The 56,585-nt window shown below is 67.7% G+C and carries 53 protein-coding genes and 1 pseudogene (1 of these 54 running past the window's edge); 29 read left to right on the plus strand and 25 right to left on the minus strand.

What is annotated here, in order from left to right; genetic code table 11:
* Positions 1-82: 82 nt before the first annotated feature.
* Together GXW78_RS10345 and GXW78_RS10350 are read right to left on the minus strand one after the other, a co-directional pair.
* On the minus strand, positions 83-763 hold the full coding sequence (locus GXW78_RS10345; protein ID WP_211868501.1) for an amino acid ABC transporter permease: 681 nt from the start codon (positions 761-763) through the stop codon (positions 83-85).
* Positions 757-1,632 (minus strand): transporter substrate-binding domain-containing protein, encoded by an 876-nt coding sequence (locus GXW78_RS10350; RefSeq protein WP_211868502.1) that lies wholly within the window; start codon positions 1,630-1,632, stop codon positions 757-759. The genes GXW78_RS10345 and GXW78_RS10350 overlap by 7 nt, the downstream gene beginning before the upstream one ends.
* Here GXW78_RS10350 and GXW78_RS10355 point away from each other — a divergent pair.
* From GXW78_RS10355 to GXW78_RS10370, 4 genes are all read left to right on the plus strand, one after another.
* Positions 1,631-1,813 carry a hypothetical protein gene (locus tag GXW78_RS10355; protein WP_211868503.1) on the plus strand — a complete coding sequence of 61 codons (183 nt, stop codon included), beginning with the start codon at positions 1,631-1,633 and terminating at the stop codon, positions 1,811-1,813. The genes GXW78_RS10350 and GXW78_RS10355 overlap by 2 nt on opposite strands.
* 223 nt (positions 1,814-2,036) lie before the next feature.
* Positions 2,037-2,987, plus strand: a complete 951-nt coding sequence (locus GXW78_RS10360) for a branched-chain amino acid transaminase (RefSeq protein ID WP_211868504.1) — start codon at positions 2,037-2,039, stop codon at positions 2,985-2,987.
* A gap of 117 nt (positions 2,988-3,104) precedes the next feature.
* Positions 3,105-4,109 (plus strand): Ldh family oxidoreductase, encoded by a 1,005-nt coding sequence (locus GXW78_RS10365; protein ID WP_211868505.1) that lies wholly within the window; start codon positions 3,105-3,107, stop codon positions 4,107-4,109.
* Complete coding sequence (locus GXW78_RS10370; RefSeq protein WP_211868507.1) at positions 4,106-6,412, plus strand: xanthine dehydrogenase family protein molybdopterin-binding subunit; 2,307 nt, start codon at positions 4,106-4,108, stop codon at positions 6,410-6,412. The genes GXW78_RS10365 and GXW78_RS10370 overlap by 4 nt, the downstream gene beginning before the upstream one ends.
* Here GXW78_RS10370 and GXW78_RS10375 read toward each other — a convergent pair.
* From GXW78_RS10375 to GXW78_RS10390, 4 genes are all read right to left on the minus strand, one after another.
* Positions 6,385-7,173, minus strand: a complete 789-nt coding sequence (locus GXW78_RS10375; RefSeq protein ID WP_211868509.1) for a PhzF family phenazine biosynthesis protein — start codon at positions 7,171-7,173, stop codon at positions 6,385-6,387. The genes GXW78_RS10370 and GXW78_RS10375 overlap by 28 nt on opposite strands.
* Entirely contained in the window at positions 7,173-8,486 is a 1,314-nt protein-coding gene (locus GXW78_RS10380; RefSeq protein ID WP_211868511.1) for an NAD(P)/FAD-dependent oxidoreductase, read from the minus strand. Before GXW78_RS10380 ends, GXW78_RS10375 begins: the two co-directional genes overlap by 1 nt.
* Complete coding sequence (locus GXW78_RS10385) at positions 8,483-9,457, minus strand: Bug family tripartite tricarboxylate transporter substrate binding protein (RefSeq protein ID WP_211868512.1); 975 nt, start codon at positions 9,455-9,457, stop codon at positions 8,483-8,485. Before GXW78_RS10385 ends, GXW78_RS10380 begins: the two co-directional genes overlap by 4 nt.
* A 144-nt stretch (positions 9,458-9,601) precedes the next feature.
* On the minus strand, positions 9,602-10,384 hold the full coding sequence (locus GXW78_RS10390) for a class II aldolase/adducin family protein (RefSeq protein ID WP_211868513.1): 783 nt from the start codon (positions 10,382-10,384) through the stop codon (positions 9,602-9,604).
* Positions 10,385-10,467: 83 nt separating this feature from the next.
* On the opposite strand from GXW78_RS10390, the gene GXW78_RS10395 reads away from it, so the two are divergent.
* From GXW78_RS10395 to GXW78_RS10430, 8 genes are all read left to right on the plus strand, one after another.
* Positions 10,468-11,394, plus strand: coding sequence for a LysR substrate-binding domain-containing protein (locus GXW78_RS10395; protein ID WP_211868514.1), 927 nt, complete (start codon positions 10,468-10,470; stop codon positions 11,392-11,394).
* Positions 11,366-12,322, plus strand: a complete 957-nt coding sequence (locus tag GXW78_RS10400; protein WP_211868515.1) for a LysR family transcriptional regulator — start codon at positions 11,366-11,368, stop codon at positions 12,320-12,322. Before GXW78_RS10395 ends, GXW78_RS10400 begins: the two co-directional genes overlap by 29 nt.
* Positions 12,323-12,420: 98 nt before the next feature.
* Positions 12,421-13,797: an aminotransferase gene (locus GXW78_RS10405; RefSeq protein WP_211868516.1), complete on the plus strand. Its 1,377-nt coding sequence runs from the start codon at positions 12,421-12,423 to the stop codon at positions 13,795-13,797.
* A 277-nt stretch (positions 13,798-14,074) separates the two neighbouring features.
* Positions 14,075-15,079, plus strand: a complete 1,005-nt coding sequence (locus GXW78_RS10410; RefSeq protein WP_211868517.1) for a Bug family tripartite tricarboxylate transporter substrate binding protein — start codon at positions 14,075-14,077, stop codon at positions 15,077-15,079.
* A 10-nt stretch (positions 15,080-15,089) separates the two neighbouring features.
* Positions 15,090-16,181, plus strand: coding sequence for an ABC transporter ATP-binding protein (locus tag GXW78_RS10415; protein WP_211868520.1), 1,092 nt, complete (start codon positions 15,090-15,092; stop codon positions 16,179-16,181).
* On the plus strand, positions 16,178-17,227 hold the full coding sequence (locus tag GXW78_RS10420) for an ABC transporter substrate-binding protein (protein ID WP_211868521.1): 1,050 nt from the start codon (positions 16,178-16,180) through the stop codon (positions 17,225-17,227). The genes GXW78_RS10415 and GXW78_RS10420 overlap by 4 nt, the downstream gene beginning before the upstream one ends.
* A gap of 19 nt (positions 17,228-17,246) precedes the next feature.
* Positions 17,247-18,431, plus strand: coding sequence for an ABC transporter permease (locus GXW78_RS10425; protein WP_246522031.1), 1,185 nt, complete (start codon positions 17,247-17,249; stop codon positions 18,429-18,431).
* On the plus strand, positions 18,428-19,255 hold the full coding sequence (locus GXW78_RS10430) for an ABC transporter permease (RefSeq protein WP_246522032.1): 828 nt from the start codon (positions 18,428-18,430) through the stop codon (positions 19,253-19,255). Before GXW78_RS10425 ends, GXW78_RS10430 begins: the two co-directional genes overlap by 4 nt.
* Before the next feature lie 318 nt (positions 19,256-19,573).
* Here GXW78_RS10430 and GXW78_RS10435 read toward each other — a convergent pair whose 3' ends face one another.
* Positions 19,574-20,479 (minus strand): IclR family transcriptional regulator, encoded by a 906-nt coding sequence (locus tag GXW78_RS10435; RefSeq protein ID WP_211868525.1) that lies wholly within the window; start codon positions 20,477-20,479, stop codon positions 19,574-19,576.
* 36 nt (positions 20,480-20,515) lie between these two features.
* On the opposite strand from GXW78_RS10435, the gene GXW78_RS10440 reads away from it, so the two are divergent.
* The 8 genes from GXW78_RS10440 to GXW78_RS10475 are packed head-to-tail and all read left to right on the plus strand — an operon-like array spanning position 20,516 to position 30,744.
* On the plus strand, positions 20,516-22,060 hold the full coding sequence (locus GXW78_RS10440; protein WP_211868526.1) for an amidohydrolase family protein: 1,545 nt from the start codon (positions 20,516-20,518) through the stop codon (positions 22,058-22,060).
* 35 nt (positions 22,061-22,095) lie between these two features.
* Positions 22,096-23,064: a Bug family tripartite tricarboxylate transporter substrate binding protein gene (locus GXW78_RS10445; protein WP_211868528.1), complete on the plus strand. Its 969-nt coding sequence runs from the start codon at positions 22,096-22,098 to the stop codon at positions 23,062-23,064.
* Between the two features lie 35 nt (positions 23,065-23,099).
* The gene (locus GXW78_RS10450) at positions 23,100-24,005 is read left to right on the plus strand and encodes a polysaccharide deacetylase family protein (RefSeq protein ID WP_211868529.1); all 906 of its coding nucleotides are present in this window, start codon (positions 23,100-23,102) and stop codon (positions 24,003-24,005) included.
* Positions 24,002-25,507, plus strand: coding sequence for an amidohydrolase family protein (locus tag GXW78_RS10455; protein WP_211868530.1), 1,506 nt, complete (start codon positions 24,002-24,004; stop codon positions 25,505-25,507). The genes GXW78_RS10450 and GXW78_RS10455 overlap by 4 nt, the downstream gene beginning before the upstream one ends.
* Complete coding sequence (locus GXW78_RS10460) at positions 25,504-26,898, plus strand: MmgE/PrpD family protein (protein WP_211868531.1); 1,395 nt, start codon at positions 25,504-25,506, stop codon at positions 26,896-26,898. Before GXW78_RS10455 ends, GXW78_RS10460 begins: the two co-directional genes overlap by 4 nt.
* Positions 26,899-26,934: 36 nt before the next feature.
* A complete protein-coding gene (locus GXW78_RS10465) occupies positions 26,935-28,545 on the plus strand; it encodes an ABC transporter substrate-binding protein (RefSeq protein ID WP_211868532.1) in 1,611 nt (536 codons plus the stop codon).
* Between the two features lie 56 nt (positions 28,546-28,601).
* Positions 28,602-29,345 carry a hypothetical protein gene (locus tag GXW78_RS10470; RefSeq protein WP_211868533.1) on the plus strand — a complete coding sequence of 248 codons (744 nt, stop codon included), beginning with the start codon at positions 28,602-28,604 and terminating at the stop codon, positions 29,343-29,345.
* Between the two features lie 49 nt (positions 29,346-29,394).
* Positions 29,395-30,744 carry an MmgE/PrpD family protein gene (locus GXW78_RS10475; RefSeq protein ID WP_211868535.1) on the plus strand — a complete coding sequence of 450 codons (1,350 nt, stop codon included), beginning with the start codon at positions 29,395-29,397 and terminating at the stop codon, positions 30,742-30,744.
* Between the two features lie 250 nt (positions 30,745-30,994).
* Here GXW78_RS10475 and GXW78_RS10480 read toward each other — a convergent pair whose 3' ends face one another.
* Positions 30,995-31,993, minus strand: coding sequence for a Bug family tripartite tricarboxylate transporter substrate binding protein (locus tag GXW78_RS10480; protein WP_211868537.1), 999 nt, complete (start codon positions 31,991-31,993; stop codon positions 30,995-30,997).
* A gap of 109 nt (positions 31,994-32,102) precedes the next feature.
* On the opposite strand from GXW78_RS10480, the gene GXW78_RS10485 reads away from it, so the two are divergent.
* A complete protein-coding gene (locus tag GXW78_RS10485; protein ID WP_211868539.1) occupies positions 32,103-33,443 on the plus strand; it encodes an LLM class flavin-dependent oxidoreductase in 1,341 nt (446 codons plus the stop codon).
* A 252-nt stretch (positions 33,444-33,695) separates the two neighbouring features.
* Here GXW78_RS10485 and GXW78_RS10490 read toward each other — a convergent pair whose 3' ends face one another.
* On the minus strand, positions 33,696-34,676 hold the full coding sequence (locus tag GXW78_RS10490; protein ID WP_211868541.1) for a dihydrodipicolinate synthase family protein: 981 nt from the start codon (positions 34,674-34,676) through the stop codon (positions 33,696-33,698).
* A 62-nt stretch (positions 34,677-34,738) separates the two neighbouring features.
* Between GXW78_RS10490 and GXW78_RS10495 the strand changes: the two genes are divergently transcribed.
* Complete coding sequence (locus GXW78_RS10495) at positions 34,739-35,755, plus strand: ketopantoate reductase family protein (RefSeq protein WP_211868543.1); 1,017 nt, start codon at positions 34,739-34,741, stop codon at positions 35,753-35,755.
* A 163-nt stretch (positions 35,756-35,918) separates the two neighbouring features.
* Here the strand turns inward: GXW78_RS10495 and GXW78_RS10500 are convergent, their stop codons facing one another.
* From GXW78_RS10500 to GXW78_RS10540, 9 genes are read right to left on the minus strand one after another with little or no spacing between them, the layout of a single operon-like run.
* Complete coding sequence (locus GXW78_RS10500) at positions 35,919-36,893, minus strand: Bug family tripartite tricarboxylate transporter substrate binding protein (RefSeq protein ID WP_211868545.1); 975 nt, start codon at positions 36,891-36,893, stop codon at positions 35,919-35,921.
* A 35-nt stretch (positions 36,894-36,928) separates the two neighbouring features.
* On the minus strand, positions 36,929-37,903 hold the full coding sequence (locus GXW78_RS10505; protein WP_211868547.1) for a Bug family tripartite tricarboxylate transporter substrate binding protein: 975 nt from the start codon (positions 37,901-37,903) through the stop codon (positions 36,929-36,931).
* A gap of 10 nt (positions 37,904-37,913) precedes the next feature.
* Positions 37,914-38,669: an SDR family NAD(P)-dependent oxidoreductase gene (locus tag GXW78_RS10510; protein ID WP_211868549.1), complete on the minus strand. Its 756-nt coding sequence runs from the start codon at positions 38,667-38,669 to the stop codon at positions 37,914-37,916.
* A complete protein-coding gene (locus tag GXW78_RS10515) occupies positions 38,666-39,484 on the minus strand; it encodes an alpha/beta fold hydrolase (protein WP_211868551.1) in 819 nt (272 codons plus the stop codon). The genes GXW78_RS10510 and GXW78_RS10515 overlap by 4 nt, the downstream gene beginning before the upstream one ends.
* Before the next feature lie 29 nt (positions 39,485-39,513).
* The gene (locus GXW78_RS10520) at positions 39,514-40,737 is read right to left on the minus strand and encodes an MFS transporter (protein ID WP_211868553.1); all 1,224 of its coding nucleotides are present in this window, start codon (positions 40,735-40,737) and stop codon (positions 39,514-39,516) included.
* Between the two features lie 3 nt (positions 40,738-40,740).
* The gene (locus GXW78_RS10525) at positions 40,741-41,715 is read right to left on the minus strand and encodes a Bug family tripartite tricarboxylate transporter substrate binding protein (RefSeq protein ID WP_211868555.1); all 975 of its coding nucleotides are present in this window, start codon (positions 41,713-41,715) and stop codon (positions 40,741-40,743) included.
* Between the two features lie 28 nt (positions 41,716-41,743).
* Positions 41,744-42,310 (minus strand): carboxymuconolactone decarboxylase family protein, encoded by a 567-nt coding sequence (locus GXW78_RS10530; RefSeq protein WP_211868558.1) that lies wholly within the window; start codon positions 42,308-42,310, stop codon positions 41,744-41,746.
* Between the two features lie 3 nt (positions 42,311-42,313).
* Positions 42,314-43,285 carry a Bug family tripartite tricarboxylate transporter substrate binding protein gene (locus tag GXW78_RS10535; protein ID WP_211868559.1) on the minus strand — a complete coding sequence of 324 codons (972 nt, stop codon included), beginning with the start codon at positions 43,283-43,285 and terminating at the stop codon, positions 42,314-42,316.
* A 1-nt stretch (position 43,286) separates the two neighbouring features.
* A complete protein-coding gene (locus GXW78_RS10540; RefSeq protein WP_246522033.1) occupies positions 43,287-44,075 on the minus strand; it encodes an SDR family NAD(P)-dependent oxidoreductase in 789 nt (262 codons plus the stop codon).
* 308 nt (positions 44,076-44,383) lie between these two features.
* On the opposite strand from GXW78_RS10540, the gene GXW78_RS10545 reads away from it, so the two are divergent.
* A complete protein-coding gene (locus tag GXW78_RS10545) occupies positions 44,384-45,154 on the plus strand; it encodes an IclR family transcriptional regulator (protein WP_211868561.1) in 771 nt (256 codons plus the stop codon).
* 18 nt (positions 45,155-45,172) lie between these two features.
* Here GXW78_RS10545 and GXW78_RS10550 read toward each other — a convergent pair whose 3' ends face one another.
* Positions 45,173-46,021 (minus strand): aspartate/glutamate racemase family protein, encoded by an 849-nt coding sequence (locus GXW78_RS10550; RefSeq protein ID WP_211868564.1) that lies wholly within the window; start codon positions 46,019-46,021, stop codon positions 45,173-45,175.
* 19 nt (positions 46,022-46,040) lie between these two features.
* A complete protein-coding gene (locus tag GXW78_RS10555; RefSeq protein ID WP_211868566.1) occupies positions 46,041-46,742 on the minus strand; it encodes a GntR family transcriptional regulator in 702 nt (233 codons plus the stop codon).
* Here GXW78_RS10555 and GXW78_RS10560 point away from each other — a divergent pair.
* From GXW78_RS10560 to GXW78_RS10585, 6 genes are all read left to right on the plus strand, one after another.
* A complete protein-coding gene (locus GXW78_RS10560; protein WP_211868568.1) occupies positions 46,732-47,358 on the plus strand; it encodes a carboxymuconolactone decarboxylase family protein in 627 nt (208 codons plus the stop codon). The genes GXW78_RS10555 and GXW78_RS10560 overlap by 11 nt on opposite strands.
* Positions 47,359-47,361: 3 nt before the next feature.
* Positions 47,362-48,195, plus strand: a complete 834-nt coding sequence (locus GXW78_RS10565) for a polysaccharide deacetylase family protein (RefSeq protein ID WP_211868570.1) — start codon at positions 47,362-47,364, stop codon at positions 48,193-48,195.
* An 86-nt stretch (positions 48,196-48,281) separates the two neighbouring features.
* Entirely contained in the window at positions 48,282-49,247 is a 966-nt protein-coding gene (locus GXW78_RS10570) for a Bug family tripartite tricarboxylate transporter substrate binding protein (RefSeq protein ID WP_211868572.1), read from the plus strand.
* A 1-nt stretch (position 49,248) separates the two neighbouring features.
* Complete coding sequence (locus GXW78_RS10575; protein ID WP_211868574.1) at positions 49,249-50,037, plus strand: SDR family NAD(P)-dependent oxidoreductase; 789 nt, start codon at positions 49,249-49,251, stop codon at positions 50,035-50,037.
* 92 nt (positions 50,038-50,129) lie between these two features.
* Positions 50,130-51,113: a Bug family tripartite tricarboxylate transporter substrate binding protein gene (locus tag GXW78_RS10580; RefSeq protein WP_211868576.1), complete on the plus strand. Its 984-nt coding sequence runs from the start codon at positions 50,130-50,132 to the stop codon at positions 51,111-51,113.
* 30 nt (positions 51,114-51,143) lie between these two features.
* Complete coding sequence (locus GXW78_RS10585) at positions 51,144-51,965, plus strand: alpha/beta fold hydrolase (RefSeq protein WP_211868578.1); 822 nt, start codon at positions 51,144-51,146, stop codon at positions 51,963-51,965.
* Positions 51,966-52,291: 326 nt separating this feature from the next.
* Here GXW78_RS10585 and GXW78_RS10590 read toward each other — a convergent pair.
* The 5 genes and pseudogenes from GXW78_RS10590 to GXW78_RS10615 all read right to left on the minus strand — a co-directional run.
* A pseudogene (locus tag GXW78_RS10590) lies at positions 52,292-52,606 on the minus strand (NAD(P)/FAD-dependent oxidoreductase); the annotation flags it as partial.
* 127 nt (positions 52,607-52,733) lie between these two features.
* Positions 52,734-53,585 (minus strand): carboxylating nicotinate-nucleotide diphosphorylase, encoded by an 852-nt coding sequence (gene nadC, locus GXW78_RS10595; protein ID WP_211868764.1) that lies wholly within the window; start codon positions 53,583-53,585, stop codon positions 52,734-52,736.
* 157 nt (positions 53,586-53,742) lie between these two features.
* Positions 53,743-54,723 (minus strand): quinolinate synthase NadA, encoded by a 981-nt coding sequence (gene nadA / locus GXW78_RS10600; RefSeq protein ID WP_211868580.1) that lies wholly within the window; start codon positions 54,721-54,723, stop codon positions 53,743-53,745.
* A 134-nt stretch (positions 54,724-54,857) separates the two neighbouring features.
* Positions 54,858-55,799, minus strand: coding sequence for an NUDIX hydrolase (locus tag GXW78_RS10605; protein ID WP_338147725.1), 942 nt, complete (start codon positions 55,797-55,799; stop codon positions 54,858-54,860).
* A gap of 449 nt (positions 55,800-56,248) precedes the next feature.
* Positions 56,249-56,585, minus strand: partial view of an amidase gene (locus GXW78_RS10615; protein WP_211868584.1) — the end only. It continues 986 nt past the right edge of the window; only the last 337 of its 1,323 coding nucleotides appear in the window; its start codon lies beyond the right edge, outside the window; it ends in the stop codon at positions 56,249-56,251.

Raw genomic sequence — 56,585 nt, forward strand, 5'->3', positions numbered from 1 at the left:
ACGAATTCATCTGCCGCTCATGGGCCGCAGAGCCGCATAGATTCACAGCAAATCCACACCACGAAATGCCGGGACCAAACATCTACTCCGGCACCGCGAACCGTCGTTCGGCGTAGCGGACCAGCCGGCTCACGCAGAAGATGACGGTGAAGAAGAACAGCGCCACGACCGTATAGGTCTCGATCGGGCGGAAGGTGTCGGAGGAAACGCGCGACGCCATCTGCACGATCTCCGGATAGGAGACGACGGCGGCGAGCGAGGTCGCCTTGAACAGCTCGGTCAGCCGCGTGAAGAAGACGGGGATCATGCGGCGGATCGCCTGGGGCAGGATGATGTAGCGCAGCGTGGTGCCCAGCCCCATGCCAAGCGCCTTCGCGGCCTGCCACTGGCCTGGTCGGATCGATTGGATGCCGCCGCGGAACACCTCCGCCATATACGCGCCCGTCTGCAGGCCGAGCGTGAGGGAGACCGCTGTGAAGGTGTCGAAATCCACCCCGACGAGAAGGGGGAAGGCGAAGAAGAACCAGTAAATGAGCACGATCGACGGCGAGGTGCGGAACATGTCCGTATAGACGACCGCGATCCATGAGATGACCGGCAGCCGCGACAGCCGCAGCAACGCGACGAACAGGCCGAGCGGAATGGCAATGACCATCGCCATGCCCGCGAGGCGGAAGGTGCCTTTCGCTCCTTCCAGCAGCAGTTCCCGATGGCGGAAGACGGCCGCGAAGTCCCACTCATAGCCCATGAATGGCGTTACCACGCCTCGCGCTGGATGGCGGTCGCGCGGCCGGGCTCGAGGCCGCGGAACGTCATGAACTCATCGTAGAAATTCTGCGTCAGGCCGCCGTTGTAGAAGTATCCGATGACGGTGGAGAGGTAGTTGGCCCACCGCGAATCCGCTTCCTTGCGGACACCCGCGCCGGCCGGCACGGCGACAATCGGGCGCGGTATCAGCGTCTTGCCGCTGCGCAGCCGGGCGATCGCGAGGTCGGACCCCGGCGCGGTCAGGAATGCCGCCTGAATCCGGTTCGACTGCCAGGCGGCGAGCATCTCGCCCGTCTGCTGGTAGCGCTGGATATTGGCACGTGGAGACATGCGCGTCAGCGTCTGGTCCGTCGAACTGCCGAGCACGACGCCGCAGTTGATGGCGGGATCATTCAGCTGCGTCCACGTCGTCGGCTCGAAATTGTTCTTCGCCAGCGCGGCGACGGGGTACCAGAGCACCGGGGAAGGCACGAAGTCGATCGCGAGCGCCCGCTCCGGTGTCGGGTCGAGGATGAACATAGTGTCGATTTGGTTCGCCTGCAGTGCGGCGACGGCGGTTCCCCAAGTGACCTCGACCATCTCGAGCTGGACGTTCATCGCCTTAGCGATGGCGTCGCCGAGACGCGGGCCGATGCCGCGCCAGGTGACATCGCCGATGCGGACACCACCCGGCGCTGCGTTGTTGGTGGTGTCCTTGAAATACCAGGGTTCCGTGAGCGCCGCGCCGACGCGCAGGCGCTTCGTCGTCATGATCTGTTCCCAGGTCGATGTCGGCGCCGTCTGCGCCTGTGCGGTGCGGGCACCAAGCAGTACGCCTGCAGCAGCGAGCCCCGGCAGGAGCCGACGGGAAAGGGGTGTTTGCATGATTCAAGCCTCCTCGATCTACGCCGTGCGGCATTTGGCCGCTGCGTCGGTCATCGAGCGGGATCACGACGGCGTCCTGATGCCGTCGCACGCCCGCTCCAGTGAAGCCGCGTCGTCTCCCAATGCGAACGGTAAGCGCATCGCAGGTGCGCCGCCTATCCCCTCGATGCGATTTTTTTGACTGATGCTCGTGAGGTCGTCGCGCGGCATCCGTATCAGCGTCCATCTCGCCCCAGGAAGAGTCCTGGTCCGCATGGAAGGAAAGGGGACCGCGGGTGCAAGGGAAACTCACCGCTATGCGCGGCAGTCATACTTCGCTGCGGCAGAACTCAGTTCTGGCCTAGACGATGCTGCAGGAGGCTGCCCATGCGGCAGTGCCCGCATGTCTCCTCGGGAGTTGGTCGATGGTGCAGGATGCGGACTTCGTATGGATGGACGGCGAGGTCGTGCCATGGGCCGCAGCAACAATTCACGTCGCATCGGAGGCGATGCTCCGCGGCGCCAGCATCTTCGAGGGTGAGCGCGCCTATTGGAGCGCCGAGCACGACGAGCTGTACCTTTTCCGCCACGAGGAGCACTTGCAGAGGCTGCGCCAATCGGCCCGCGTGATGCGCATGTCGATCCCCTTCACCGATGCCGAGATCACGGCCGGCTGCGTCGAGCTAATCCGACGCCACGGCTGGCGCGACAGCGTGCATCTCAGGCCGGTCGTGTATTTCGGCGAGGGCGACGCGCACGCCTTCCGCCCGCAGGACATCCGCACCGGCGTCTTCATTCTTGCCTTCCAACGATCCAGCAAGCCGTCGCTGTTCTCCGGCATCAGGAGTTGCGTCAGCACCTGGCGCCGCAATCCCGACGTCGCGGCGCCCTCCCGCGTCAAATCGGCCGCGAACTACCACAATGCGCGCCTCGCCCAGGTCGAGGCTTCCTTGAACGGCTTCGGCACCCCGGTGATGCTCAACCTGGCGGGCAAGGTCTCGGAGAGCCCGGGCTCCTGCTTCATGATGGTTCGGAAGGGCACCGTCGTCACGCCGCCGGTCACGGCAGATATCCTGGAGAGCATCACCCGGGAGACTCTGATCACGCTGCTGCGCGATGAGATGGGCGTGCCGGTCCTGGAGCGGGACATCGACCGGAGTGAGCTCTACGTGTGCGATGAGGCTCTGTTCTGCGGGAGCGGACAGGAAGTACAGCCCATCGTGTCGATCGATCACTATGAGATCGGTGCCGGCACGCCCGGCCCGATCACCGCCGCGCTCCAGAAGCTCTACTTCGAGGTCGCGCGCGGCCTCCACGAGCGATACCGGCATTGGCTGACGCCGGTTTACCGGCAGGCGGCGATGGTTGAACAATGACAGCAATGCCGCGGCACGTCTTGCTTACCGCCCGGCGGCCGTCGACAGCGTCAGGGACTGGCGTGAAACCTGCAACGGCACGCCAACTATGCAGCACAACAAGCCGGAGGTAGTCGGGTGATCATCGCTGAGGCGGCGCTAGCCGCCATGATTGGCGCCGCCTTTGAGCGTCATGGAATGAGTGCCCGCAACGCCGCCCTCGTCGCTGCGGTGGTGGCGGCCGCGGAGCGGGACGGTGCCGCGAGCCATGGCCTGATGCGCATGGACGGCTACATCGCGACGCTGAAGAGCGGGTGGGTCGATGGGGCGGCGGACCCGGTGGTCACGCAGCCGGCGCCGGCCATCGTCGCGGTCGACGCACGCAACGGTTTCGCGCAGGTAGCTTTGGCGGCGGTGCGCGACGTGGCGGCGGCAACGACACGGCAGCAGGGTCTCGCTGCGGTCTGCATTCATGATTCGCACCATTTCGCAGCACTCTGGCCGGATGTTGAGCCCTTTGCCGAGCTCGGCCTGATCGCGCTGACCGTGGTGAATGCGCGCAGCCGCGTGGTGGTGTGGGGCGGCCGGAAGAAGACGCTCGGCACCAACCCCATGGCGTTCGCCTGCCCGTGCAGCGACGGCCCGCCGATCGTGTGGGACCAGGCTTCGAGCCAACGTGCCCAGGGCGAGGTGCTGAAGGCGCGGCTGGCCGGCCGGTCGGTGCCCGAGGGGATCGGCATCGATGCGGCCGGCAATCCGAGCACCGACCCGGCGGCCATTCTCGACGGTGGCGCGCTGCTCCCGTTCGGGGGGCACAAGGGCGCTGGCATTGCCTTCATGGTCGAGGTGCTGGCGGCCGCCATGACCGGTGGGCGCTTCGGCTTCGAGGACGAGTCGGCAAAGTTCCCGGGCGCGCAGACATCGCGCGCGGGCCAGTTCCTGCTGCTGATCGACCCGGCGCGCGGCCCAGGGGGCGACGTTCCTGGCCGTATCGCATCGCTTGTCGCGATGCTGCGGGACGCCGGCGCAGAGCGCCTGCCGGGTGATGCGCGCCACCACCGGCGCGTACGCGCCGCGCGTGACGGCATCGAGGTCGAGGACGTGGCCTACGCGAAGCTTCGCGCTTTGGCGGAAGGGGTATGACCGCAGAACGCGGCACGTCTCGCCGCCGGCTTGAAGACGATCGCTTCCTTCGAGGGGCCGGGAATTACGTGGACGACATCGCGGTGCCGGGCGCGCTGCATGGCTATATGGCCCGGTCCCCGCACGCGCACGCGCGCATAGTATCAGTGGATACCGGCGCGGCCGCCGTCATGCCAGGCGTCCACGCCATCTACACCGTTGAGGATCTGAAGGCGGACGGCCTCGGCCCCCTGCCCTGCGTGGCGAAGGTCGCGACAGTGGGTCCCATGATCGTCCCGCCCCGGCCGGCACTCGCGGACGGCGTCGTGCGGCATGTCGGCGATCCGGTGGCCTTCGTCGTTGCCGACAACGCTCATCTGGCGCGCGACGCCGCCGAGGCGGTCTGGGTAGAGTACCACATGCTGGACCCGGTGGCTGACGGCACCGCTGCGCTCGCAGATGGCGCTCCCCTGATCTGGCCCGAGGCAGCCGGCAACCTCGCCTTCCATTTCCGCAAGGGCGATGAGCAGGCGGTCGAGGCGGCACTCGCCGGCGCGGCCACGGTGGTTGCGCTGGATCTGGTGAATAATCGCGTCGCCGCCGTGCCCATGGAGACGCGCACCGCCATCGGCCGGCACGATGCGGATACGGATGCCTTCCTGCTGCAACTCAGCGGCCAGGCCGTGCACGGCATCCGTAGCCAGCTCGCCGAGCATGTCTTTCGCGTGCCGCCGGAGCGCATCCAGCTTGTCGCACCGGATGTGGGCGGCGGCTTCGGTCCGAAGAACTTCCTGTTTCCCGAGTATGTCCTGCTGCTGTTTGCGGCACGTCGGCTGGGCCGGCCGGTGCGCTGGGCGTCGGAACGCATGGAGGATTTCTTCGCCACAGTGCATGGCCGTGACAACCGCACGCATGCGCGGCTCGGGCTCGATGCGGAGGGGCGGTTCGTCGCACTGCATGCGCGCACGGTCGCCAATATGGGCGCCTATCTCTCCGGCGGCGGGCCGGGCAGTTCGACGAACGCACCCGGAACGGCCATGGGCGGAATGTACGCGATTCCGTCGATTTTCATGGAAACGCGCGGCGCCTTCACGAACACAGTGCCGATCGATGCCTATCGCGGCGCCGGCAAGCCGGAGGCGAACTACATCATTGAGCGGCTCGTGGATCTCGCCGCCCATCGCCTCGGGATCGAGCCGGCGGAGCTGCGGCGACGCAACGTTATCAGGGCGTTTCCGCACAAGACGGCGATGGGCATGACCGTCGATGGCGGTGCCTTCGGCGAGGGCATCGATCATGCGCTCAAGGTGGCCGACGTCGCGGGTTTCCCCGCGCGGCGCGTCGAATCCCAAGCGCGGGGCATGCTGCGCGGCCTCGGCATCGGGTGCTTTCTCGAGACCTCGCGCGGCCAGCCCGGCGAATGGGCGGCGGTGCGGTTCGGTCCTGACGGCATCGTTGACCTGGCAGTCGGCACGCAGTCCAACGGTCAGGGGCACGAAACCAGCTTTCCTCAGATCGCGGCGGATCTCCTCGGGCTTCCCGTCGAGGCCTTCAGGCTCGTGCAGGCGGACACGCGCGTCGTGGCGCGCGGTCATGGCCATGGCGGTGCCCGTTCCCTGCATATGGGCGGCGAAGCGCTGGTGCGCGCGATCGACGCGGTGCTCGCGAAAGCGAAGCCGCTTGCCGCGCAACTCCTGCAAGGCGCCGAGCGCGACCTGACCTTCGCCGATGGCCGCTTCGGTACAGCGGACGGACGTGGTGTCGGCCTGCTCGATGTCGCGGCGGCGGCGCGCGACGCTTACGCGCCCATCGACGCCGAGGTGGACAGCGACCTCGACCTCGTCACCTTCCCGAATGGCTGCCAGGTCGCCGAGGTCGAGATCGATCCCGAGACCGGCCTGGTGCGTCTCATCCGCTACACGGCAGTCGATGACTATGGGCGCCTGATCAATCCGATGCTGACCATCGGCCAGGTCCAGGGCGGACTGGCGCAGGGCATCGGCCAGGCGTTGCTCGAAGAGGTCGCCTTCGATCAGGAGACGGCGCAGATCCTGACGGCATCGCTGATGGATTACGGCCTGCCGCGCGCCGAGGATCTTCCAGCGCTCGACGTCATCTGCCTTGAAGTGCCGACAGCATCGAACAGGTTGGGCGTGAAGGGCTCGGGACAGGCCGGCTGCATCGGCGCACCGCAGACGGTGATGAATGCGGTGCTCGATGCGCTGGCGCCGGTGGGGATCGAGGCGCTCGACATGCCGGCGACGCCTGCCAGGATCTGGCAGGCGATCCGGGAGGCTCAGACGGCGATCTCGCCGCGCAGGTAAAAGGCGCAACGGCCGGCGAGGCCGACGCGCCCATCCTCGCGCATCGTGCAGCGAAACACGCCGCCGCGCGGCGATGCCTGGCGCGCCTTCAATACACGCTTGCCGAGGCGCTGCGCCCAGTACGGCGCAACGGTGGCGTGCGCGGCACCGGTCGCATGATCCTCCGCGATGCCATGACCCGGCGCGAAGAACCGCGACACGCAATCATAGCCGCCATCGCCGGGACCGGTGACGATGATGGCGTGACGGTCCGTTCGCGCCAGCGCTGCGATGTCGGGCGCGAGGCTCTCCACCTCCGCGGCGCTCTCGCAGATGACGAGATAGTCGCGCCCGGCGAGGACCTCGCGCGACGGCAGGCCGAGCGCCGGCAGCAGGCCGGGGTCGGCCTCAACCGGCCCGGGTGGGCGCGTCGGGAAGTCCAGCTCGTAGAGACCATCTTGGTCCCTGGTCACGGTCAGCGTGCCGGCAGGCGTCGTGAAGCCGATGGAACTTGCGTCAGGGAGCATCTCCCCGAGCACGAGCGCCGCCGTGGCGAGCGTCGCATGGCCGCAGATCGGTTCCTCGATGGTCGGCGTGAACCAGCGCAAGGCGAAGCCGCCATCCCGCCGACGCAGGAAAGCCGTCGTGGTCTGGTTGTTCTCCGCCGCGATCGCCTGCATCAGCGTATCGGGCAGCCAATCCTCGACCAATACTACCGCGGCCGGGTTGCCGCGGAAGGGCCCCTCGGCGAAGGCGTCGATCTGCCAGATCGGAAGGCGCATCAGCCAGCCCCTCCAAGTTCGGCCCGGTCGCGAAGCCGGTACCAGGACATCAGCGTACCGACGAGCGGCGCGGCGAAGGGTCGAACCACGATGGGACGCAGCGGCGTGACGGGCATCAAAGTCTCGGCCCGGTCGCCATCGAGCAGCCGCGATGCCATCTCGCGGCCGAGCAGCGTCCCGAAGGCGATGCCGCGCCCGGAGAGCCCGATGATCGCCCAGGCGCTGTCGGCCAGGCGATGGACGTGCGGATACTGGTCGGCGGTCATATCCACCCAGCCGGTCCAGCTTTCCTCGAAGCCGATATCACCGATTTGCGGGAAGAGCCGGCGCAAGCGCCGCGCGGCCATATCGGCGTAGGTGGGGCCGCTTCGGCCGAAGCCCGCGCCGTCGACGCTGAGATGCACGCGCCCATCCGGCAGCAACCTGATGCCGGAGTATAGCCGCCGCGTATCCGTCAACGACTGCCCGCCCGGCAATATGGACGCGCGCAGATTCGCCGAAAGTGGCGCCGTGACGAGTTGATGGGCGCGGATCGGGATCACGGATTGCCGAAGCCCAGGCCATAGATCGTCCGCATAGGCACCGGCGCAGACCACGACCTTGCCGGCTAGCACTGAGCCGCCAGAGGTCCGCAGGCGCCAGCCGCCCTCCTCGGACGCGATCGAAGTCACGCGGCTCCGGCCATGCAGCCGCACACCCACGCGTTCGGCCGCGCGGGCAAGGCCATAGGCGTAGGCCAATGGGTTGATGTGCCCACCTCGACGATCGATCATCGCGGTCGTGTAGCGCCGGCTGCCGATCATCGTCTCGCATTGCGCAGCGTCGAGCATCTCGACCGGCGCCTTGCGCGCGGTCCAGAACGCGACGCGATCACGCAGCCCACCTTCGCCGGTCTTCGCGTGGGCCGCGAAGATCAGGCCGCTGCGCTGATCATCGCAGGCGATGCCATGTCGGTCGATGAGATCCCAGACCACGGCGGGTCCCTGGCCCAGCGCGTCGATCAGGCGCGTTCCTGCCGCGTCGCCAAAGTGATGAAGGATGTGCGGCTCGCCATGCTTGGCATAGGGGACGACCTGGCCGAAGGCGCGACCCGTGCCGCCGGTGGCCAGCCCGCGCGCTTCCAGCAGCACGACCGAGACGCCGCGCTCAGCCAGATGCAGCGCGGCGCTCAGCCCTGAGAAGCCGCCGCCGACGATCGCGACCTCGGCGATGACATCCCCGGCGAGGGCAGGTACCTCGGGCGGTGTCGCCGCCGCCCGGGCATAGGTGGTGGGAAGGGGCGCGGGGTCGTCGAGAGGAATGAAGCCGCTCATGCGGGCTGCACGCCTGCTGCGCGAAGCATCGGCACCCAGCGGTCGAATTCCTGGCGCATGTAGCGCGCGGCGCTCTCCGGCGTGGAGTCATCGATGACGGTCGCGCCGCTGTCTTCAAGCCGCTGACGGATCGCCGGGACCCGGACCGCGCGATTGGCTTCCGCATTCATGCGCTGCAGGATCGCCTGTGGGGTTCCGGCGGGTGCCCAGATCATCTGCCACGTGTATGCCTCCCAGGTCGGAAGGCCGACTTCCACGGCGGATGGCACATTCGGCAGTTGGCGCATGCGGTCGCGCGAGCTCACCGCAAGCCCGCGCAGCTTGCCGTCGGAGATGAGCGACAGTGCGCTCTGGCCGATCTCCATGACGAAGGCGATGCGTCCGGCAAGCAGGTCGGGAATGGCGGGGGAATTCCCCCGGTAGTGCACCGCCGGCATCTTCAGCCCTGCCTCGGCCAGGAACAGTTCGGAGGACATGTGCCCCGCGGTTCCCTGCCCACCCGATCCGTAGGGAATCTGATCGGGCCGGGCACGGACATAGGCGATGAACTCCTCGACGGTGGTGGCCGGCACGACATCGGGGTTCACGACGAGTACCGTCGGGATCTGCGCGAGAAGCGCGACCGGGGCGAAGTCCTGCACGGGATCGAATGGTAGCGACCGGAACATCGCCGGCGTCAGCGCCAGGGAAACGGTGCCGTAGAGCATGGTGTAGCCATCGGGTGGCGCCTTCGCGACGACATCGGCACCGGAGACGACGCCGGCGCCGGTGCGGTTTTCGACCACCACGCGCTGGCCAAGTTGCTGCGACATCTGGTCGAAGATCACCCGGCCGACGACGTCGGTCGGGCCGCCCGCCGAGAAGGGGATGATCATGCGGATGGGCCGGTTGGGCCAGTTCTGTTGCGCCTGTACGGCACCAGGCAGTGCGGAAGCAACGGCGATCGTGCCAAGGCTACGACGTGACAGCATGATGTGAAGCTCCTGTCCTGTTGTTGTTGCCGCGACTGTTGGTCGGGTTCCTGTGGCCGTTCTTTCTTGAGGCCTTGTCGTTGGGCACGTGTGGCGGGTCGTCGGTCGCACGCATGGTCTGCAATTGCGGTGCCGTTCGCGCCGTCACTCCCGCCAGGACGGATCGACGGCATCGATCCGCCGCAGCAGGCCTTCCCATTCGAGCGAACCATAGGTGCGCGACTTGCCCGGCGCGTACATGGCGCAGGACTTTTCGACCACCTCCGCATTCGGGATCTCCAGCGGCGTGTTGCAGGCCATCGCCTGTAGCTGCGCCTGGCAGGCGCGTTCTAGTCCCCACATGGCGACGAAGGCTTCCGCCACGGATGCGCCCAGCGTCAGCAGGCCGTGGTTGCGCAGGATGCAATAGTTCATCTCGCCAACCGACCGCGCGAGGGAGTCGCGCTCCGACGGATCGCGTTCGGGCCCGCGGAAACCATGATAGGCGATGCGCCCATAGAAGCGCGTCGCCGTCTGGGTCAGCGGCAGGAGGCCGCATTTGAGCGCGCTGACCGCCATGCCCGCGATGGTGTGGGTGTGCATCGCGGCCATCGCATCCGGCCGGGCGCGGTACAGCGCGGAATGGATCGTGAAGCCGGCCGGATGCAGGCCGTAGGGAAGGTCGGGACGGTAGAGAACCTCCCCGTCCAGCGTCACCTTGAGCAGCGAGGACGCCGTGATCTCGCCGAACAGCAGGCCGTTCGGATTGATCAGGAAGTGGTTCGGGCTTTCCGGCAGCCGGGCGCTGATATGGGTGTAGATCATGTCCGACATGCCGAACTGCTCGCACAACCGGTAGCAGGCGGCGAGGTCGAGCCTGGCCCGCCATTCGGCATCGCTGACCGACCCGCGCAGGGGAGCGATGGCGATACGGCTTGCGTGAGTCATCCCGAAGCATCCTGTCCCGACGTTGAGACCCAGCGTCGGGCTGACTTGGCACGGCCAGAATAGTCGCTGTAGGCTCGCTCGGTATGAACGGGGATCATACCTGGCCGCTCCGGACCCTGCCGCTCGGAGCGCTGGCGGTGTTCGATGCCGCGGCACGCCATCGGAACATGGTGCGCGCCGCTACGGAACTAGGCATGACCCAAAGCGCGGTCAGTCGCCGCATCAGGGCGCTGGAGGAGCAGCTGCACGAGCAGCTATTCAAACGCGGTCCGCGTGGCCTCATGCTCACGGAAGCGGGCGACCTGCTTGCGGACTATGTCAACCGCGGCCTTGGTGAGCTGGCGACCGGGCTCCATCGGCTCGGCCAGCCGAAGAAGCGGACGACGATCGCGGTCACCGCGTCGCGAACCTTCGCGTTGCGTGTGCTGGCACCGCAGATCAGCAGCTTCGTCCGGCGGCACCCCTGGGTCAGCCTGCGGATCGACAGCCACCGCTATACAACGAGCCTCGAACGCTCGGATGTTGATGTGGCGATCCGCCTGGGCACCGGGAACTGGACGGACGGCGTCGTCCTGCCGCTCAGCCGCGAGCGCCTGGTTCCCGTCTGCACCCCGTCGATTGCCATGGCCGCACAGAGCATGAACCTCGGGGACTTCCTGCGCGGGCAGATCCTCCTGCACTATGCGGAGAGGCCGCATTGGGTGGATTGGCTCAGGACGGCCGGCATCGACCCGTCGCTGGCTGAGCACGGGCCGCGGTTCGGTGAGACGGCACTCGCCCTGGCCGCTGCCGAAGCCGGCCAAGGCATTGCGATCGCCCGCAGCATCCATGTGCGGCAGGCGCTGGCGGACGGCAAGCTGGCGGTCCCGGCGCCCATCAGCATCGAAGACGGGCTTGCCTACTACATGGTCGCGACCGAGGCAGCCCTGCGCCGTACGACGGTGCAGGCCTTCGTTGCGTGGTGCCAGAGCGAATTCGCCGATGGATCGTCGCTGCCGGCGGAAGCCTGACGGCGGCGCGGAGAGCGAGGCGATGTCGATCCATCTCGACATGACGACGGCGCGGCTGTTCGTCTCGGTCATGGAGGAGGGCAGCATCTCGCGCGCGGCGCGGCGGGAGGCGATCGCGCCCTCCGCCATCAGCAAGCGCATCAGCGACCTGGAGCTTCGGCTCGGCCATGTCCTGCTCATTCGCCACGCGGGCGGCGTCGAACTGACGACCGCCGGCGCGGCCGTGCTGCGCCGCGCACGGAACCTGGTGCATGAGGCCGGGCAGCTCGAAGCCGAGTTGCGCCTGCTCGGCAGCGGCGTCACCGGTCTCGTCCGCATCGCTGCGGGCGAGACCACGCTGATCAGCCCCCTGCCAGAGTTGCTCGGCACCTTCCTGCAGAGCAACCCGGGCATCCGCGTGGAACTGGACGAGCGCCTTCATGCGGAGGTGCTGCGGGCCGTGCAGGAACAGGCGGCCGACATCGGCGTGCTGCCGGCCGAGAGCATTCCGCCCGATCTCTGGGCGCGGCCCTGGCATCGCGACCAGCTCGTCGCCGTCATGCGGCCGGATCACCCGCTGGCCGATTATCCGGGCGTGACCATGGCGGAGATGCTGGACCATGACCTGATCGGACAGGACCGCCGGGCGGCGCTCGGCGCCCTGCTGGGCCGGCAATCGGCGGCGCTGGGGCGGTCCATCCGTAGCCGGGCCAGCGCTGACGGCTATGACGTCGTCTGCCGGCTCGCCCAGCATGGGCTCGGCATCGGCATCGTCGCGGAGAGTTCGGCGCGCCTGTTCATCGAAGAGATGGGCCTGGTCGCGCTGCCGGTGCTCGACGCCTGGGCGCGGCGGCAGCATCGGCTCTGCACGCGCGATCCGGAACGGCTATCCCCTGCGGCGCGGCTTCTTCTGGATGCACTTCTCGCTTCGGCAGGGCACGAGGACTGACCTTTCTCGATTCGAGAAGGCCCCTTGCCGAATGACCATTTCCGAGGTCGGCCGAGTGCGTTTCACGATCCTGTCGCATCTCGGCAGCAGGATCTTCCATGACGCATTTTTCGGCCAACAGCCCGCACGCCCGTGACATCGCGTCGGTGCTGCACCCGCAAACCCATGCGGGCCGCCACCAGGAGCTCGGGCCGACGATCATGACCGGCGCCGACGGCATCTTTGTCCGCGACGATGCCGGCAACGTCTTCCTCGATGCCGGGGCGGGCCTGTGGTGCGCCTCGCTCGGCTACAACAGCGAGCGTCTCGCCAAGGTCGCCTACGATGCGATGCGGACCCTCGGCTATTACCAGATCTTCCGACATGCCTCGCACGGCCCGGCGATCGACCTGTCTGAGAAGCTGCTCGAACTTGCTCCCGTGCCGATGTCGAAGGTGCTGCTCCAGTGTTCCGGCTCCGAGGCCAATGACACGGCGGTTAAGCTCGTCTGGTACTATTGGCATGCGCAGGGCAAGCCGGAGAAGCGCAAGATCTTCTCGCGCCGCGGCAGCTACCACGGCTCGACCTGCGTCACGATCAGCCTGACCGCCAAGCCGGACTATCATGCGGGCTTCGGCCTGCCATTCGACGGCTTCCTCCATACGGATTGCCCGAACTACTACCGCGACGCGCTGCCCGGCGAGACCGAGGAGGCGTTCTCGCAGCGCCTCGCCGACACGCTCGAGGCACAGATCATGGCCGAGGACCCCGAGACAGTCGCCGCCTTCTGGTGCGACCCGGTGCAGGGCGGCGCCGGCGCGCTGCCGCCGCCGCGCGGCTACTTCCAGAAGATCCAGGCCGTGCTGAAGAAGTACGACGTGCTGATGGTGGCCGACGAAGTCATCTGTGGCTTCGGTCGCACGGGCGCCATGTGGGGCTGCGAGACCTACGGCATGCAGCCCGACATGATCAGCTGCGCCAAGGCGCTGTCCGCCGCCATGCAGCCCGTCTCGGCCGTGCTGCTGAATGAGCGCATCTACCAGGCGGTGGTCCGGCAATCCGACAAGTACGGCGCGTTCATCCACGGCTACACCTATGCCGGGCACCCGGTCTGCACCTCGGTCGCGCTGGAGACGTTGCGTATCTATGAGGAGATGGACCTGATCGACCACATCAAGTCGGTCGAGCCAGTCTTCCTGCGCGAACTCGGCGCGCTGACGGACCATCCGCTCGTTGGCGACTTCAGCGGTGTCGGGCTGATCGGCGGCCTGGAACTCGTGCGCGACAAGGCGACGAAGGAGAACTGGCCGGGCGAGGTCGGGCTCGGCGCACGCATCGACCAACATGCGCGGGCGAACGGCCTGATCCTGCGCATCGTCGGCAATCGCATCGCCTTCTCGCCGCCACTCATCATCACGGCGGAAGAGGTCCGGGAACTGGCGCGCCGGATGCGTGCCACGCTGGATGCCGTGTACGCCGAGGTGAGCGCGCTCTGACCGGGCGGCGGACGGCATGGTCACGCCCTGGGATCGACGGACCGCCGCGATGAAGACCTCGGGTCTTCTCGTGGCGCGCCGTGACCCACCCACCTCGGCGCTGCGCCGCTGTCGCCGGGCGACGCCATGGCTGCGGCAGCCCGCCACACAACAACGCCGACAAGGCGGTGCCCCGCCCCCGCGCGAGGTCGTGACGCGCCTCGCCAACACGCCCGCAGGAGGGGACCGATGAGGATGCCAGCACGGATGCTTCACCCTGTGCCGGAGATCGACTGACATGGCGACAACACTTCGAACAACGCGGCGCGCCGCACTCTTCCTCGGGGCGGCGGCGGCAGTGCCGCGTCCTGCGTTGGCGCAGGCGTATCCAAATCGCGTCGTCAGCATAGTGACCGGCTATGCCCCCGGTGGGGGCACCGACGTCGCCGCGCGCATCGTCGCCGAGGCGATGCCGCGGCATCTGGGCGCCGACGCACGGGTCATCGTCGAGAATCGGCCCGGCAGCGCCGGCACGATGGCGACCGAATGGCTGACGCGCCAGCCCGCCGATGGTCACGTCATGATGCTGACCGAGGGCGGCGCCGCGATCACCGCGCCGGCGGTGGTGGTTGGCGGAACGCGCTACGACCCGATCGAGGACTTCACGCATCTCGGCTTCATCAGTCGTCCGCCGGCCGTGCTGGTGGTGTCGCCGAGCCTGGCCGCCGACACGGCGCAAGCCACGCTGAAACGGCTCCGTGATGCGCCGCGCGGATCCCTCACCTACGCGAGCTCCGGCTTCGGCGGCACGATCCACATCTGGGGCGAGATGGTCTCCCGCGAGCTCGGCCTCGATGCGGTCCACGTGCCCTATCGCAGCGGCGGCCAGATGGTGCAGTCGATCATGATCGGCGAGACGCAGTTCGGCGTGTCCTCCATGGCATCGGCCGTTCCGCTGCTCCGCGAGGGCCGGATCAAAGCCGTCGCGCTGGTGGGCAGTGCGCGCTTCGCCTCCATGCCCGACGTCCCGACCTTCGGCGACCTCGGGATTGTCGGCTTCGAGATGGGCAGCAACTTCATGATGGTCGGTCCGCCCCGCATGGCCGACGCCGCGGCCACGACGATCAATGGCGCACTGATCGCCACGCTGGCCGAACCTATCGTAAGGGAACGGCTTGCCGCCGCGGGCTTGCCGGCGGCCGAACCGCCGAACGGCATCGCCGAGGCGCGCGCCGAGATGCAGCGTAACGTTGCCAGGATGCGCGCGATGGTCGCGCAGACCGGCATTCGCGTGCAGCCGTGATGCATCGGGCATGACCGAGCGCTTCGTCGCCTTCGATGGCGTGACCAAGACTTTCGCCGGCGGGGTGCACGCCGTCCGGGACTTGAATCTCGACATCGCCCGCGGGGAGTTCGTGACCTTCCTGGGACCATCCGGCTCGGGGAAGACTACGTCGCTGATGATGCTTGCCGGGTTCGAGACGCCGACCGCAGGCAGCATCCTGCTGGACGGCCGCTCGCTCGATCGGCTGCCGCCCTACCACCGGGGCATCGGCATGGTGTTCCAGAGCTATGCCCTGTTCCCCCACATGACGGTGGCGGAGAACATCGCCTTCCCGCTCACCGTCCGCCGGCGCCCGCGGGCGGAGATCGAGGATGCCGTGCGGCAGGCGCTCGACCTCGTGCAACTCACCGCCATGGGCGGGCGGCGGCCGGCCCAGCTGTCCGGCGGGCAGCAGCAGCGCGTCGCCCTGGCGCGCGCGCTGGTGTTCAAGCCGCCGCTCGTCCTGATGGACGAACCGCTCGGCGCGCTGGACCGCCAGCTTCGCGAACATATGCAGATCGAGATCAAGCACATCCACGCACGGCTCGGCGTGACGCTGGTCTATGTCACGCACGACCAGGGCGAAGCGCTGACCATGTCGGACCGCATCGCGATCTTCCGTGACGGGTCGCTCCAGCAGGTCGGTTTACCTGGCGAGGTCTATGAGCGCCCTCTCACGAGCTTCGTCGCGCAGTTCGTCGGGGAGAGCAACCAGTTCGCCGGAACGCTCCGGGATGTCACCGGCTTGGTGGAGCTCGACGGCGGATGGCGCATGCCGGCAACCATCGTCCACCCCCTCGCCATCGGCGCCCGAACGACCGTCTCCGTGCGGCCGGAGCGCATTCGCCTCAGCCGCGACGACGGTGCAGCGGGGGCGGTGCAGGAGCTGATCTACCACGGCGACCACCTGCGCGTCGTCGTCCGCACCGACCACGGCCATGCCGTCTTCGCCAAGCTTCTGGCGGGAGCGGTGCCGGCATGGGTTCGCGATGGCGCTGCGATCCGGGTGTCGTGGGACGCCGCGGATGCCCGGGCCCTCGATGCCCTGCCCAACCATACGACAGAGGAGAAGCTTCAATGATCTGGTCCCTGGCGAAGCGCGCGCTGACCGTGCTGGCGCTCGGCGCGCTCCTGGCTCCCGGCGATGCCGCCGCCCGCGATCTCACCGTGGTGGGATGGGGCGGGTCGAGCCAGGCCGCCCAGCGGCGGGTCTATTACGAGCCGTTCACCGCGCAGACGCGCGTGCCGATCCAGGAGGATTCGTGGTCCGGCGGCCTCGGCGTCCTGCGGACCCGCGTGCAGGCCGGCAATGTCACCTGGGACGTGGTGCAGGTCGAAGCGGATGAGCTGCAGATCGGCTGCGACGAAGGGCTGTACGAGCGCATCGACTGGGCGGCGATGGGTGGCCGCGATTCCTTCATGCGGGAAGCTGTGAGCGACTGCGGCGTCGGCGCCGTCGCGTGGTCCGTCGGCCTCGCCTATGACGGCGCAAGGCTGCGGGAAGGCCCGACATCCTGGGCGGATTTCTGGAACTTGCAGCGCTTCCCGGGCCAGCGGACGCTCCGCCGCGGCCCGAAGTACACGCTTGAGATCGCCCTGATGTCGGACGGCGTTCCGGCGTCGGAGGTCTACAACCTGCTGCGGACGCCCGCGGGCGTGGACCGCGCGTTTCGCCGCCTCGATCAGATCAAGCCGAACATCGTCTGGTGGACGGCCGGCGCGCAGCCGGGCCAGCTTCTCGCCTCCGGCGAGGTCGTCATGGCGGCCGCCTATACGAGCCGGATGTTTGCCGCCCGGCGGGATGACAACCGCGACCTGCGCGTGGTCTGGAACGGCAGCATCTTCGCCGTCGATCACTGGGTCGTGCTGCGCGGGTCGTCCAACCGCGACAACGCGATGCGCTTTATCCAGTTCGCGACCCGCCCGGAGAACCAGAGCCGGTTCCCCGCACTGTCCTTCCAGGGCGTGACGAACCTGCAGGCGGCGCTGCCGTCGGATGCTGGCGTCGCGGCCAGCCTGCCGACGCAGCCGGACAACCTGCGCGTCGCCATGCCGCTCGATGTCGAGTTCTGGGTGGACAACATCGAGGAGCTGACCCAGCGGTTCAACGCCTGGGCCGCGCGGTAAGGGAACGATGCGGCAGCCCATGTCACGCTTCCTGCGACCGCGATTCTCGGCGTGGCTGCTGGTGCTGCCGCTGTTCCTGTTCAGCGCGGCGACCTTCGTCGTACCGATCGTCATGATGCTGGCCCGCAGCGTGCAGGACCCCGAGCTGTCGCGGGCGTTCCCGCAGACCGCTGCGGCGCTGGCGTTGTGGGATGGAAGGGATCTGCCGCCCGCATCGTCGATTGACACATTCATCGCCGAGCTGCGTGACGCCCGGGGCACGGAAGGCCTGAGCTTCGCGGCAAACCGCTTGAACAGCGAGATCAGCGGGTTTCGCTCGATGCTCCTGCGCACGGCGCGGAGCCTGCCTCGCGACCGGCAGGACGACCCTGTCGCGGCGTTGGCGCGCATCGACGCCCGGTGGGGCGAGCGATCGACCTGGGCGGCGATGCGCCGCGCCAGCGGTCCGTTCACCGACGGTTTCCTGCTCGCCGCGCTCGACCGCCAGCGCAATGACGATGGCGCGGTCGTCCGTGTTGCCGAGGAACGGGCCGTGTTCGTCACCGTCCTGCTCCGCACGCTGTGGATCTCGACGCTGGTGACGGTGTTCTGCCTCCTGCTGGGCTATCCGGTCGCCTATCTCCTCGCAAGCATGCCGGGCAGGATCGCGAACCCGCTCCTGGTGCTCGTGCTGATTCCGTTCTGGACCTCCGTCCTGGTGCGAACGACGGCCTGGGTCGTGCTGTTGCAGCGCGACGGCATGGTGAACGGGCTGCTGCAGCGGCTGGGGCTGATCGAGCAGCCGCTGACGCTCATCTACAACCGGACCGGCGTGCTCATCGCGATGGTGCATGTGCTGCTGCCGTTGATGGTGCTGCCGCTCTACAGCGTGATGAAGGGGATCGGCCGAGCCCCGATGCTCGCCGCCATGTCGCTCGGCGCACGGCCGTTCGAGGCCTTCCTGCGCGTCTATCTTCCGCAGTCGGTCGCCGGGATCGGCGCCGGCTGCCTGCTCGTCTTCATCTCCGCGCTCGGCTACTACGTCACGCCGGAGCTGGCCGGCGGTGGCGGCGATCAGATGATCAGCTACTTCATCGCCTTCTACACGAACCGCACGACCAACTGGGGCCTCGCCGGCGCCCTGTCGCTGATCCTGCTCGTCGTGACCGGGCTGCTCTACGTCGCCTATGCGCGGCTGTCGCGCGGCCCGAGGGCGCCAGCATGAAGATGCCTCTCGCGCCCGTCGATCGCGTGCTGCGCTGGGCCCTCGTCGGGCTTTGCGTGCTCGTCTTCATCTTCCTGCTGGTGCCCGTGCTGGCGGTGATCCCGCTCTCTTTCAACGCGGGCTCCTTCCTGACCTATCCGATGACGGGCTTCTCGACCCGGTGGTACACGGATTTCTTCACATCGCCGCGCTGGCTGCCATCCCTGTGGAACAGCCTTTTCATCGGCTCGATCGCGACGGCGATCGCGACCATCCTCGGCACCGCCGCGGCCCTCGGTCTCGACCGTTTGGGCGGGGTCGCGAAGCAGGCGTTGAACGCCCTCTTCCTGATGCCGGTGGTCGTACCGGTCGTCGTGATCGGCAGCAGCCTGTATGCGTCGTTCGCGGCGCTCGGCCTGACGGCGAGCTATCCCGGCCTGATCCTGGCGCACGCCTTGCTGGGCGCGCCATTCGTGGTGATCACCGTGGCCGCCACGCTCTCCGGCTTCGATCGGCGGCTACTCAGCGCCGCCATGAGCCTCGGCGCGACACCCTGGCAGGCGTTCCGGCGCGTGACGTTGCCGTTGATCCTTCCGGGCGTGGTGTCGGGCGGCGTTTTTGCGTTCGCGACCTCCTTCGATGAGATCGTGGTGACGCTCTTTCTTGCCGGGCCGCAGCAGCGAACATTGCCGCTGCAGATGTTCGACGGCGTACGCGAGCAGATCAGCCCCACCATCACGGCGGCGGCGACGCTGCTGTTCCTCGTGTCCCTCCTGCTCGTTGCCGTCATCGAATGGCTGCGGCGCCGTGGCGAGCGGCTGCAGGCTTCTGCGCCGGCCGAGTAGAGCGGCGGCGGCCGTTCTCGATTCCGATCACGATCCCCGTGAAAGTGCATACGCTGCCGACCTACCCGACCCTGAAGCTGCATATCGCGGGTGAATGGCGAAGCCGTCCCGGTTCCCCGGTGTACGGCCCGTTGGACGACAGCTTGATCGGCGATGTGACGCACGCGAGGAAGGCGGATCTCGATGACGCGCTCGTGCTCCCAGGCTTGTCGAATTGCGCGCTCCCTCGTCCCATCGATCCTACAAGCGTCAGGCGTCAGGCACCGCCGATCCTCAGTGCGCCCAAGATTCCTGAACAGTGCCAGGTATCGTCGCGTGCTAGGCGTCGCCTATCGCGTTCGCCGCCTCCATCAGCGCAGGCGCCAATCGCCGCCGCGCCGTCTCTTCATCCACATCCGCCAGTCGGGCCGTGATGTGAACCGCCGCCATCGGGCCGCCGTCCGGCTGAACGATCGGAGCGGCAAGGGCGATGATGCCGATCTGCAGTTCCTGGCTCAGAAGCGCGTAGCCCAGGCGTCGGGTCTCGGCGATGCGCTCACGGATGCGGACCGGATCGGTGAGCGTGAAGGGCGTCGCTGCCACCAGCTGCGATCTTGCCAGGACGTCATCAACGCGCTTCTCCGGCAGCCGTGACAGCACCGCGATGCCGCCGGACGAGCACCAGGCCGGGATGCGGCGCCCGCCAAGCCCCGCGCGGAACGTCTCCCGCCGGCTTTCCAGACGCCAGACGTAGAGCATCGTGAGATCGTCGAGCAGCGCGAGGTCCACGCGCTCCCCGATCGCGCGCTGCAAGTCGATCAGCACCGGTATCGCGCGCTCTAGCATCGGCTCCGATCGCTGGTAGTCGAAGGACCGATCGAGCAGCTTTCGCCCCGGCGCATGGCCGCCGCGCGGCCGCACCTCCATGTAGCCGAGCCGGACCAGCGTATGGACGACGCGCTGGACGGCACTCTTCGGCAGGCCGGATGCGGCGGCGAGTTCGCCCAATGAGCGCGGCTGTGCGCCGGTGGAGAATACCTCGAGCACCCGGAATGCACGCGCGATGGCCTCGACGTGGAGCGGATCGCCCGCCTCCTGGGCAGAACCGGATGCGCCCGCTTCTTTTTCGCCCGTCCGGCCAACAATACCCCTTTGACCGGGCGTCGCCCGATGGCCTAGCTTTCCATTATTCATACGATCGTATCGCACTTCGATACGATAAGAGCAAGCCCATAGCGTCGGCACGGTGCCGCGCTCGGGATGGCGTCGGGGGCCGGGCCTATGGAGACGCTGATCGAGAGGGCACCCGCGGAGCACGGCTGGACGAGGATCGTCGGCGGGCTGGTGCTGGCACGGGCCGATGCGGAACCGCGGCGCTGCGACATCCTCGTGCAGGACGGCCGGATCGTCGCCCTGCCCGACCCGGATGAACCGAGGCCGGAGGACAAGGTCGCGATCCGGTTCGACGCACGGGACTGCATCCTGATCCCCGGCCTCGTGAACACCCACGTCCACAGTTCCGGCAATCTGGTCCGCAGCCCGTCGGATCGCTGGAACCTCGAGCTTCAGCTGCATATCGGCGGCGCGTTCCGCGGCCGGCCGACCCCGCGTCAGAAATACGTCTCGGTCCTACTCGGGGCGATCGAGATGATCAGCCGCGGCTGCACGGCCTGCTACGACATCTTCTTCGAAGCGCCCCTGCCGACGGCGGAAGGCTTTGCCGAGGTGGCGCGCGCCTATCGCGACATCGGCATGCGGGCGGTGATCGCCCCCCAGCTCTCCGACATCCCCTTCCAACGCGTGATTCCGGGCCTGATGGACGCTCTGCCCGCCGAGACGCGCGCCCGACTCGCGGCCAATCCACCAAAGGCCGGCGCCGAGATCATGAGGGCGCTCGATTCAGTGTTGAGCGCTTGGCCGACAGGGCAGGACCTGGTCCGCTTCGCCGTCGCGCCCACCATTCCCATGCACTGCACCGATGGCTTCCTGCGCGACTGCGCCGCCTTCGCGCGGCAGCACGGCATCGGCCTGCACACGCATCTCGCGGAATCCAAGGTGCAGGCGGTGGTCGGCCGCGAGCAATATGGCGCGACCATCGTCGGTCACCTGCTCGATCTCGGCATCCTGTCCGAGGCGTTCACGGCCGCTCACGCCGTATGGATCGATGACGACGAGGCCAGGATGCTTGGCGACCACGGCTGTTCGGTGGCGCATGCACCCGGCGCCAATATGCGGCTCGGCGTCGGCGTGGCACGGACGCGCGCGATGCTGGATGCGGGGGTCACGCTCGGCCTAGCCACGGATTCGCGCGTCTGCAACGACAACCTGAACATGTTCGAGGCGATGCGCCTCGCGAGCTACGCCTCCCGCATCCAGGGCTATGACCGCGGCCATTGGCTGTCCACACGCGAGGTCCTGCATGCTGCCACGCAGGGCGGCGCGCGCGTGCTGGGGCTTGGCGATTCCATCGGCCAGCTCGCGCCGGGATTCGCGGCGGACATCGTGTTCCTCGACCGGCGCAGCACGAACTACGTCCCGCTGGTCGATCTCGTCCATCAACTCGTCCATGCCGAGGATGCGACCGCGGTGCGCCATGTGATGATCGGCGGCCGCCTGGTCTATCGCGATCGCGACTTCCCCGACCTCGACATTCCCGCGCTGCTGGAGGAGGCCGAGACTGCCTCCGTCGCGATCCGTGCCGAGACCGCCCCCGCCATCGCGCGCGAGGAGGCGCTGGACGAGCCCGTGCTGTCCATCTGCGGCTGCTTCGCCCGACGCCCGCTCGGCTTCAGCCGCTTCGTCGGCGGCGAGTTCTCCTGCGCATGACCACCATCCCCTGCCACCTGAGACGGAACCATTCCATGCGGATCTCCCGACGCAGCCTGCTGGCGGCCGCCGCCACGACCGCCATGGCCGCGCCGGCCATCGCCCAACCGGCATTCCCGACCCGGCCAATCCGCATGGTCGTGCCCTTCGCGCCGGGCGGCGCGACCGACCTCATCACCCGCCTTCTGGCCGAGGAGATGGCGCGGCCCCTGGGCCAAAACGTTGTCGTCGAGAACCGCAGCGGCGCGTCCGGCACAATCGCCGGCAACTTCGTCGCGCGCGGCCCGGCCGATGGCTACACGCTGTTCATGGGCACGACCGGCACGAACATCCTCGCGCCCTTCTTCGTGCTCGATGCGCCCTATGAGACGGAGCGCGACTTCCGTGGCGTCGCGATGGTTGCGGGCATCGCCAACCTGCTGGTCGTCGGCCCGGCCATCCCGGCGACAACGGTGCAGGAATTCATCGCCTACGCCCGCGCCAATCCGGGCCGGGTCAACTATGCGGCCACCGGCAGCGGATCGCAGATGGCCATGGAGCTGTTCCTGCAGCGCGCCGGCATCACCGCCACGGCGGTGAACTATCGCGGCAGCGGGCCGGCACTGCAGGACATGATCCGCGGCGACGTCCACGCCACGATGGACCTGATCTCCTCCACCCTGCCGACCGTGCAGGACGGCCAGCTCCGTGCGCTGGGCGTGAGCACCACGGCGCGCAACCCGCGCGCGCCGGCGGTGCCGACCCTGCAGGAGGCCGGCGTGCCGGGCTACGAATTCCTGTCCTGGCAGGGCGTCTTCGCCCCGCGCGCCACGCCCGACGCGATCGTCGAAAAACTCTCGCAGGCGATCAACGACGCGCTGGCCAACCCGGAGCTGCGTCGCCGCATCGAGGCCATGGCGGCCGACCCCATGGGCGGCACGCCGGCCGAGATGGACCGCTACATCGCGCGCGAAGTGGCGACCCTGTCCGCCGTCGCCCGCGCCGCCGGCATCCGCCCGCAATAACCGGCCCAAACGAGCAACAACCGAGGATATGCCGCATGCTGCTGCCCCAACCGCCGCGCTACGACTACTCGGCCATCGTCGATCGCCCGACCTATGACTGGCCCGGCGGTGCGCGGATGGCCTTCTACCTCGCGCTGAACGTCGAGCAGTTCGCCTGGGGGCGCGGCACCGGCCACGCGCCGCACAACTGGAACAACGGCGCCGATCCGCGCATCTTCGCCTGGCGCGACTACGGGCTGCGCGTCGGCTTCTGGAACATCCTCGACATTCTGGACGAGCTCAGGCTGCCCTGCTGCCATCTCGTGAACTCGGCCGTCTGCGACAACTTCCCGACGGTCGTGGAGCGGATCAACGCCCGCGGCGAGGAAGTGGTCTCGCATGGCCGCACCAATGCCGAGCGCCCCGGCGACTATTTCGAGGCGGATGAGCGCCGCCTGATCCAGGAAGTCACGACGACCATCGAGCGGCGCCACGGCCAGCGCCCATTCGGCTGGATGGGCCCCTGGATCTCCGAGAGCCCGGTGACCACTGACCTCCTGAAGGAGGAAGGCTACCGCTACATCATGCACTGGCCCTGCGACGACCAGCCGGTCTTCCTCAAGACCCGCGCCGGCCCGCTGCTGAACGTGCCTTACCCGATCGAGCTGAACGACGCGCCGGCGATCCTCAACCGCGGGCATTCCGCCGAGGAATTCGGCCGGATGATGACGGACCAGTTCGACATGATGCTCGCCCTGTCGGCGAAGCGCCCGCTGGTTTGCGCTATCTCGCTGCACACCTTCGTCTTCGGCTCCCCCTTCCGCCTGGCGCAGCTGCGCCAGGCGCTGGAGCACATCGCGAAGTTCCGCGACGACCCGCGGGTCTGGTTCGCGACCCCGGGCGCCATCGCCGATCATGTGCTGGCACTGCCGCCGGGAACGGTGCCGGGCAGCGAGCCGTGACCGAGCGAAGCGCGATCATCCGTGGCGGATGCCTGCTGGACGCGGCGGGTCGCTCCGCCACGCCCGCCGACATCCTGGTGCAGGATGGGGCGATCGCGCAGATCGGTGACCCCGGCCTAGCGGCGCCGGAAGGCGTCGCCGTGTTCGACGCCTCCGACCGCCTGCTGATGCCGGGCATGATCAACGCCCATGCGCATAGCGGCGGCAACCTCGCCCGCAGCATCCATGACAAGTGGACGCTGGAGCTGCTGCTGAACGGTACCGTCGCCAATGTCGGCGGCCAGACGCTGGAGGAGAAGTACATCTCCACCCTGCTCGGCGCGCTCGAGATGCTGAGCAAGGGCTGCACCGGCTGCTACGACCTGTTCTACGAGTTCCCGCTGCCATCCGAGGACGGCATCAAGGCAGCGGCCCAGGCCTATGCCGATGCCGGCATGCGCGCCGTCATCGCGCCGATGCTCGCGGATCGCAGTTTCTATCGCGCCATCCCCGGCCTGCTTGAGGCCCTGCCGGATCCATATCGCGAGCAGTTCGCGACGGCGCAGGCATTGCCCTGGCAGGCACAGCTCGACATCATCGCCCAGGTCATGCGCGGCTGGGCCTTCGACCGCGACCGGATCACGCTGGCTATCGCGCCGTCCATCCCGATGCACTGCACCGATGAGTTCCTCGCCGGCGCGGCCGCCTTCACTCGCGACCACGGCATCGGCTTCCATACGCATCTCGCGGAATCCCGCGTACAGGCGGTCTACGGTCGCCAGCGATATGGCCGGTCGCCGACGGCGCAGCTGCGCTGCCTCGGCGTGCTCGGGCCGAACTTCACCGCGGCGCACGCGGTCTGGGTGGATGACGACGACATCGCGATGCTCGCCGATGCCGGCGCGTCGGTGGCGCACAACCCCGGCAGCAACATGCGCCTCGGTTCCGGCATGGCGGCGACGCGGCGGATGCTGGATCGCGGGCTGAATGTCGGGCTGGGCACGGATTCCCGAGTCTGCTCCGACAATCTGAACATGTTCGAGGCGATGCGCTTCGCCTCCTATGCCTCCCGCGTGCAGGGGCCGGACCATGAGCGCTGGCTCTCCACGCCGGAGGTCTTCGCCATGGCCACGGAGGGCAGTGCCAAGGCGCTGGGCTTCGGCGACCGGCTGGGGCGCCTCGCGCCCGGGTATCGCGCCGACATCGTCTTCCTGGATCTCGGCAACCTGAACTGGGTGCCCCTCAACGACACGACGAACCAGCTCGTCTTCGCCGAGGACGGGACGGCGGTGGACAGCGTGATGGTGGATGGGCGGCTCGTTTATCATCAGCGCCGCTTTCCCGGCATCGACATGGCGTCGCTGCGTCGCAAGGCACAGTCCGCAGCCGATCGCCTGCGCGGTGCGAATGCGGAGATGCGTGCCGTCGCCGCCGCTCTCGAACCCGTCGTCGCCTGCTTCTGCGGCGCCCTGGCGCGAGAGCCGCACCACATCCATCGCTTCACGGGCGGAGAAATCGCGTGACTGGCACTCCGACCGTCAGCGAGCGGCTGGCCACCTTCATGCTGGACACGCCGGGCACGGCGATTCCGCCTGACGTCCTCGCGCAGACCAAGCTGCAGATCCTCGATTCGATCGGCCTGATGCTCGTCGTCTCCGGCCAGGAGTATGGCAGATCGGTGTGCCGTGCGGTGCAGGAGATGGGGCGCAGCGACGACGCCACCGTCATCGGCACAGGCGAGCGCAACACGGCGATGAATGCCGTGCTCGCCAACGGCGCGATGGCTGACGCGCTCGACTATGACGACACCCACAACGAGACACATCTGCATCCCGGCGCGCATATCGTTCCGCTGACGCTCGCCGCCGGAGAGGCTCGCCGCAGTACCGGGTTGGAAGCCCTGACCATCGCCGCGCTGGGCTTCGAGATCGGCTGCCGGCTGGCAGTGGCGGCACCAGGGCAGTTCGGCCGCCGCGGCTTCCATACCAGTGCGATCTGCGGCGCCGTCAGCACCTCGCTCATGGCCAGCCGCTTCTACGGCCTGTCCCACCAGCAGGCGGTCTGGTCCGTCGGGACATCGGCGAGCCAGGCCGCCGGCATCCTGCAATGCTACACTGACGGCACCTGGACGCAGGGCCTGCATCCCGGCTGGATCGCGCATGCTGCCATTGCCGCGGCGTTGCTCGGCCGTGCCGGCTTCACCGGCCCGCCGACGGCGATCGAGGGCCGGATGGGCCTGTTCCGCACCCATGTGCAGGACCCCGACTACAACTTCGACTTTGACCGCACGCTGCGCGGCCTCGGCACGGTGTGGGAGGGACGGACCATGTCCGTGAAGCCCTATCCGACCGGCTGCGTGATCCATCCCTATCTCGACGCCATCCTGGCGCTGCACCGCGCCGGCCTGCGCGCCGAGCAAGTGAAGCGGCTGCGCCTGCCGATGTCGCACCACTGGGTCGGCATCGTCTGCGAGCCGGTCGCCGAGAAGCGCCGCCCGGCCACCGAGATCGCCGGCCGCATCAGCCTGCAATATGCGGTGGCCGAGGCGCTGACGCGCGGCCGCTTCGGCCTCGACAGCGTGACGGAGGCGGATCTGCGCGATCCTGCCATCCTCGATCTCGTTGACCGCACCGACTACGAACTCGACCCCGAGCCGCCTGCACGCCGCGCCTTCAAGGGATGGGTCATCGCCGAGTTGCATGACGGCCGCGTGCTGGAACGCATCGAACACCCCTGGACGAGGGGCAACCTCGACGATCCCGGCACGCCGGCCCTGGTGCGCGACAAGTTCCGCGAGAACGCCGGCCGTCGCCTGCCCTCCGCGCAGGTCGAGGAGATCGTCGCTGCGGTCGATGCCTTCGAGACGCTCGCCGATGTCGGCGAGCTTGCGCGGCTTTGCGCCATCCGCGGCTGACGGCGTGCACAATCATTCACAAGAGGAGAGGGTGAAGTGACTCAGCGCATGACCGGCTTCATCGGCCGCCGAGGCCTCGGCGCCGCCGGCGCGTCCCTGGCGCTGGCCGCATCCACCTCGCCCACGCGGGCGCAGGCGCGCACGGAACTGCGGATCGGGTCGCAGGTGGAACCGACATCCATCGATCCGCATTTCGCGAATGTCGACACCAACAACGCCATGGCGCTGCACTTCTTCACGCCACTGGTCATCCGCAGCGAGACCCTGCAGCCGCAGCCTGGCCTCGCGACGTCCTGGCGCATGGTGGACGAGACCACCTGGGAGTTCAAACTCCGCGAAGGCGTGCGCTTCCACGACGGCAGCGAGCTGACCGCGGAGGATGTCGCGTTCAGCATCCGCCGCGCACCCGCGGTGCCGGGCTCGCCGGCCTCTCTCTCGGTCTATCTGCGCCAGATCACCGGCATCGAGGTGGTGGACCGGCATACGATCCGGCTCCGCACGGCGGAGATCTTCCCGCTGATGCCGATCTTCATGGGGACCTTCGTCATCCTCTCCCGTCGCGCCGCGGAAGGCGTGACGACTGAGGAATTCAACGCCGGCCGCGGCATGGTCGGCACCGGCCCCTACCGCTTCACCGGCTGGCAGCGCGGCGAACGCCTGACCATGGAGCGGTTCGCCGACTACTGGGGGCCGGCGCCGGAGATGGAGCGGGTGACCTTCCGCTTCATCCCCAATCCGGCAGCGCGGCTATCGGCCCTGCTCGCCGGCGATGTAGACATGATCGACTTCGTCCCGATCACCAGCATGGACGCAGTCGCGCGCCGCAATGACCTACGGCTGTCGCGCGGGGTGACGAACCGACTGATCTACCTGCATGTGGAGCACGAGCGGGCGGACGCGCCCTTCGTGACGGACCGCGCCGGCCGGCCCTTCGCCGGGCGCGGTCCCTTGCAGGATGCGCGGGTGCGGCGCGCCCTCTCGATGGCGATCGACCGGCGCGCCATCGCCGCCCGCATCATGGAAGGCGCAAGCGAACCGACGAGCCAGATCATGCCCGCCGGGGCAATCGGGCATGTCCCGGACCTGCCGGTGGCACCCTATGATCCCGTGGGTGCACGGCGCCTTCTGGCTGAGGCCGGCTATGCCGATGGTTTCGCCATCACCATGCAGGTGCCGCGCAACCGCTACGTCAACGACGTACGCGCCATGGAGGCGATCGCGCAGATGCTGACGCGGATCGGGCTCGAGGTGCGGCTCGAGACCGTGCCGGTCCAGACCTTCTTCGATCGCGCCTCGCGCCGTGAGTTCTCGTTGTTCATGATCGGCTTCGGCGTCGTGACGGGCGAGCCATCCTCCTTCATGTCGCTGGTCATGCAGACTTTCGACGCGCAGGCGCGGGTCGGCGCCGGCAATCGCGGCCGCTACTCGAACACCGAGTTCGACCGGCTGCTCGTCCAGGCGCTGCGCACGCCCGACGATGCCGCGCGGGAGGAGCTGCTGCGTCAGGCGACGCGCATCGCCATGGCGGACCAGGCCATCATTCCGCTGCACCACCAGGTGCATCTCTGGGCGATGCGCTCCGATCTCGATCATGTCGCGCGGACGGATGAGTACACCCTGGCGCAGGATGTGCGCCGGCGCGGATGATGCGGTACGGCTTGGTTGGGCGACGATACGCCGCCATTGCCGCAGGAGGATCGACCATGAACGACACAGAGATCGCAGGCGCCGCCGCATCGCTCGCGGCGGCGAGAAGCGGGCCGGCCATTCCGGCCCCCTCGCCCGGCCCGACGACGATGGCGGAGGCCGAGGCGATCCAGCTTGCGACCTTCGCGGCGCTGGGCCTGCGCCGTGGCGGCTGGAAGGTCGGCCGTGCGGACGGGCAGCTGTTCAGCGCGCCGATGGTGGTGGGGCCGTTGAATGAGACGGAGCCGGTGCTGACCCTGCCGGTGGCGACCCGCATCGAGCTTGAGATCGCACTGCGCTTCCGCGAGGTGCCGCCGTCGACGGTGCTGGAGCTGGAGGCGCTGCCGGCGCTCGCCGACCTCGTCGTCCTGATAGAGTTCGTGCGGACGCGCTTCACGGGGCCGGTGACGGCGTTCGACCGTATCGCGGACTGCGTCTCCAATGAGCGCGTGGTCGCCGTCACGGCGCCCGGGCCGTGGTCGCCGGCGATCCTCGGTTCACTGCCGCTGGTCCAGCTCTTCCAGGACGGTGCCGAGATCGCCCGTCACGAAGGCGCTCACCCGGCCGCGCCGCTCGTCCCGCTCCTCGCCGCCTGGCAGGCGCGCTGTGCGGCGGATGGCGTGGCCGTCGGTGCCGGCGAGATCGTCACACTCGGCAGCCTCACCGGCGTGCTGCCGGTGCCGCCAGCGGGCGCGCATTTCCGCGGCATCATCACTGGCTTGCCGCCGGTTCAATGTCGCGTCCTGCCGCTGGCGGCGTGACACGGCGCGCCGGCACGGCCGCCGAAAACATCTGAGTTGGAGTGCGGTGATGGGACGTTCAGTCGAGGCCCTGGCCCAGCTGGTGGTTGACACGCAGTGGGATGACGTACCGGAAGCGGTGCGTCGTCACGCGAAGCTCGTCCTGCTCGATACGGTCGGGGTGATTCTTGCCGGTAGCGAGCAGCCCGAACTGCATGGCCTGCGCGCGGAAGTCGCCCGAGGGGCGGGAAGCGGCGCGACGATTCTCGCGCGCGGCTTCCCGAGTGCCTCGCCGGCGATGTCGGCTTTCTTGAATGGTACGGCGGGCAGGTCGATCGAACTCTGCGAGAGCCACCGCTTCGTATCCTGCCAAGCCGCGGTCCAGGTGCTGCCCGGTGTGCTCGCCGCAGCGGAGGTCTACGGAAGCAGCGGACGTGACCTGCTGCTCGCCTTCATCCTGGGCTACGACGTCGCCATCCGCCTGGGGGCAGGCACCACGCAGCGCCCCCTGGCGCACCAGAACGGCCAGACGGCCATGATCGGCGCCATCGCCGGCGCTGCGCGCCTGCGGGGCATGGACGCCGCCGGCGTCAGCCGGGCGATGCGGATCGGCGCGACCTTCGTCCTCGTGCCAAGCTACACCAACGCGGTGAACGGCGCGACGACCCTCAATGCTGCGGGTGGGATGAGCGGTCTCATCGCGTCCGTCGCGACGGACCTCACGGGCGCCGGGTTCCTGGCGCAGGACGATGCCATCGAGGAGGCATTGGCACACCTCGTCGCGGACCGCTTCGACCCGGGGCCGGTCACCGAAGCCCTCGGCAAGCGCTGGGAGATCACGCGCAACGCCTTTCGTCTGCGCGCCTGCTGCATACCGACATACGCATCGCTGGACGCAATCGAAGCAGCGCTGGCGGAACTTGGCGCAACGCCGGAGGACATCGAGCGCATTGACGTCGAGACCTATCGTTTTGCCGCCGCCATGCGCGACCAGCAGCCACGCAACGGCTTCGCCGCGCGCTACTCGCTGCCGCACGCGGCGGCAGCCATCATCCTGCGGGGCGATACGGACCTTGATGCCTTCTCAGAGGCAACCGTTGCGGATACCTCCTTCGTGGCCATGCGTGCGCGCGTGCATGTGAGCGAGGATGCTGCGCTGACCGCCATGTTTCCCGCGGCAAAGCCGGGCCGGGCAACGGTGACGCTGCGCGATGGCCGCGGCGCGACCCGTCAGGTGAACAGCGCACGGGGCGACTTCCAGAACCCCTACGCCGAAGGCGAGGTTCGGGCAAAGTTCCGTGCGCTGGCCGGCCGCGCCCTAAGCGACCGGGGCGTCAGTCGGCTTGAGGCAGCGATTGATGGCGTGGAAGGGACTGCCGGCCTCGCCGCGATTCTGATGAGTTTGCGCGAGGGCGTATGAACTACGCTGGCCGTCCAACCTGAGCTCGACAGCGCTGAGGCGTCCCTGGCCCACTCTCCCACAACCCACGACGCAGGTTGATTGCGGCAGTAGCGGCGCAGCCGTGATGCAAGGCATCTTACGGCCTGGTTGAACCGAGCGGCGAGGCGGCTGCACAGGTACCGTCCCTTCTGGCTCCGCGTTCAACGATCGCTGCCGGCTATGCGGATCCCGCGATCGGCCTGAGCTAACGTAGCACGGCCGGACACCATCACTCGACCCGAGCGCCCGAGCTGGCTACCACCTCGCGGTACATTGGCGCAGTGTCGCGCAGATAGGTCGCGAAGGCCTCGGGCGTGCTCAGCACGACCTCCGAACCCATGTCGATCAGCTTCTGGCTCACGTCCGAACCCTCGACCGCCGTGCGGATCGCGGCATTGAGACGACGCAGGATCGGCTCGGGCAAGCCCGCCGGAGCGAAGATCCCCTGATACCCCTGGATGCGGAAATCGGGCATCAGGCGCTCGGTGATCGTCGGCACGTCGGGGAGCAGTGGTGAGCGCTGATCGCCCCCCACCAGCAGCAATGGCCTGAGGTTGCCCGCCTGGATCTGCGGGACCATGGCCGTGATCTGGTCGAGCACCATGGGAATTTGGCCGGCGATCGCGTCCGCCTGCGCCTGGTTGCCACCGCGATATGGCACATGCACCAAGCCCAGCCCGAAGGTGCGGCTCAGCACTTCCCCGGTCAGGTGGTTGGAACTGCCCACGCCGCTGGTGCCATAGGCCGTGCCGGGATGCGCCTTCAGCCACGCAATCAACTCATCCATCGTGCGTGCCGGCACGGAGGGGTTCACCGCCAGTACGGTTGGGTAGTACGCAAGGTTGGTGATCGGGGTAAAATCCCGCAGCGGGTCCCAGCTGAGGTTGCTCTGCATATAGGGGATGATCGAGTGCGTCGCGATCGACCCGAAGCACAGCGTGTAGCCGTCCGGGGCCGCGCGCGCGCAGGCCTCCGTCCCGATGGCGCCGCCAGCGCCGGCGCGATTCTCGACGACGACCGGCTGGCCTAGCGCCCGCGCCAGCGGCTCGGCGACCAGCCTCGCCATGATGTCCGCGCCGCCGCCGGGTGCGTAGGAAACGATCACGCGCACCGGCCGCGACGGCCACGCAGGTTGTGCCGAAGCCGGCGTGCCACCCAGCGGCAGCAGCGCCGGCGCGACCAGCGTCAGGCCAAGAATCGTGCGGCGAACGGCATATGCGACAGTCATGCGTGCGTGTCTCCAACGGCCCATAAACACCCTGTCCCGGAACGCCGCAACGGGTTCTTCGGATCAGCAATCGGACCTAGGTTGCGGCCGTCACGCATGGAGGCACGACATGGCGCGCAGGAAGGACAAGATTCGGCTGGGGCTGTTCGCGCACGTCACCGGCAATCATATGGCCGCGTGGCGCCATCCGCGCGCAGACCGTTTCGCCGGCACAAGTTTCCGCCACTATGCGGAGGTCGCTGCGCTGGCCGAGCGCGGCCTGTTCGACATGCTCTTCCTTGCGGACACCAACGCCTTGTGGAAGGGCGATACCGAAACGCTGAGCCGCGATCCGAAGACGGCTCAATTCGAACCGCTGACCTTGCTCTCCGCGCTGTCGGTCGTGACGGAGCATATCGGCCTCGTCGCGACGGCGACCACCACCTACAACGAGCCCTATCATGTCGCGCGCAAGTTCGCCTCGCTTGATCAACTGAGCGGCGGGCGGGCCGGCTGGAACCTCGTCACCTCCGCCAACGAGCAAGAGGCACTGAACTTCAGCCGCACCAACCATGTGCCGCACGATCAGCGCTATGATCGCGCCCGTGAGTTCGCCGCGGTGGTAAAGGGGCTGTGGGAGAGCTGGGAGGACGACGCCTTCCTTCGCGACCCTGAATCCGGGCGATTCTTCGCTCCGGAGAAGCTGCGCGTCCTGAACCATCAGGGTACGCATTTCGCGGTGCGCGGGCCGCTGAACGTGGCGCGCTCACCGCAGGGTCATCCGTTGATCGTGCAGGCGGGGTCCTCCGAGATCGGGCGGGATCTCGCCGCCGACACCGCCGAGGTCGTGTTCACGGCGCAGGACCAACTGCCTGCGGCGCAGGCCTTCTATGCCGACCTGAAAGGTCGCCTCATCGCACGCGGCCGGGATCCGGAGTCACTGAAGATCATGCCCGGCCTCATGCCGATCGTGGGCCGTACCGCCGAGGAGGCAGAGGCAAAGGAACGAGAGCTGCAGGAACTGATCCATCCCTCTGTCGGTCTGCAGACTCTCTCCTTCATGCTCGGTGGTGCCGATTTGTCCGGACACGACCTGGACGGCCCGCTTCCCGACTTGCCCAACACCAATTCTGGTAAGAGCCGGATGGCGCTGGTGATCGAACTGGCGCGCAGAGAGAAACTGACCATCCGCCAGCTGTATCAGCGCGTCACCGGGGCCCGAGGGCACTTCATCGTCCGCGGAACCGCCGCCACCATCGCTGACACGATGGAAGAGTGGTTCGAGCGTCGCGGCGCGGATGGCTTCAACATCATGCCACCGACTCTGCCTGGCGACCTCGGCGACTTCGTGACGGACGTTGTGCCGGAGTTGCAAAGGCGTGGATTGCTCCGCACTGCCTATGAGGGGCGAACACTACGGGAGAACCTCGGCCTGCCATTCCCACAGCACACGGCCACGTTACGGCGGTAAATAGGATCGCCGGAGCCACGACGCGTGATGGGGTAGCTGGGATTGCTCGGTGCGGCGCGCGGCCCAATGGTCAATCGGGCGCGAGGAGAGTTGTCCAGTCAGTTCTGGGAACGTCACCGCGCAACCGACGTCGACACGACGACGCAGGACAGGTTGCGCTCGCACGGGTAGCCGCAGCCTCGCATTTCCTTTCGAGCTCACTAACGCTGTCTCCGCAACCGGAAAACAAAGCGGTTAATCTTGTGGGGCCGCCTACGAAGCTCCCGACAAGAGGCCCTCCTTGCCCAGTATCTCCAGGCACGCCGCGAACTCTGCCGGTTCGCACGGCGCGATGCCGGGTCGAACGTCCCCGGTCTTCATGCCGAGCACCCCGGCCAGGCGCTTGAACAGCGCCACGTGGTGAAAGCCTCGGGCGAAGTAGCGGCTCTGAAGAAGTTCAGCGATCCGCATGATGACGCGCGCATGGCTCGCCGCCGCTCCGAAGTCGCCCTTCTCGACGGCCGCGACGAAGTGGCCGCAATGCGGCAATGCCGCGCTCTGGCAGAAGACCGGGCGTGACGATCCGATCAGAAAGTGCGGCGCCCGGTCGGGGAACGTCATCCGTCCATGCAGATGATACTCTTCGAGCGAGGTCGCGACGGCGATCCGGTCCCCGACTCGCTCAAGCATGGCACCGTATTGTGCGAGATTCAGTGTGGTGTTCTGTACCGCGCAGACGTTCGGCAGGCCCAGCAGCGCCTCCACCTGCTCTGGTGCGAGATAGAATCCGAGTTCCGACAGTGTCGTGCTGTAGACGATCAGGCCGATGTCGATGCGCGGTGCGATGTATTCATAGTAGGCCTTCACCCCTGCTGCGGACCGCGGCCCGTAGAACGGCGGCCAGATCATCACGAGATCCGCGCCGGCCGCCGTCGCATGCTGCGCAAACGCCACAGCCCGGGCCGCCGACGGATCCGTGCAGCCGATCACGACGGGCGCCGCGCCGCGCACCGTATCCAGCACGATCTCGACCAGCCGCCGGCGCTCGTCGTCAGTGAGCGTCCAGAACTCCTGATGCAGCGTATTGATCGACAGGCCGCCGACGCCTGGCAGCGCGAGCGTCGCGCGCACATTGTGGCGCAGCCCTTCCTCGTCGAGCCCTCCAGCCTCGTCGAATGGCGTGTAGACGGCGCACATGTAGCCGCGCAGCGACTCGCGGACCCATTCTCGTTCTTCTCCTCGCGCGTACTTCACGCCATGCTCCCATGGCAGGCGATAGGGATAGCGAACTGTACGATGATCATGGGATCTCCTCGATGAACGAATCCGCGCGAACGGACACCGCACCGCTGCTCATCATTGGTGGTGGCGCGGTTGGCGGGTACATAGCCGCGCATCTGACGCGACTTGGCGAGACAGTTGTCTTGTGGGAGCCTTGGGCACCGAATCGCGAGGCGATTGCCGCGAGCGGCTTTGCGGTCAGCGAGCCTTCGGGCGACTTCGTCGCGCATCCCGGGTTGATCGCGGCGGCGGCGGAGGTCCCGGCGCTGGCGCCTCGACTGACTATCCTGTGCAGCAAGCTCGCCGACGCGCCGGCCATCGTCGCGGAGGTCGAGCGCCACTGGCGTGGGACATGGCTGGTCACGCTCAATGCGCTCGCCGATATCGCCATGGCGGAGGAATTGGGCGCTGAGCGCGTGCTGGGATGCATCGTTACCGGCTTCTTCGCCAATCTGACACGGCCCGGCGCGATGCAGCGGCACCGCGCTCGAGGGGACGGCGGTCCTGCGCTGTTCCGCGTGGGCGAGACCGCCGGCCCTGCGACACCACGTGTTCATGCCATCGTCGATCTCCTCGGAGGCATCGACAAGGCCGAGGCGGTCGACGACATGACCGCGGCGCGCTGGACGAAACTGGCCTTCAACTGCATGACATCCGCACTCTCGGCACTGAACCGCCGTCCGATCCGCGATCTCTTTCTCGAACCCACGCTTCGGCAAGAGATGCTGGCTGTGGCTCTGGAAGTCGTATCGGTGGCGGCGGTTGGCGCGGTTCGCCTCGACCCTGTCTGTGGCATTGCTGGCGATACTTGGAAAGCGGCCGCCACGGGAAACGCTGTCAAGCGGGCTGAAGTGGAAGCAGGCTTGATCCGCTACGGCGCCCATATGAACGCCACGGCCATCAGCGGCATGGCGCAGGATCTCAGCCGCGGGCGGCGGACCGAAGTCTCGCTCATCAACGGCGTCGTTGTTGACCATGCGCGGCGTCACGGGGTGCCGGTCCCGGCCAACGACGCGTTGATCGCTCGGCTCGAGGCGCTCACCCCGACCTGACGCAAAAGTCTCTCGCCAACGGCATCGGTCTGGGGCCGATGCCGAGGCGACCGATGCGGCCCGCCGATCGTCCAGCGGCAGCGATGCAAACCGGCGGTTTCCACCTAGCGTCGGAGGGCACGAAAGTACCGACATCAACGCTCCCGAACGGGGTTCTTCGGTATTAGTCCTGTGGTGCGATGCCAGCATCCCGGACAATCCGGTCGAACCTCGTTCGATCGTCTCGGATCAGTTGCGTGAAGGCTTCGGTGCCGAGCTTGCCCGGCACGACGCCGATCGCGGCGTAGCGTTCAGCGAAGGCAGGGGCGTCCAGGATCGGGCGCATCGCCGCGGCGACGCGCTGCACAATCGGGGCCGGCAGGCCGGCCGGCCCGCAAATGCCCCACCAGGCATCCATCGCGAAGCCCGGATAGCCGGACTCTGCCACGGTCGGTACGTCGGGCAGTATCGACAACCGCTCGGTTCCCGATACCGCCAGCACGCGAATGCTGCCGGCGGCAATGTGCGGGAGCGCCGGCGCCACCGACAGGAAGGCACAAGGCACCCGGCCGGTCGTGAGATCGATCAGCGCATCCGCATCACCGCGATACGGAATGTGGTCCAGCGCGATGCCCGTGACGTGCATGAACAGGCTGGTGGTCAAATGTGGGCCGGCTCCGACACCGGAGGAGGCGTAGCTGATCGATCCGGTCGGCCGCGACTTCACATAGGCCACGAACTCCGCGACATTCTGTGCCGGGAAATCCTTGTGGACCATCAGGAAGTAGGGCGACCGGGCGCCGAGCGCGATGGGCGCGAAGTCCCGCACCGGATCCCAGTTCAGCGTGCGGCGGACGCTGGGCGCCAGGACATGGGCACTGGATATCGAGAACAGCGTGTAGCCGTCCGGTGCCGCGCGCGCAGCGGCCTCCGCAGCGATGCCACCGGCGGCACCGGCCCTGTTCTCGACCAGCACCGGCTGTCCCAAAGCGTCCCCGAGCGGCGCCGCGATGCCGCGCATGACAAGATCGTTTGCACCGCCGGCAGGATAGCCCACCAGCAGACGGATGCTGCGCGTGGGCCATGAATCCTGTGCCAGGACCGGTGTGGCAAGGGTGGCGCCGAAGCCGGTCAGCCAGGCGCGTCGCGACACGATCATGGAAGCTCTCCTCGGTTTCGGTGCCAATCCTCGCGTCAGTCGAGTTGCAGATTCAGTGGCTCGATGATGCCGCGCCAGACTTCGACCTGTCGCGCCAGTGAATCCGACATCTCCTGCACCGAACTGCTGCGGGCGTTCTGTACTTGGCTCGCGGCATGCTCGCGGAAGGACGGGCTGTCGACCGCGGCGACGAGCGCCCGGTTCAGCACCTCCATGATCGGTGCTGGCGTCGCAGCGGGCGCAAACAGGGCCAGCCAGGCATCCACCGCGAGGTCCGGATAGCCAATGTCCTTGAAGATCGGGACATCGGGAAGCGGCGGCGCGCGTTCAGGGCTCGCCAGAGCCAGCAGCTTGATCGTGCCGTCGCGGTGATAGGGGACGATGTTGTGGATGCCCTCGAACGTCATGTCGAGCTGACCGCCGAGAATGTCCGTCACCGTCTGCTGGAAGCCGCGATAAGGGACGGACACCATCCGTGTGCCGGTGGCGACCATGAGCTTCTCACCCAGAAGATGGCCGACGCCCCCGGTCCCTGTGTGGCCGAAGGACACGCCATCTGGCCTTGCGCGCGCCTTCTCGACGAGTGCCGGGATGTCACCGGCCACGCGCGGCGGTACGCCAAGCCCGAAATACTGGTCGAGCACCAGACCGACGGGGGTAAAATCGGACAGCTTGTAGGACAGGTTGCGCGTGACGAGCGGTGCGACCAGCATGGTGGACCCGCTGGTGAACAGCAGCGTGTAGCCGTCGGGTCGCGACCGCGCCACGTACTCGGCCCCGATCGCGGTGTTGGCGCCGCTGCGATTCTCGATCACCACCGGCTGGCCCAGCGTCTCAGACATGCGGCGGCCGATTTCCCGCGCCGCGATATCGGTCCCGCCGCCGGCGGAGAAGGGCACGACGATACGGACAGGACGATCCGGGAAAGCCTGCGCGAAGGCCGGGCGGGCGAGCGTTCCGGCCAGTGCCGATCCGAGCGCGGCGCGGCGTGAGATCTTGCTCTCTGTCATCGAAAGGTCCTCAGTTGATGTTCGCGCCGCCATCCACGTCGATGACTTCTCCGGTCATGTACATGGGCGTTGCGGTCGCCAGGAACGTGACGACGACGGCGATGTCCTCCGCCGTGCCGAGGCGAGCGAGCGGTGTTTCCTTGATGACATGGTCAAGATGCGTGCCGAGATTCGTGCGCGTCCGTTCCGTCTCGATTGCGCCGGGGCAGACGGCATTGACCAGGATCGTTGGCGCCAGTTCCCGAGCCAACGCGCGTGTCATGCCGAGAATGCCGGCCTTGGCGGTGCTGTAGGCGAAGCGGCTGACGGAGAAGACGCGCGGCCCGGTATGGGCGGATACGGAGGAGATGTTGACCATCCGCCCTCCGCCGGCAGCGAGCATCACCGGTGCGACCGCCTGGCTCCAGTTGAAGTAGCCCTTCAAGTTCACCGCCATGCCGGAATCCCATTCGGCTTCGGTGATCTCCAGGATACGCTTGGGCTGTGGCACGGCGGCGTTGTTCACCAACACGTCGATCCGACCCCAGCGTGCGGCAATGTCCGCCACATGTTGCCGCGCACCCTCGTAGCTGGAGGTGTCCGCGACGATCGGCATCGCCTCGACGCCGAGCGCGGCGACCTCTTTCGCGGTCTGGGCAAGATCCTCCTCTCGCAGATCCACCAGGGCAATCGCGTGGCCCTGACGGGCCAGGGACAGCGCGATGGCGCGACCGATGCCGCGGGCGGCGCCGGTGACGATCGCGGTGCGCGCGGGCGCCGCGCTCATGCCCCACGCTCCTCGATGAAGCGAAGCGCCTCATGGGCGGAGCGCTCCGGCGCCGCGTCGCCGATGTTGTGCGGCATGCCCTCGAAGACGACGAGTTCTGAATCCGGAATCGCTGCCGCCATCTCCTCGTAGTGGTTGCTGCTGCCGATCGGTTCGTGGCCCGGGGCGACGATCAGCGTCGGGCAGGTGATGCGGGGCAGGTCCTCGGACCAGTCGCGGCTCGCCATATGAGTGACGAAACGGCCGAGATAGGCGGGATCATTGCTGCTGGTCTGCCGGCAGAACCAATCCACGAGGGCCGGGTCCGCGTCCGGGCCGAAGCGGTCTGTGGCAGTGGAGCGCATGAAGGCTTCGAGCCCCATTGCGCCGATGCGTTCGGGCCAGCCTGCCGCCTGCGTACCGCGCAGACCCGGCGTTGAGGCGAAGAGGCTGAGCGTCGCGACGCGCTGCGGGTCCTCGATCGCCAGGCGCTGCCCGACATAACCACCGGCCGACAAACCAACGACGTGCGCGCGCGCGACGCCGAGATGGTCCAGCAGTTCCCGCGCGTCCTGCACCAGCCGCTCTAGGCTGAACGGCAGCGACGCCGGGGGAATCTCCGACCCGCCATGGCCGCGCAGCTCCAGGCTGATCACCGGAAAGCGACGCGCGATGATCGGCAGCCAGGCATACCAGCGGCGATAGGCACCCATGGCCGCGTGCAGCATCAGTATGGGCATGGCGTTCTCACGCCAGGGATCGCTGAAATCGTCCACGCGGTACGCGAGGCGGATGCCGTCGCTGCTGGTCAGGTGAGCCATGGTCGGCGTGAGCATGAGGACGGGCTCCGTCAATCAGTTGGAAGTCAGTCGCTGGTGGGTGCCGGCGCAACGGTGGCCGATCGCAGCAACGGGGCCGCAACTGCCCCGGCGACGATGACGAGTTGCCCCGCGATCACGGCGAAGGAGCCGCCCCAGCTGCCAGTGGCGCCGATCAGCAAGGCGAAGGCCGATGGGCCGACGAGGTAGCCGAGGAAGATCAGCAGGGCGCATCCGGCCGTCGCATCGCCGACCCGGCCGCGCGGCACCAGGCGGGCCACTTCGGCCATGACGATGCCATTCCAGCTCGCAGCCAGGGAGCCCGTCGCACCGGCGAGGATGACCAGGAGCCAGAGCCCGGCGGGCAACAGTGTCAACAGCAGCGTGCATGCCGCCGCGGCAATGGCCTGGATCAACAGGTTGCGCCCCGGACGGCCGGTGCGGTCGGCCAGCCAGCCGAGCACGATGCGCGCGAGCACCCCCGCGGCCTGCATCGCGGCAAAGACGCCGCCGGCCTCGACCAGCGACAGGCCTCGGTCCGTCACCAACCAAGTGACGACGAAGGTGAACAGGCAGCCCTGGACGACCGAAAAGGACATCGCCAGCGCAATCAGCGGCGGCAACCGCGCATCGAGCCGCAAGGCGGCAATGGGTGCCGCCAACATCTGCGCAAGCCCCTTGGCCGCGCCGGTCGGGCGGGGCTCTTCCGGTCGATCGATCGGCCGGCGCTGCGGCTGGATGATGCAGCCGGTAGCGATGGCGACCGCGGCCCCGAGCAGCAGCGCAGCCTGCCAGCCCAGCCAGGCCGCGACCGGCGCGCAGATCAGCCCGGCGAAGGCGCCGCCGAGTGGAGCCCCCGCCTGCTTCACCGAGAAGATCAGCGTGCGGTGCTCGGCCGGCGCGCTATCCTGCAGGATCTGGCTCCCGGCGGGCGCCGCCGGCGCATAGCCGATGCCGAGCAGCAGCGAGGCGAATACCAGCGCCGGCACGCTGCCGCTTGCCGCGATCAGCATGCCCAGCGCCAGTACGGCCGCGCCGATCTGCAAGGTTCGCACCGGTCCGAACCGCGCCAGGACGCCATTCCCCGCGAGCAGGAACAGTACGGTGCCGAGCGCGATGACGGAGGCGAGATTGCCGATTACTTCCGGCCGCAGCCCGGCATCCGCCGTCATCAACGGCGCGATGGCGGGCAGGCTCTGCGTCAGGAAGGACGCGACCGTCTGCACGAGCAGCGTCACCCACAGCGCGGCGATCCAGGATGGACGCGCCATCGCTCAGTCCGGACGGATGCTGCCGGCGCGAATCACCTCCGTGAAGCGCGCCGTGTCGCGCCGGATCGCCTCGCCATAAGTGGCGGGGCCGCCGCCCGCGGGAACGAAGCCAAGATCGTCGAGGCGCTGGCGCAGATCAGGGCGCAGCACCGCCTCGTCGAAGGCGGTGGCAAGCTTCTGAATGATCGCGCCGGGCGTGCCGGCGCGCACCAGCACGCCCCAGTGCGTGTACATGTCCACACCTTGCACGCCGGCCTCGGCGAAGGTCGGGACGTCGGGGAAGGCGCTGGCGCGCCGGTCGCCTGTCACGGCCAGAGCGCGCACGCGACCATCGGCGATATGCGGGCGTGACGCGCTCAGCCCATTGACCGCAAGGGGCACGTGCCCGGCGATGACGTCATTCATCGCCGGGCCCGTGCCGCGATAGGGCAAGTGGGTGATATCCACCCCGGCGGCGGTCTTGAACATCTCCCCGCCCAAATGCGTGGGCGCACCGTTGCCGCCCGAGGCATAGGCGAGCGCGCCCGGTCGCGCCTTCGCCAGCGCGATCAGCTCCTGCAGCGTCCGCGCCGGTACCGACGGGTGGGCCAGCAGCACGATCGGCGCATTGGCCAGAAGCGCAACGGGTGCGAAGTCGCGCGCCGCGTCGTAGGGCAGCGACGGGAACAGCCCCTGATTGATGCAGAAGGTGGAATCGACGGCAAGCAGCGTGTAGCCGTCCGGTTCCGACCGCGCGACCGCCTCGGTGCCGACGATGCTGCCGGCGCCCGGCCGGTTCTCGATCACCAGAGGTTGGCCGAGGCTGCGTGACACATAGGGATCGAGGATACGGATCAGGATGTCCGTGCCGCCGCCCGGCCCGAACGGCACGATGACGCGGATCGGCCGCGACGGGTAAGCAGCCTGGGCCGACGCGCGTCCCGGCAGCGCCAACGCGGCGGATGCTCCGGTCAGGGCGTGGCGGCGGGCGATGCGCATTGGTTTCTTTCCTCTGGTCGACGGATGGTCAGGCTTGGTCGCGTGCGGCGCCGTGAAAGGATACGGCGTCGCTGATCGTATCGGTCGGATCCGGCTGGACTTCCATGCCGATCATGCTCGCCGCGACCATCAGGTAGTAGCCGGCAATGATGTTGACGTCGGTGACCTGCCGCGGAGTGAAATGCTGCAGCAGGTGGTCGAAGACGCCCTGCGGCACACCTTTCAGCGCACCATAGGCGAGCACGTAGTCGGCAAGCGTCGTCTCGGCCGCCGGCAGCCCGGACGGCGTCCTGCCCGCCTGGATCGCCTCGAGCTGCGCATCGCTCAACCCCGCCTTGCGGCCGAGCGGCGCGTGGTGGCGCCACGCATAGTCGATGCCGCGGCCGGTCAGAAGGATGACGATCTCCTTCTGCAACTCGGTCAGCGCCGTGCCGTAGCGACAATAGCCGCCCAGCTCGACGATCGCGCGCAGCCCGGCCGGCGCATGCGCGAAGGACTTCATGACGTTCGACACGATGCCCCGGGTGCGGCGGAACTCGTCGAAGGCCGCCGCAAGCTCCGGAGACTGCGCGGGATCGGCATCGGGAAGGCGCATGTCTCAGTCCTCAACTCGGATGTTGGCGATGCGCACGGCCTCGTTGATCAGGCGCGTGGAATCGACGATCGCCCGCTCCATGACGGGCAAGGCGGGGTCGGCCGGGTCGGCGCCACCGCGTTCCAGCGTCGTGCGCACTTCCTCGACCGCCATGATGCGCGTCATCATGTCGTTGAGCTGGAGGATGATGTCGCGTGGCGTGCCGCGAGGCGCGAGCAGGCCGAACCAGCCGGACACGTTGTATCCGGGTAGCCCTGCTTCCTCCATGGTCGGTACGTCCGGCGCCGAGCCCGCCCGCGTCGGGCCGGTGACGGCGAGCGCCCGGATCCGGCCCGCTTCCCGATGCGGGAGGGCGGGTGCGACCGAACCGAAATACATCTGCACGCGGCCGGCGATGATATCCACCAGCGCCGGCGTATCGCCGCCATAGGGGACATGCGTCATGGTGAGCCCGGCCATGGCGTTGAACAGTTCGGCGGCGAGGTGCGGGGGGTTGCCCACGCCGGAGGACGCAAAGGCAAGCTGGCCCGGCCGCGCCTTCGCGTAGTCGATGAAGCTGCGCACATCCGTCACCGGAAGTGCGGCCGGCACCACCATCATCTGCTGCGTTCGGGCCATGAGCGAGATCGGCGTCAGGTCACCCACCGGGTCGTATCCGAGGTTGGGATACAGCGCCTTGGCCAACGCAATGGCTGACGAGCCGAGCAGCAGCGAATAGCCATCCGGCGCCGAGCGCACGACGTTCTCGAGGCCGATGCGGCCGGCCGCGCCGGCACGATTCTCGACGACGAAGGGCTTGCCCGTCATCTCGCTCATCCGCTGCGCGCAGATGCGCGCATAGATGTCGCTGGCGCCGCCGGCCGGTGCCGGCGCGACGATGCGCACGGGACGGGCCGGCCAGCTCTGGGCAAGGGCCGGGGTCGCGAGGCCGACGGTGCCAAGGACGACGGCTGCGCGGCGCGTGATCGATGCCATCTCAGTAGGCCGAACGCCCGCCATCGGCGGGAATGGTGGCACCTGTGACCATCTTCGACTCCTCTGATGCGAGAAAGAGCGCGATGCTGGCAATGTCCTCCGGACCGCCGACCCAGAAAGGATAATCCTTCAGGCGGCCGGCAGCGTCCTGCCGATCGGGGACGGACCCGGCCTGGCCCGGCGCGCCGATGCTTTCCAGGATTCGCTTGCTGAGAATGCGGCCGGCGGCAATGGCGTTCACGCGCACATGGTCCTTGGCATAGGTGCCGGCCAAAGCGCGGGTCAGCGAGATGATCGCACCCTTTGCCGCGGTGTAGACATGCGCCGGGCTCGCGCCACGCAACGCGGCGCCGGAGGACATGTTCACGACGGAGCCCCCGCCTGACTTGATGATCTCCGGGATGGCATAGCGGCAGGCCAGCATGGTGCCGAGCAGATCGAGCCGCATCGTATGATCGAACACGGTGAGGTCGACGTCAGCGATGAAATCGTCCTCCGGGATCGAGCCGCCGGCAGAGCACATCAGCACGTGCAGTGCGCCGAACTTGGCTACTGTGCTCTCGATGGCGGCGCGAACCTGGTCGTCACTCGATACGTCGGCCCGGACGAAGAAAGCTTCACCGCCGGCGGCGCTGATCTCCGCGACGGTCGCTTCGCCGCGTTCGGGCAGGATGTCGCACACCGCGACGCGCGCACCCTCCTTCGCGAAGGCCAGGGCGGAAGCCGCACCGATGCCACCGATCCCGGCACCAGTAATGAAAGCGACCTTATCGTTCAGGCGAGGCGACATGTCTGGTTCCTGTGCAGTCAGCTTCTGCCGGCGGCCATGCGCATCGCGACGGCGCAGCGGCATTGCGCTACGTTCCGACGAACATCGTCAGCCAGGCATGAGGTCGAGGCGGGGCGCGATCGCTCCGGTTCCACAGCGGTATCCATTCGACGCGCTCCTGCCATCCGAGCGTCCTTCGTCGCGGATCAGCGAACTCCCTGGTCCGCGAGTATGTTCCCGGCCGGGAAGCGATCAAGACGGGACTGCAGCCGAGCGGCACACATCACATATGTGATGCATCCATTCCCTAACGTAATATACTCCGGGGCATGTCAGACGACCGCGTCATCAAGTCCGTCGGCCGGACGCTCGACCTGCTGGAGTATTTCGACGAGGTACGGCGCCCGGTCAGCGTCACGGAGGTCGCGCGGGCGCTGGGCATGCCGCAGTCGAGCAGTTCCGCCCTGCTTCGCAGCATGGTCGCACGCGGCTACTGCGAGGCGGATATGACGGCGCGCCGTTACAGCCCGACATCCCGCGTCACCCTCCTCGGATCCTGGATCGAGGCGCCGCTGTTCGAGGATGGCGCCGTGCTGCGCGTCCTCAACGAAGTGCATGACGCGACGGGCGAACTGGTGTTGCTCGGCGCACTCAGCGGGCTCAAGGTCCGCCACATCTACTCTCTCGCCGCGCGGCAACCTGGACGGCCGAAGACGAGGCGGGGCACGATTCGCCCCCTGGGGCGGTCGGGAATGGGGAACCTGTTCCTCGCGACCTTCCCCGATCGCCAGATCGCCCGGCTGGTTCACCGCATCAATGCGGAGGAACGCAGCATCGCCTATCACATCCATCTGCAGACATTGATGGAGGAGATCGCCGCCATCAGACGGCAAGGCTACGCCGTCGCCCTGGACAAGATGGAAGCCGGCATCGGCGGCGTGAATGTCCTGTTGCCGTCTCTGGGGCGCATGGGCGCCACGGCCGTGGCGGTGTCGACGCTGTCGGAGATCGTCGCGGAGCGCCACGCCGCGCTCTTTGCCCTGATCCGGGCCGCGGTACGTCGCAATCTTCAACAGGACCTGCCGCGCATCGGCCCGTAGCGTCGCCGGCCGCGGCGCCTACACCACCCTGCGCGGCCGCCAGCGGCGCGGCGGATCGCTCGGGAAAGCCAGGCCGCTGGCATCCCGGCCGAGGCGAAGCAGCATGCGTGCCATCTCGATGGCGCAGCTGTAGCCCTCCAGCACCGGCACATCCCATCCGGCCTCACGCAGGCGCGCCTCGATGAGCGGCCGCATCCAGTAGGCCGCCGAGCAGCCAAGGATCAGGGTCTCGGCACCATCCTCGAGGATCGCGGACTCGCCTGCCGCGACGGCAGCGTCCAGCATTGCAGATGGCTCACCGCGCAGGGCGCGCGCCTTCTCCTCGGCAATGGACTGCGGGCCATCATGAGTCGGGCGCGGTAGCGGATGGTTGATGTTGCGGACAGCGACGCAATGCTCGGTGAACCGGTACTGCACGACGAGCTGGGCCATTTGCGTGTTGTGCTGCTCCGATATGTCGATGACGCCGAAGCGATGGCCGAGCATCGTGGCGAGATGCATCTGCGCATGCGCGCAGCTCGTCACGGGAATGCCGTGCCGCCGGCCGATGTCGCGGCATTCGAGAAATCCCGGATCGCCGCCGCCCAGCAGCACGATCGCGTCGTATTGCTTGCTCTCGCACGCCTCACGGACGATCCGGACGCGATTGGCGCCGACGATCAGGAACTCCTCGCGGGTCTCGACCGGCCAGTCCCCATGTGTCGCGCGCGCGCCCGGATGTGCCGTCCATTCCGTATCGGCGAGCAAGTGCGCGACATTCGCATAGTCCATGACCAGCGCCTCACGCGGGCCGTCATGGGGGCGCAGCGCGTAGGCGCCCTCGGACAGCTGGAAGGCGTTCACGAGCAGGAGGCGGGGCGGCTTCATCAGGGGTATCCTTGCACGTCTAGGTTCCGGGCTCATGGCTCGCCATCGCGTCCACCGTCGCCTGGAGATGGGCGATGATGATGGCTTCGGCGCTCGCCGCATCGCGCGCCTCGATGGCCTGGAGCAGCGCCCAATGCTGCTCCCGCTGCCGCTCGATGCCGAGTTCCCGCGCGTGGGCGCGGACGTAGCGGTCCACATTGGTCCGCAACTCGCGGATCTGCTCGATGAGTCGTGGCCAGCGTGACGCCGCGTGGATGCCATCATGGAAGCTTGCATTCAGTGCCATCCAGGCCGCGTCGCGCCGGCGGAGCCGGTCGATGCGCTGCAGGATGCGACGCAGGCCCAGGATCTCGTGCTCCGTGATGTTCGATACGCATCTGGCGACGCAGAGGCGTTCGAGCGCGATCCGGATCCCGAACAGCTCCTCGACATCCGCGGCCGTCAGCCTGGTCACCTCGACACCGCGATACGGCAGGACGGACACCAGCCCCTCGCCTTCGAGTTGCTTCAGCGCATCGCGCACGGGTGTACGGCTGACGCCATGCGCGGTGGCAATTTCATCGATGTCCAGCCGGCTTCCCGCGCCAAGCTCACCGCGAAGAATGCGGTCGCGCAGCACTCGCGCCACTAGCTCCTGCCGGCTCGGAAAGGCTGAGGCACTCTCGATAGGCGCTGCGGTTCGGCGGCGAGAGGGCTTGCGGGTACGATCGGTGTCAGTCATGCTGACTAATATATTACATATCTTTCCTCCGATGGAGAGCCCCCTGCCTTTTCTGCCTGACCCCGACCTTGCCGCGGACCCTGCCCTGGCCGCGACCTTCAGCCGCGTCGAACAAAGCCGTGGCTGGGTCTCCAACGCGATGCGGGCCTTCGCTCATGCGCCGGAGGGATTGAGTGCCTTCTCGGCAGTCGGTCACTATGGCCGCTACGGCACGGCGCTGACGGAGGTGCAGCGTGAGCTGACGATCCTCATCGTCGGCCGTTCGGTGCCGTATGCCTGGACGCATCATGTCCCGCTGGGCCTGCAGGCCGGCATCAGCCAGCAGCAGATCGACACCATCGCGCGCGGCGAGGTGCCCAGCGACCTTCCCAAGGCGGACCGCACTCTGTGCGCCTATGTCTTTGCCTTCCTGGCGGGCAAGGGCACATCGCCCGCGATGGCAGACGCGCTGGGTGCGTCGTTCACGCCGCGCCAGGTCACGGACATCACCCTGCTTGCCGGCTACTACCTCGCGCTCGGCATGAGTATCCTCTCGCTCGGCGTGGAGGTAGAGCCGCCCGAGATCCTGGCCATTGAGCTCGAGTGGCAGCGCAAGCAGGCCAGCAGGAGGGATTGATCCATGTCACGTCACATCGCCTGCCTTTCCTTCGATTTCGATACCTGGTCCGGCTTCGTGGCGCGCGGCATGTCGACCCCGACGCCGGTGTCGCGTGGCGAGTTCGGCGTGATCGGCGCGGGGCGGATTCTCGATCTGCTCGGCAGCCGCGGAATCAAGTCGAGCTGGTATGTGCCCGGCGTCGTCATCAAGACCTATCCGGCCGCCGTAGAGCGCGTGGTCAAGGAAGGCCACGAGATCGGCCACCACGGCTGGAGCCACGTGCCGCCCGCCTGGCTGCCCGCCGATCGCGAGGCCGAGGAGTTCGAACGGGCCGTCGAGACAATCCGTGAACTGACGGGCAAGGGTCCCGTTGGCTATCGGTCACCGTCATGGGACATCAGCGACCGCACGATCGATCTCGTGTTGAAGCATGGCTGCCGCTACGACAGCAGCATGATGGGGCATGATTGCTCGCCCTATTTCGCCCGCCGCGGCGACAAGGTCGCCGCCGACGCGCCAATGGAATTCGGTCCGTTGACGGACCTCGTCGAGATCCCGATCAGCTGGTCGCTCGACGACCATCCGCATTTCGAGTTCATCCGCAGCAAGGACGAGGTCCTGCCCGGGCTCTCCAACGCGAACGCCGTGCTCGAGAACTGGATCGCGGATTTCGAGTATATGCGCCGCACCACGGAGTGGGGGATGCTGGCCTATACCTTCCATCCCTACGTGATCGGCCGCGGCCACCGCATGCTGATCCTCGAGAAGCTGATCGATGAGTTGACCCGCATGGGCGCCGTCTTCCTCACGCTCGACGAGGTCCAGCAGGAATTTCGGGCGCGGTCCGCCGCCTAGGCCGCGCACTGACTCGGGGGCAACGGCCTGCAAGAGCCGCGACACGACCAGCAACGGCTTACGAACCCTTGCTTGCGAGAGACACCATGCGTCGACGCGATGTCGTCCTTCCGTTGCTCCTGTCATTGGCCGCGCCGTCGATCGCGCGCGCTCAGGCATGGCCGGCGCGCCCTATCCGCATCGTGGTGCCCGTGCCGCCCGGTGGCGGCACCGACATCATCAGCCGTCTGCTCCAGCCGCATCTGCAGGAGCGCCTCGGCCAGAGCGTCGTCATCGAGAATCGCCCCGGTGGTGGCAGCACGATCGGCACGACGAACATCGCTCAATCCCCGGGCGACGGCTACTCGCTGCTGATGATCGACAGCGCCATCGCGGTGAATCCGTTCCTCTATGCGCGGCTGTCCTACGATGCCAACCGCGACCTGCAGCCGGTGTCGCTGGTTGCGACGGCGCCCGTCATCCTCGTCACGCATCCATCCTTCCCGCCCCGTAGCGTGCAGGAACTGATCGCCTATGCCCGCGCCAATCCGGGCCGGGTGAACTTCGCGTCCGGCGGCAACGGGGCCTCGACGCATCTCTCCGGCGAGATGCTGCGCTCCGTCGCCAGCATCGACATCGTCCACATTCCCTATCCCGGCACGGGACCCGGCGTCGCCGCGCTGCTCGGCGGCCAGGTGCAGATGATGTTCGCCGGGATCAGCTCGACGCGACAGCATATCGAAGGCGGCGCGCTGCGCGCCCTTGCCGTGACCGGCGCCGATCGCTCACCGGCGGTACCCACCGTCCCGACCTTCTCCGAAGCCGGCCTACCGGCCATGAGCGCGGAGACGATCTGGGGGCTCTGGGCGCCGGCCGCGATGTCACCCGAGATCGGCGAGCGGCTCGCGCGCGAGATCTCGGCGATCCTCGCCATGCCGGAGGTGCAGCGCCGCGCCGTCGAACTTGGCTTCGTGACCGTCGGATCGAGCCCCGCGCAGTTCCGCGAACGCTACGCGCGTGAACTCGCCACATGGGGTCCCATCGTCCGGCAATCAGGTGCTAGGGCCGACTGACATGACTGCAGCCTCTTCCCTACCCGCCAAGGTGGTCCTGATATCGGGCGGCGGGGGCGGCATCGGCAGCGCCGCGGCGCGTGCGTTCGGCGCCGCCGGCTATGGCGTCGCCATCGCGGATCATCGGTTGGACAGGGCCGAGGCGGCCGCCGCCAGCGTGGTCGCTGCCGGTGGCATGGCCCTGGCAATCGAGACCGACGTCACGGACGACGCCAGTGTCGCCGCAGCCGTGGCTGCGACGCTCGATCGGTTCGGTCGACTCGATGCGCTCTACAACTGCGCGGGCGGCACCGATCCGGCGGACGGCCCCGTGACAGATGTTCCGCTGGACGCCTTCGATCGCACCATCAACCTCGATCTGCGAGGTACCTTCCTTTGCTGCCGGCACGCGATCCCCGCGATCATCCGCGCCGGGGGCGGTGCGGTGATCAACATGTCCTCGGGGGCGGCGCTGCGCGGCGCCAGCCCGTATCACTGCTACAGCGCCGCGAAGGGTGCCATCCTGTCGCTGACGCGGGCGCTGGCCGGCCATTACGCGAAGCAGGGCGTGCGCGTGAACTGCATCGCCTCGGGCCGTGTCATGACGGAACGGGTGATCGGTATCTGGGGCACGCTGGAGGAATCCGTCGGCCGTGATCCGCAGGATCCGGTCGGCCGCCAGCGCGACTATCCCTTCTGGATCGGCGAACCCGAGCACATCGCAGCCACCGCCGTGTTCCTCGCCTCCGACGGTGCCCGCATGATCACGGGCGCGACCGTCCCGGCTGATGGGGGGCGCTCGGCATACTGACTGACGGACCGCCCGTCGCGGCGGCCGCAACGAACAATATCAAGCACAACGAGGGCAACGCAGCGGCATCTCAAGCCGGAGAGTCTAGTACCATGAGTGAATTCCCGCTCTCGCGCCGTCGCTGGCTGGGCGGCGTCGCGACATCGTTCCTGGCCACGCCCGCGCTGTCGCAACCGAGTTGGCCGGATCGCAGCATTCGCGTCCTGGTCGGCTACCCTGCCGGCGGCGCCAACGACCTGGTCGCCCGCGCCATCGCGGCCCCGCTTTCCGATGCGCTCGGACAGCCTGTCGTGGTGGAGAACCGCACCGGCGCGGCAGGCGGCATCGCAGCGGAGGCAGCCGCCCGCGCGACGCCTGACGGCTACACGCTCTACATGATCTCGAGCGCGCAGGTCCTCGCGCCCAGCATCCGGCGCAGCGTGCCGTTCGACCCTGTGCGTGACTTCACCTACATCTCGCTGGGTGCCCGCGCGCCGTACTTCCTGGCGGTGCACCCGTCGCTCGGCGTCAACACCGTCGGCGAGCTGGTGGCTCTGGCGAAGGCGCGGCCTGGGGCGATCAGCTTCGCCTCGTCCGGCGTCGGCGCGGGCCCGCATCTGACGATGAGCTACTTCATGAGCGTCGCGGGCATCGAACTCGACCATGTCCCCTATCGCGGCGACGCCGATGCCATGATCGATCTCGTCGCGGGCCGCGTCCCCGTGTCGTTCATTTCCGTGGCGCCGACCGTGCCGCACGTCCAGGCCGGCCGCCTCAAGGCCCTCGCGGTGTCGGGTGCCGAGCGGGTCTCGGTCGCGCCTGAAGTGCCCACAGTGGCCGAGAGCGGCTACCCGGGATTCGCGATGGACGCCTGGTGGGGCCTCGCCGGACCCGCCGGGCTCCCGGCATCGGTCGTGAACCGCATCGCGCGGGAGGTTCGCCCGATCCTCGATGCCCCGTCGTTCGCCGAACGCTTCGCGGCCTCGGGTGTTGTCCCGAGCAAGGTTGGCCCCGCGGAGTTCACCCAACTCGTTCGCGATGATCGCGTGCGATTCGACCGGATCGTTGAAACAGCACGGATCCCCGTGCAGGACTGACCAGACCGACCCAAGGGAGCGTAGCCGAGCATGACCGAAGCATCGACGTTCACCGCCAGTGATGGCGAGACCATTGCCTACTACATCGACGATTTCACCGATCCCTGGCGCGATGCGCCGGTCATGTTCCTGCTGCACTCGGCGATGGGGAACTCCCAACGCTTCTACTCGTGGGTTCCGGGACTGGCCCGGCATTTCCGGCTGATCCGCATGGACACCCGCGGCCATGGCGGTTCCAGCGTCCCGGCGCCGTCGGTTCCGCTGACGATGGACCGGATGGTGGATGACGTGGAGGAGCTGATGGGCCGGCTCGGGATCGAGAAGGCCCATCTGACCGCCAATTCCGCCGGCGGCTACGTTGCGCAGAATTTGGCCATCCGCTCCCCCGGCAAGGTGCAGAGCCTCGTCGTCGTCGGGTCGACCCCGGGGCTCAGCCCCGATGCGCTCCAGTGGCTGCCGCGCATCAAGGCCGAGGGCCTGACGCCCTTCCTTCGCGACACCATTCATATGCGCTTCGACCTCGCGAGTACGGACCCTGGCATGGTGGAGTGGTTCCTGGAGCAGACTGCCGAGAATGACGAAGACTTCGTGACCCGGTTCATCGGGTACTGGGCGACCCAGGAATGGTCGGGCGAGCTCCATCGCATCGCCTGTCCGACGTTGGTCATCCTGCCCGGCGCGGAGACTGTAGGAACGGCCGCCAGCTACGATGCGATGAAAGAGCGAATCCCGGACGCGAAACTGCTGGCCTATGAGCACATGCCGCATAACATTGCCGACATGATGGCGGATCGCTGTGTCGCCGACATTCTCGCCTTCCACCGCGAGAAGTTCAGCTATCCCAAGCCATGAGGCGATGACGCTCGTCCGATGCAATGACGGAGGCATCGGATGAAGCCAGCTGAGGTTCGCCAACCATCCTTGCGGCCCACGCTGGGCCGCAAGGCGGCGAAGTGCGTTGCTGCGCGGACATACAGACGGTCGAGATGCCGATCCAAGAAGCATAGCCGGCCTTTCTGCAGCCGCAGCCCTTCCCACACGCCGTCGCCCGGTACGCAGTCGGCATCGAAGACGGAGACACGCGCTTCGTCGCGCGGAACCAGCGCCTAAGACGTAAACCTGACTGATGCGTTGCGCGGGTCGGCTGCGAAGTCCTGGCTGCCTTTCATTGGGGGCTTCTATGCCGAGGCGAGTCCTGAAAGGCGCGTGGCGCGAAACGGCGTGATGTCGACATTGCTTGGCGTGCCGGTGGCGAGGTCCGCAATCAGCCGACCGGTCGTTGCCGCGAAGGACATGCCCATATGGCCATGCCCGAAGGCGTCGATGACGTTGTGCACAGTCGTCGCACGATCAATGATAGGCAGGGAGTCCGGCAGGCCCGGCCGGTGACCCATCCATAACTTTGCGCCTTCGATGTTCAGGCCGAGGAAGAGCGCGCGCGCCCCGTCAAGGATGCGGCGCGCGCTATCCCACTCGGCGGCGCGTCGATGCTGGCGAGTTCCGCCGTACCAGCCAGGCGAAACCGTTCTCCAATCGGAAGAACGACGAAGCCGCGCTCAGTGTGGGACATGGCGTGTCGCGGCATGACGCTGGGGTTGGGGTTGATGGATGAGACGGCTATCAGCCGTGCTGATCCAGCGCGATGTCCATCACTTTCGCGCTGTGCGTCAGCCAGCCGATGGAGATTAGGTCCACGCCGCTGGCCGCCACGTCCGGCGCCGTCTGCGGCGTGATGCGACCCGATGCCTCGGTCAGAATGCGGCCGCCGACCATCGCTACGGCCTCGTGCAGCAGTGGCGGGGCCATGTTGTCGAGCAGCACCGCATCCACATCGAGCGTCAGTGCCTCCTCCAACTGTGCGAGAGTGTCCACTTCGAGCTCGACCTTCACCATGTGACCCGCTCGCGAACGGATGCGTTCGACCGCAGCCCGGATGCCGCCAGCGATGGCGACATGGTTATCCTTGATCAGCACCGCGTCATCCAGGCCGAAGCGGTGGTTGGAGCCGCCACCGACCCGGACCGCGTATTTCTGTACCGCACGCAGTCCAGGCAAGGTCTTGCGCGTACAGCAGATGCTCGCCTTGGTACCGCGGACGGCGTCGACCACAGAAGCGGTGGCAGTGGCGACGCCGCTCAAGTGGCAGAGGAAGTTGAGCGCTGTGCGCTCCGCCGTCAGCAGGCCACGCCCCGGACCGGCGAGCGTCGCGATCACGTCACCCGACGCGAGCCGGCTGCCGTCAGGCCGCTCCACCGTCACCTCGATGCGCGGCTCGATCAACCGGAACGCCATCAGCGCCAGGTCGAGTCCGGCGACCACGCCTGCCTCCCGGGCAATCAGCCCGACCCGCGCCGTTTCCGTGGCCGTCACGATGGCGTCGGTGGTGACGTCGCCTGCGCGGCCGAGATCTTCGAGCAGGGCGGCGCGCACAAGCGGCTCGAGCATCACCTGCGGCAACGGGCATATGGTCATGAGGCAGTCCCTTCGGACGAAGAGTTCCAATGCGATGGCGGCCAAGCGCGCTGCAATCGTGCGCATGGGCGCGAGGCGTGCTGGGCGAGGCTGGTGCCGGCTACGGTGACGGTGAGCCAAGGCAGCCCAGCAGTTTGGCCGAGGGTATCCGCCGGACTCATATCGCCAGCATCCGCTCGACCGCCCGGCGGGCGCGAGCGGCAACTTCCGGGACGATCGTCACCTCGTGCCGCATCCCCTCGAGCGCCGAACGGATCTTCGGCAGGGTGATGCGCTTCATGTGCGGGCACAGATTGCAGGGCCGTACGAAGGCAACCTCCGGATGCTGCGCGGCAACATTGTCGCTCATCGAGCATTCGGTGATCAGCACCACGCGTGCCGGCTTCCGCTGACCGACGAAGCCATTCATCGTCGCCGTCGAACCGGTGAAGTCCGCCTCCGCCACCACCTCCGGTGGGCATTCCGGATGGGCGAGCACCACGATGCCAGGGTACTCCCGCCGCAACTGCCGGATCTCGGCGGCCGTGAATCGCTCGTGCACTTCGCAATGGCCAGTCCAGGTGATGATCTCGACGCCGGTTTCCCGAGCGACGTTCTGCGCCAGGTACTCGTCCGGCAGCAGGATGACACGCGGACTGCCGAGCGATTCCACCACCTTCTTCACGTTACCCGAGGTGCAGCAGACATCGGATTCGGCCTTCACTGCGGCGGAGGTGTTCACGTAGGTCACCACCGGCACGCCCGGGTAGCGATCGCGCATGAGGCGGATGTCGGCGGGCGTGATGCTCTCAGCCAGCGAGCAGCCGGCCGCGAGGTCTGGGATCAGAACGGTCTTGTCCGGGTTGAGAAGCTTCGCCGTCTCCGCCATGAAATGCACGCCGGCGAGGACGATGACCTCCGCCTCCACCCTCGTCGCCTCGCGTGCCAGTGCCAGGCTGTCACCGACGATGTCCGCGATGCAGTGGAAGATCTCCGGCGTCTGGTAGTTGTGCGCCAGGACCACCGCATTGCGGTGACGCTTCAAGTCCAGGATGGCGTCGATATCCTCGGCGAAGATGGGCCATTCGATGGGCGGGATGACGCGCCGGACGCGCTCATACAGCGGGGCGGTGCGCTCCAGGGCGGAAGTTGCGGACATAAGCTCCCCTTATGCTCTGTTAGAGCAAATGTGAACCACGAAGCTTCCTCGATGAGCTTCCGCATTATGCTGATCATGAGCATAACTGGGTGTCAAGCGATCGCCCGACTGCGCACAGCGGAATCGTGCCGTTGTCAGTCGGGACGGGCGACGGGCAGCTTGCTTCCGGCGACGGCGCGTTCCAGCAGCACCTGCGGACGGAAGCGGAACAGCTTCGCCGGGCGACCACCGGTCTCTGTCGTCACGTCACCGGTCTCCTCCACCAAGGCCTGGCTGTCGATCAGCCGGCGGAAATTCTGCTTGTGCAGCCGTTGACCGGCCAACGCCTCCACGGCCCGCTGCAACTGCAGCAGTGTGAAGCTCGCCGGCATCAGTTCGAACACCACCGGCCGGTACTTGATTTTGGCCCGCAACCGGGCGATGCCGGTCGCCAGGATGCGGCGATGGTCGTGCGGCATGGGCTCGCCGGGCAGCATCCCGGTCTCATCGCCGTTGCTGCGGCGGATCGCCTCCGGCACCAGGCCTGCCTCGAACAGCAACTCGTAGCGTTGCAGCACCAGTTCCTCGTTCCACGGCAGACCGCGGAGGCCGAAGGCGATCTGTACGCGCTGCTGGCGTTCACGGCGGCGTGGAGGCTCCACAGTCGCCGACGTCCAGGCCCGTAGGCGCGGCACGATGGCCTTGGCGATCATCGGCGGCGCGCCGTCGCGCCAGTCCTCCCAAGGGAAATAGCGGTACCAGCTCCGCCAGGCGGTATCGTGCCCGCAGCCACTGGCGCCGGCCTGGCGCGTTAGGCCGAGGTAACTGATCGAGATGAACCTCCTCGCGGCGTCTTCGGTCGAGCGGTCACGATCAGCGAAGGTGTAGAGTTGCTCCGTATAGCCCAGCGGATGGCCGGTCTGCTGCTCAACCCAGGCTCGCAGGCTTGCCTGGAGGGACCGATGAGTTGTCTCGAACGGGCCGGAGGGCAGCAGCGACCCGTCCCGAATCGTCAGGACACGCGGCTCATTGTCCGTGACGGCAACGAGGAGCGCGATCAGTTCGGCTTCGATGGTGTCGACGGAGACGGCGGGCACGGTTGGCTGCTGCTGGCTTTCTGCTGGATCGGCCGCGGCTCCGTGCGGCCGAATCGTTACGGCATTCCTCGGTGTTGGCGCATGACTAGATCATTTCCGGCATGCAGAGAATGAAGCGGTGGTTGAATTCGTCCTCGAGGCCGCCGTCGGTACTCGGCGTGAGACGATGCTGGAGATCGCCGATGTGATTTACCACGTCATCGTTCTATGGGTCGAAGCGTAGCGAATGCGCCGCCGCCTCGCGGATCGAGCACAGTGGAGGGAGTGCGGCCAGATTCGCACCGCCTCCGCGCACTGACCTACCGGACACAGGCAGCGTTGCGCCGGGTCTGGCTCGAAACATGCTCTTGAAGCATGCCGATGAACGGCGAGGTGTTGGGGGAGTCAGCCGAACCCAATGTCGGATCATCTGGTTGCACCACCCCCCAAGCCGTGACGAGCTTTCCGAGCTATCGCCAGGGGAATTCGGGCCTTTTCCACTCGGCAAGCTGTTCGATGAGGCGGGCAGTCTTGAAGACAACTTGCTCAGCGCCGAACGGCCCCACCACCTGTACTCCCAGCGGCCGCCCATCGGCATGCGGTCGGGCGGGAAAACTCAATCCGGGGTAACCGACCGCATTGACCCAGGTCGCGAAGATATTCTGCGCCATCGGGTGGCCAGCGCGCTCCCCAACCATCGCGGGATACTCATCACCCTGCAGGGCCCAGGCCGGCGAAGCAGCGCTCGGGCAAAGGAGGACATCCATGTCGTCCCAGGCGTCCGCCACGCCGGCGCGGATCGCCGCC

The sequence above is a fragment of the Neoroseomonas terrae genome (assembly GCF_018129025.1).
GTDB classification, from domain to species: domain Bacteria; phylum Pseudomonadota; class Alphaproteobacteria; order Acetobacterales; family Acetobacteraceae; genus Neoroseomonas; species Neoroseomonas terrae.

Excerpts from the sequence above, each read along its gene's own strand:
- GXW78_RS10430 (WP_246522032.1), top strand. The coding sequence starts at position 18,428 with ATGAAGATGCCTCTCGCGCCCGTCGATCGCGTGCTGCGCTGGGCCCTC.
- GXW78_RS10510 (WP_211868549.1), bottom strand. The coding sequence starts at position 38,669 with ATGAGCGCGGCGCCCGCGCGCACCGCGATCGTCACCGGCGCCGCCCGC.
- GXW78_RS10470 (WP_211868533.1), top strand. The coding sequence starts at position 28,602 with ATGAACGACACAGAGATCGCAGGCGCCGCCGCATCGCTCGCGGCGGCG.
- GXW78_RS10515 (WP_211868551.1), bottom strand. The coding sequence starts at position 39,484 with ATGCTCACGCCGACCATGGCTCACCTGACCAGCAGCGACGGCATCCGC.
- GXW78_RS10545 (WP_211868561.1), top strand. The coding sequence starts at position 44,384 with ATGTCAGACGACCGCGTCATCAAGTCCGTCGGCCGGACGCTCGACCTG.
- GXW78_RS10400 (WP_211868515.1), top strand. The coding sequence starts at position 11,366 with ATGGATCGTCGCTGCCGGCGGAAGCCTGACGGCGGCGCGGAGAGCGAG.
- GXW78_RS10355 (WP_211868503.1), top strand. The coding sequence starts at position 1,631 with ATGATTCAAGCCTCCTCGATCTACGCCGTGCGGCATTTGGCCGCTGCG.
- GXW78_RS10405 (WP_211868516.1), top strand. The coding sequence starts at position 12,421 with ATGACGCATTTTTCGGCCAACAGCCCGCACGCCCGTGACATCGCGTCG.
- GXW78_RS10555 (WP_211868566.1), bottom strand. The coding sequence starts at position 46,742 with ATGACTGACACCGATCGTACCCGCAAGCCCTCTCGCCGCCGAACCGCA.
- GXW78_RS10385 (WP_211868512.1), bottom strand. The coding sequence starts at position 9,457 with ATGCTGTCACGTCGTAGCCTTGGCACGATCGCCGTTGCTTCCGCACTG.
- GXW78_RS10410 (WP_211868517.1), top strand. The coding sequence starts at position 14,075 with ATGGCGACAACACTTCGAACAACGCGGCGCGCCGCACTCTTCCTCGGG.
- GXW78_RS10535 (WP_211868559.1), bottom strand. The coding sequence starts at position 43,285 with ATGGCATCGATCACGCGCCGCGCAGCCGTCGTCCTTGGCACCGTCGGC.
- GXW78_RS10350 (WP_211868502.1), bottom strand. The coding sequence starts at position 1,632 with ATGCAAACACCCCTTTCCCGTCGGCTCCTGCCGGGGCTCGCTGCTGCA.
- GXW78_RS10420 (WP_211868521.1), top strand. The coding sequence starts at position 16,178 with ATGATCTGGTCCCTGGCGAAGCGCGCGCTGACCGTGCTGGCGCTCGGC.
- nadA (WP_211868580.1), bottom strand. The coding sequence starts at position 54,723 with ATGTCCGCAACTTCCGCCCTGGAGCGCACCGCCCCGCTGTATGAGCGC.
- GXW78_RS10580 (WP_211868576.1), top strand. The coding sequence starts at position 50,130 with ATGAGTGAATTCCCGCTCTCGCGCCGTCGCTGGCTGGGCGGCGTCGCG.
- GXW78_RS10575 (WP_211868574.1), top strand. The coding sequence starts at position 49,249 with ATGACTGCAGCCTCTTCCCTACCCGCCAAGGTGGTCCTGATATCGGGC.
- GXW78_RS10375 (WP_211868509.1), bottom strand. The coding sequence starts at position 7,173 with ATGCGCCTTCCGATCTGGCAGATCGACGCCTTCGCCGAGGGGCCCTTC.
- GXW78_RS10525 (WP_211868555.1), bottom strand. The coding sequence starts at position 41,715 with ATGCGCATCGCCCGCCGCCACGCCCTGACCGGAGCATCCGCCGCGTTG.
- GXW78_RS10540 (WP_246522033.1), bottom strand. The coding sequence starts at position 44,075 with ATGTCGCCTCGCCTGAACGATAAGGTCGCTTTCATTACTGGTGCCGGG.
- GXW78_RS10570 (WP_211868572.1), top strand. The coding sequence starts at position 48,282 with ATGCGTCGACGCGATGTCGTCCTTCCGTTGCTCCTGTCATTGGCCGCG.
- GXW78_RS10505 (WP_211868547.1), bottom strand. The coding sequence starts at position 37,903 with ATGACAGAGAGCAAGATCTCACGCCGCGCCGCGCTCGGATCGGCACTG.
- GXW78_RS10370 (WP_211868507.1), top strand. The coding sequence starts at position 4,106 with ATGACCGCAGAACGCGGCACGTCTCGCCGCCGGCTTGAAGACGATCGC.
- GXW78_RS10425 (WP_246522031.1), top strand. The coding sequence starts at position 17,247 with ATGTCACGCTTCCTGCGACCGCGATTCTCGGCGTGGCTGCTGGTGCTG.
- GXW78_RS10565 (WP_211868570.1), top strand. The coding sequence starts at position 47,362 with ATGTCACGTCACATCGCCTGCCTTTCCTTCGATTTCGATACCTGGTCC.
- GXW78_RS10550 (WP_211868564.1), bottom strand. The coding sequence starts at position 46,021 with ATGAAGCCGCCCCGCCTCCTGCTCGTGAACGCCTTCCAGCTGTCCGAG.
- GXW78_RS10495 (WP_211868543.1), top strand. The coding sequence starts at position 34,739 with ATGAACGAATCCGCGCGAACGGACACCGCACCGCTGCTCATCATTGGT.
- GXW78_RS10475 (WP_211868535.1), top strand. The coding sequence starts at position 29,395 with ATGGGACGTTCAGTCGAGGCCCTGGCCCAGCTGGTGGTTGACACGCAG.
- GXW78_RS10360 (WP_211868504.1), top strand. The coding sequence starts at position 2,037 with ATGGTGCAGGATGCGGACTTCGTATGGATGGACGGCGAGGTCGTGCCA.
- GXW78_RS10480 (WP_211868537.1), bottom strand. The coding sequence starts at position 31,993 with ATGACTGTCGCATATGCCGTTCGCCGCACGATTCTTGGCCTGACGCTG.
- GXW78_RS10520 (WP_211868553.1), bottom strand. The coding sequence starts at position 40,737 with ATGGCGCGTCCATCCTGGATCGCCGCGCTGTGGGTGACGCTGCTCGTG.
- GXW78_RS10485 (WP_211868539.1), top strand. The coding sequence starts at position 32,103 with ATGGCGCGCAGGAAGGACAAGATTCGGCTGGGGCTGTTCGCGCACGTC.
- GXW78_RS10445 (WP_211868528.1), top strand. The coding sequence starts at position 22,096 with ATGCGGATCTCCCGACGCAGCCTGCTGGCGGCCGCCGCCACGACCGCC.
- GXW78_RS10395 (WP_211868514.1), top strand. The coding sequence starts at position 10,468 with ATGAACGGGGATCATACCTGGCCGCTCCGGACCCTGCCGCTCGGAGCG.
- GXW78_RS10440 (WP_211868526.1), top strand. The coding sequence starts at position 20,516 with ATGGAGACGCTGATCGAGAGGGCACCCGCGGAGCACGGCTGGACGAGG.
- GXW78_RS10500 (WP_211868545.1), bottom strand. The coding sequence starts at position 36,893 with ATGATCGTGTCGCGACGCGCCTGGCTGACCGGCTTCGGCGCCACCCTT.
- GXW78_RS10530 (WP_211868558.1), bottom strand. The coding sequence starts at position 42,310 with ATGCGCCTTCCCGATGCCGATCCCGCGCAGTCTCCGGAGCTTGCGGCG.
- GXW78_RS10380 (WP_211868511.1), bottom strand. The coding sequence starts at position 8,486 with ATGAGCGGCTTCATTCCTCTCGACGACCCCGCGCCCCTTCCCACCACC.
- GXW78_RS10415 (WP_211868520.1), top strand. The coding sequence starts at position 15,090 with ATGACCGAGCGCTTCGTCGCCTTCGATGGCGTGACCAAGACTTTCGCC.
- GXW78_RS10450 (WP_211868529.1), top strand. The coding sequence starts at position 23,100 with ATGCTGCTGCCCCAACCGCCGCGCTACGACTACTCGGCCATCGTCGAT.
- GXW78_RS10585 (WP_211868578.1), top strand. The coding sequence starts at position 51,144 with ATGACCGAAGCATCGACGTTCACCGCCAGTGATGGCGAGACCATTGCC.
- nadC (WP_211868764.1), bottom strand. The coding sequence starts at position 53,585 with ATGACCATATGCCCGTTGCCGCAGGTGATGCTCGAGCCGCTTGTGCGC.
- GXW78_RS10390 (WP_211868513.1), bottom strand. The coding sequence starts at position 10,384 with ATGACTCACGCAAGCCGTATCGCCATCGCTCCCCTGCGCGGGTCGGTC.